At 34.8% G+C, this 57671-nt stretch carries 51 protein-coding genes, 1 tRNA gene, 1 other RNA gene and 1 CRISPR repeat array (2 of these 54 cut by a window edge); of the genes, 36 read left to right on the top strand and 17 right to left on the bottom strand.

What is annotated here, in order from left to right:
* The 3 genes in view from H4K33_RS09620 to H4K33_RS09610 are tightly spaced (at most 43 nt apart) and all read right to left on the bottom strand, a layout consistent with a single transcriptional unit that may run on beyond the window.
* Positions 1–347, bottom strand: partial view of a LysR family transcriptional regulator gene (locus H4K33_RS09620; protein ID WP_182648323.1) — the start only. Its footprint begins 595 nt before the window's first position; only the first 347 of its 942 coding nucleotides appear in the window; it begins with the start codon at positions 345–347; its stop codon lies off the left edge, out of view.
* A gap of 43 nt (positions 348–390) precedes the next feature.
* Positions 391–1002, bottom strand: coding sequence for a hypothetical protein (locus tag H4K33_RS09615; RefSeq protein ID WP_182648321.1), 612 nt, complete (start codon positions 1000–1002; stop codon positions 391–393).
* A 14-nt stretch (positions 1003–1016) separates the two neighbouring features.
* Positions 1017–1514, bottom strand: coding sequence for an RNA polymerase sigma factor (locus H4K33_RS09610; RefSeq protein ID WP_182648319.1), 498 nt, complete (start codon positions 1512–1514; stop codon positions 1017–1019).
* A 390-nt stretch (positions 1515–1904) separates the two neighbouring features.
* Between H4K33_RS09610 and H4K33_RS09605 the strand changes: the two genes are divergently transcribed.
* From H4K33_RS09605 to H4K33_RS09565, 9 genes are all read left to right on the top strand, one after another.
* Entirely contained in the window at positions 1905–2555 is a 651-nt protein-coding gene (locus H4K33_RS09605) for a succinate dehydrogenase cytochrome b subunit (protein WP_182648317.1), read from the top strand.
* Between the two features lie 11 nt (positions 2556–2566).
* A complete protein-coding gene (locus H4K33_RS09600) occupies positions 2567–4486 on the top strand; it encodes a fumarate reductase/succinate dehydrogenase flavoprotein subunit (RefSeq protein WP_182648315.1) in 1920 nt (639 codons plus the stop codon).
* 8 nt (positions 4487–4494) lie between these two features.
* Entirely contained in the window at positions 4495–5250 is a 756-nt protein-coding gene (locus H4K33_RS09595; RefSeq protein ID WP_182648313.1) for a succinate dehydrogenase/fumarate reductase iron-sulfur subunit, read from the top strand.
* Position 5251: 1 nt separating this feature from the next.
* Complete coding sequence (locus tag H4K33_RS09590) at positions 5252–6457, top strand: porin (protein WP_255493643.1); 1206 nt, start codon at positions 5252–5254, stop codon at positions 6455–6457.
* 48 nt (positions 6458–6505) lie between these two features.
* Positions 6506–7936, top strand: a complete 1431-nt coding sequence (locus H4K33_RS09585) for an anion permease (protein WP_182648309.1) — start codon at positions 6506–6508, stop codon at positions 7934–7936.
* Positions 7937–8000: 64 nt separating this feature from the next.
* On the top strand, positions 8001–9305 hold the full coding sequence (locus tag H4K33_RS09580; protein ID WP_182648307.1) for a deoxyribodipyrimidine photo-lyase: 1305 nt from the start codon (positions 8001–8003) through the stop codon (positions 9303–9305).
* Between the two features lie 25 nt (positions 9306–9330).
* Complete coding sequence (locus H4K33_RS09575) at positions 9331–10386, top strand: linear amide C-N hydrolase (protein ID WP_182648305.1); 1056 nt, start codon at positions 9331–9333, stop codon at positions 10384–10386.
* 124 nt (positions 10387–10510) lie between these two features.
* Positions 10511–11491: a tyrosine-protein phosphatase gene (locus tag H4K33_RS09570; RefSeq protein WP_182648304.1), complete on the top strand. Its 981-nt coding sequence runs from the start codon at positions 10511–10513 to the stop codon at positions 11489–11491.
* A 30-nt stretch (positions 11492–11521) separates the two neighbouring features.
* Positions 11522–12196 (top strand): DUF2461 domain-containing protein, encoded by a 675-nt coding sequence (locus H4K33_RS09565; protein WP_182648302.1) that lies wholly within the window; start codon positions 11522–11524, stop codon positions 12194–12196.
* A 558-nt stretch (positions 12197–12754) separates the two neighbouring features.
* Here the strand turns inward: H4K33_RS09565 and H4K33_RS09560 are convergent.
* Positions 12755–13831, bottom strand: coding sequence for a glutaminyl-peptide cyclotransferase (locus tag H4K33_RS09560; protein ID WP_182648300.1), 1077 nt, complete (start codon positions 13829–13831; stop codon positions 12755–12757).
* A gap of 88 nt (positions 13832–13919) precedes the next feature.
* Between H4K33_RS09560 and ffs the strand changes: the two genes are divergently transcribed.
* Positions 13920–14018, top strand: an RNA gene (gene ffs, locus H4K33_RS09555) — signal recognition particle sRNA small type.
* A gap of 866 nt (positions 14019–14884) precedes the next feature.
* Here ffs and H4K33_RS09550 read toward each other — a convergent pair.
* Both H4K33_RS09550 and dinB read right to left on the bottom strand, forming a co-directional pair.
* Entirely contained in the window at positions 14885–17827 is a 2943-nt protein-coding gene (locus H4K33_RS09550; protein ID WP_182648297.1) for a DNA polymerase III subunit alpha, read from the bottom strand.
* A gap of 2 nt (positions 17828–17829) precedes the next feature.
* A complete protein-coding gene (dinB, locus tag H4K33_RS09545; protein ID WP_182648295.1) occupies positions 17830–18987 on the bottom strand; it encodes a DNA polymerase IV in 1158 nt (385 codons plus the stop codon).
* A gap of 84 nt (positions 18988–19071) precedes the next feature.
* Here dinB and H4K33_RS09540 point away from each other — a divergent pair, with 84 nt between their 5' ends.
* Positions 19072–19839, top strand: coding sequence for a LexA family transcriptional regulator (locus H4K33_RS09540; protein WP_182648293.1), 768 nt, complete (start codon positions 19072–19074; stop codon positions 19837–19839).
* 99 nt (positions 19840–19938) lie between these two features.
* Here H4K33_RS09540 and H4K33_RS09535 read toward each other — a convergent pair whose 3' ends face one another.
* Positions 19939–24315, bottom strand: coding sequence for a gliding motility-associated C-terminal domain-containing protein (locus H4K33_RS09535; RefSeq protein WP_182648291.1), 4377 nt, complete (start codon positions 24313–24315; stop codon positions 19939–19941).
* A gap of 229 nt (positions 24316–24544) precedes the next feature.
* Positions 24545–25643 (bottom strand): peptide chain release factor 2 gene (gene prfB, locus H4K33_RS09530; RefSeq protein ID WP_182648289.1). Its coding sequence is split into 2 segments (ribosomal slippage): positions 24545–25579 and positions 25581–25643, totalling 1098 coding nucleotides; the frame shifts between segments, so codons are not numbered across the junction.
* A 46-nt stretch (positions 25644–25689) separates the two neighbouring features.
* Here prfB and H4K33_RS09525 point away from each other — a divergent pair.
* From H4K33_RS09525 to H4K33_RS09510, 4 genes are all read left to right on the top strand, one after another.
* Positions 25690–26715 (top strand): low specificity L-threonine aldolase, encoded by a 1026-nt coding sequence (locus tag H4K33_RS09525; RefSeq protein ID WP_182648287.1) that lies wholly within the window; start codon positions 25690–25692, stop codon positions 26713–26715.
* A 101-nt stretch (positions 26716–26816) separates the two neighbouring features.
* A complete protein-coding gene (locus H4K33_RS09520; RefSeq protein WP_182648285.1) occupies positions 26817–27137 on the top strand; it encodes a DUF6787 family protein in 321 nt (106 codons plus the stop codon).
* Positions 27138–27300: 163 nt separating this feature from the next.
* Positions 27301–27798 carry a TlpA disulfide reductase family protein gene (locus tag H4K33_RS09515; RefSeq protein ID WP_182648283.1) on the top strand — a complete coding sequence of 166 codons (498 nt, stop codon included), beginning with the start codon at positions 27301–27303 and terminating at the stop codon, positions 27796–27798.
* Between the two features lie 12 nt (positions 27799–27810).
* On the top strand, positions 27811–28482 hold the full coding sequence (locus H4K33_RS09510) for a thioredoxin family protein (protein ID WP_182648282.1): 672 nt from the start codon (positions 27811–27813) through the stop codon (positions 28480–28482).
* A gap of 133 nt (positions 28483–28615) precedes the next feature.
* On the opposite strand, the gene H4K33_RS09505 is transcribed toward H4K33_RS09510, so the two are convergent.
* The 3 genes from H4K33_RS09505 to dnaA all read right to left on the bottom strand — a co-directional run bounded on the left by H4K33_RS09505 (position 28616) and on the right by dnaA (position 31337).
* Complete coding sequence (locus H4K33_RS09505; RefSeq protein ID WP_182648280.1) at positions 28616–29338, bottom strand: SAM-dependent methyltransferase; 723 nt, start codon at positions 29336–29338, stop codon at positions 28616–28618.
* 101 nt (positions 29339–29439) lie between these two features.
* Positions 29440–29898: a low molecular weight protein-tyrosine-phosphatase gene (locus H4K33_RS09500; RefSeq protein ID WP_182648278.1), complete on the bottom strand. Its 459-nt coding sequence runs from the start codon at positions 29896–29898 to the stop codon at positions 29440–29442.
* Positions 29898–31337: a chromosomal replication initiator protein DnaA gene (gene dnaA, locus H4K33_RS09495; protein WP_182648276.1), complete on the bottom strand. Its 1440-nt coding sequence runs from the start codon at positions 31335–31337 to the stop codon at positions 29898–29900. Before dnaA ends, H4K33_RS09500 begins: the two co-directional genes overlap by 1 nt.
* Positions 31338–31525: 188 nt before the next feature.
* On the opposite strand from dnaA, the gene H4K33_RS09490 reads away from it, so the two are divergent.
* The 19 genes from H4K33_RS09490 (at position 31526) to H4K33_RS09405 (ending at position 51557) form a co-directional block, all read left to right on the top strand.
* Positions 31526–31936, top strand: coding sequence for a thioesterase family protein (locus H4K33_RS09490; RefSeq protein WP_182648274.1), 411 nt, complete (start codon positions 31526–31528; stop codon positions 31934–31936).
* A gap of 54 nt (positions 31937–31990) precedes the next feature.
* Complete coding sequence (locus H4K33_RS09485; protein ID WP_182648272.1) at positions 31991–32722, top strand: hypothetical protein; 732 nt, start codon at positions 31991–31993, stop codon at positions 32720–32722.
* Between the two features lie 176 nt (positions 32723–32898).
* Positions 32899–33162, top strand: coding sequence for a hypothetical protein (locus tag H4K33_RS16545; protein ID WP_255493639.1), 264 nt, complete (start codon positions 32899–32901; stop codon positions 33160–33162).
* Entirely contained in the window at positions 33141–33320 is a 180-nt protein-coding gene (locus H4K33_RS16540; protein WP_255493638.1) for a hypothetical protein, read from the top strand. Before H4K33_RS16545 ends, H4K33_RS16540 begins: the two co-directional genes overlap by 22 nt.
* Positions 33321–33331: 11 nt before the next feature.
* Entirely contained in the window at positions 33332–33895 is a 564-nt protein-coding gene (locus H4K33_RS09475) for a zeta toxin family protein (protein ID WP_255493637.1), read from the top strand.
* A 245-nt stretch (positions 33896–34140) separates the two neighbouring features.
* Complete coding sequence (locus tag H4K33_RS09470) at positions 34141–34950, top strand: hypothetical protein (protein ID WP_182648270.1); 810 nt, start codon at positions 34141–34143, stop codon at positions 34948–34950.
* Between the two features lie 2 nt (positions 34951–34952).
* Positions 34953–35825, top strand: a complete 873-nt coding sequence (locus H4K33_RS09465; protein WP_182648268.1) for a hypothetical protein — start codon at positions 34953–34955, stop codon at positions 35823–35825.
* A gap of 485 nt (positions 35826–36310) precedes the next feature.
* Positions 36311–37369: an AAA family ATPase gene (locus H4K33_RS09460; protein ID WP_182648266.1), complete on the top strand. Its 1059-nt coding sequence runs from the start codon at positions 36311–36313 to the stop codon at positions 37367–37369.
* 3 nt (positions 37370–37372) lie between these two features.
* Positions 37373–38020 (top strand): DUF4276 family protein, encoded by a 648-nt coding sequence (locus H4K33_RS09455; protein WP_182648264.1) that lies wholly within the window; start codon positions 37373–37375, stop codon positions 38018–38020.
* A gap of 138 nt (positions 38021–38158) precedes the next feature.
* Positions 38159–38956 (top strand): CRISPR-associated endoribonuclease Cas6, encoded by a 798-nt coding sequence (cas6, locus tag H4K33_RS09450; protein ID WP_182648262.1) that lies wholly within the window; start codon positions 38159–38161, stop codon positions 38954–38956.
* 209 nt (positions 38957–39165) lie between these two features.
* Positions 39166–39345, top strand: a complete 180-nt coding sequence (locus H4K33_RS09445; protein ID WP_182648260.1) for a hypothetical protein — start codon at positions 39166–39168, stop codon at positions 39343–39345.
* Between the two features lie 13 nt (positions 39346–39358).
* Positions 39359–41305: a hypothetical protein gene (locus H4K33_RS09440; RefSeq protein WP_182648258.1), complete on the top strand. Its 1947-nt coding sequence runs from the start codon at positions 39359–39361 to the stop codon at positions 41303–41305.
* Between the two features lie 4 nt (positions 41306–41309).
* Complete coding sequence (locus H4K33_RS09435; protein ID WP_182648256.1) at positions 41310–42206, top strand: type I CRISPR-associated protein Cas7; 897 nt, start codon at positions 41310–41312, stop codon at positions 42204–42206.
* Positions 42207–42252: 46 nt separating this feature from the next.
* Positions 42253–43029: a type I-B CRISPR-associated protein Cas5b gene (cas5b, locus tag H4K33_RS09430; RefSeq protein ID WP_182648254.1), complete on the top strand. Its 777-nt coding sequence runs from the start codon at positions 42253–42255 to the stop codon at positions 43027–43029.
* Positions 43013–45781: a CRISPR-associated helicase Cas3' gene (gene cas3, locus H4K33_RS09425; protein WP_182648251.1), complete on the top strand. Its 2769-nt coding sequence runs from the start codon at positions 43013–43015 to the stop codon at positions 45779–45781. The genes cas5b and cas3 overlap by 17 nt, the downstream gene beginning before the upstream one ends.
* A 4-nt stretch (positions 45782–45785) precedes the next feature.
* Complete coding sequence (locus tag H4K33_RS09420) at positions 45786–46292, top strand: CRISPR-associated protein Cas4 (RefSeq protein WP_182648250.1); 507 nt, start codon at positions 45786–45788, stop codon at positions 46290–46292.
* 16 nt (positions 46293–46308) lie between these two features.
* Positions 46309–47316, top strand: coding sequence for a type I-B CRISPR-associated endonuclease Cas1b (gene cas1b / locus H4K33_RS09415; protein ID WP_182648248.1), 1008 nt, complete (start codon positions 46309–46311; stop codon positions 47314–47316).
* Complete coding sequence (gene cas2 / locus H4K33_RS09410; RefSeq protein ID WP_182648246.1) at positions 47316–47579, top strand: CRISPR-associated endonuclease Cas2; 264 nt, start codon at positions 47316–47318, stop codon at positions 47577–47579. Before cas1b ends, cas2 begins: the two co-directional genes overlap by 1 nt.
* A 206-nt stretch (positions 47580–47785) precedes the next feature.
* Positions 47786–50840: direct repeats of the CRISPR family, unit length 30 nt; unit sequence CTTTTAATCGTACCATACAGGAATTGAAAT.
* 138 nt (positions 50841–50978) lie between these two features.
* Positions 50979–51557 (top strand): YdeI family protein, encoded by a 579-nt coding sequence (locus tag H4K33_RS09405; protein WP_182648243.1) that lies wholly within the window; start codon positions 50979–50981, stop codon positions 51555–51557.
* 52 nt (positions 51558–51609) lie between these two features.
* Here the strand turns inward: H4K33_RS09405 and H4K33_RS09400 are convergent.
* Positions 51610–51683, bottom strand: a tRNA-Met gene (locus H4K33_RS09400).
* 148 nt (positions 51684–51831) lie between these two features.
* Between H4K33_RS09400 and H4K33_RS09395 the strand changes: the two genes are divergently transcribed.
* A complete protein-coding gene (locus H4K33_RS09395; RefSeq protein ID WP_182648241.1) occupies positions 51832–52218 on the top strand; it encodes an START-like domain-containing protein in 387 nt (128 codons plus the stop codon).
* Positions 52219–52272: 54 nt separating this feature from the next.
* Positions 52273–53118 (top strand): aminotransferase class IV, encoded by an 846-nt coding sequence (locus tag H4K33_RS09390; RefSeq protein WP_182648239.1) that lies wholly within the window; start codon positions 52273–52275, stop codon positions 53116–53118.
* 344 nt (positions 53119–53462) lie between these two features.
* Here the strand turns inward: H4K33_RS09390 and H4K33_RS09385 are convergent, their stop codons facing one another.
* From H4K33_RS09385 to H4K33_RS09365, 5 genes are all read right to left on the bottom strand, one after another.
* A complete protein-coding gene (locus tag H4K33_RS09385) occupies positions 53463–54026 on the bottom strand; it encodes a YqgE/AlgH family protein (protein WP_182648238.1) in 564 nt (187 codons plus the stop codon).
* Positions 54027–54124: 98 nt separating this feature from the next.
* Positions 54125–54400, bottom strand: a complete 276-nt coding sequence (locus H4K33_RS09380; RefSeq protein ID WP_002986040.1) for an HU family DNA-binding protein — start codon at positions 54398–54400, stop codon at positions 54125–54127.
* Positions 54401–54555: 155 nt separating this feature from the next.
* Positions 54556–55506, bottom strand: a complete 951-nt coding sequence (gene fmt, locus H4K33_RS09375; protein ID WP_182648236.1) for a methionyl-tRNA formyltransferase — start codon at positions 55504–55506, stop codon at positions 54556–54558.
* Positions 55506–57410, bottom strand: a complete 1905-nt coding sequence (locus H4K33_RS09370) for an ATP-dependent DNA helicase RecQ (protein WP_182648234.1) — start codon at positions 57408–57410, stop codon at positions 55506–55508. Before H4K33_RS09370 ends, fmt begins: the two co-directional genes overlap by 1 nt.
* Positions 57411–57484: 74 nt before the next feature.
* Positions 57485–57671 carry the final stretch of an AAA family ATPase gene (locus tag H4K33_RS09365; RefSeq protein ID WP_182648232.1) on the bottom strand. It continues 347 nt past the right edge of the window, so the window shows 187 of its 534 coding nt (coding positions 348–534); the start codon falls outside the window, past its right edge; the stop codon is at positions 57485–57487.

Genomic DNA, 57671 nt, shown 5'->3' with positions numbered 1-57671 from the left:
TTATTGACAAAGGTCTTAATAAACATAGGCAGTAGCGTAGGCGTTACGGTAGGGATAATTCCCAACTTGAATTCACCTCCAATAAAACCCTTTTCTTGGTCAATAATATCCTTAATTCGATTCGATTCATTGACAATTTTGTGTGCTTGTTGAATAATAACCTCTCCAATTGTAGTTAATTGAATAGGTTTGGTTGTACGATCAAAAATTTGTACTCCTAATTCTTCTTCTAATTTTTGAATTTGCATACTCAAGGTGGGTTGAGTTACAAATGATTTTTCTGCTGCAAGGGTAAAATTTCGATGTTCAGCAACCGCTAAGGCATATAATAATTGTGTGATAGTCATGTCTTGATCAATAAGAGATAAATGGAGTATCCAAGATACAACATTAATCTTCTATCTTCTCAAGTTCCTTGTAATTTTTCATTAATCGCTTGATCAAAATTCCATAAACGACGCGGTAATAAAGCCACATAAAACCAAAGAATACTAGAAAAACTAAGGCAAATAATCCGGTAATAAAGGCGTAAAAAGTCCAACCATGAGAAGGATCTGCATCCATACTTAATATACTGATAACGGCAAAAATAGAGAGTAATGAAATCAATGAAATATTGATGGCGATATAGTAATTTACTGTTTTCTTGGTTTGAAGAATTTGTTTCATCAGTTTTTTGGTATTATCTGCTACGCAAATTTTGCGGTACTTATTGTAAAATAAAAAAATAAATACTAATGAAATAATTCCGCTGACATAGTCAATATTATTGACTATCAATTGAAATAAAACGCTATTGTTTCCCTCTAGATCACTGTCTTCGGTGAATAGAAAGAGACTAGCTAAATTGAGAAGTAAAAACTCTATGACACTGATGATGAAGATCCACATGACGATAGAAGATGATTTTTTGTGAATCATCTTCATGATTTCGTCTTTTGAAATCTTTGGAAAGTTATGGTTGGCGTTCCAATGTTTTTTTAATAAATCAAGTTCATTCATAGTATTTTGAATCCTTATGGATTAAGGGTTTTTTTAAGTTTACTTTTAATTCGATTCATTTTCACTCGGGCATTGACTTCGCTTATCCCAAGCGTTTCTGCTATCTCTTCGTACGTTTTGCTTTCGAGGTACATAAAAACTAGCGCTTTGTCTATATCGTTGAGTTGGTGAAGTGCCCGATACATGAGTTTGAGCTGTTGTTCTTCTTCCTCATTGTACTCTTGGTACTGAAAATGATGGATAACAGGATCGTAAGTTGTGGTGTTAATCTGTCTATTTTTTTTCCTAAATAAAGAAATAGCTGTGTTTAATCCAATTCTATAGGCCCAAGTTGTGAATTTTGACTCCCCTCTAAAGCTTGGATAGGCTTTCCATAACTGTATGGAAATTTCTTGAAACAAATCCTTATGAGCTGACTCCTCATCTGTATATAAGCGACAGATTTTATGGATGAGATTTTGATGCTCTTCCAATAAGGTAACAAACTCTAACTCAAGACTCTTTTGTTTCATAATTTAATTAGATGCCTAAATATGATATTTGTTACATTTTTAGGAAAAGTTTTTTTTTAATTTCATGTCCAAGATAGTCATTTTATAGGCAATAAGTCCGTTTTCTTATCTAAGCCATCGTTTTGTAATTTATATTCATTCTGTATTGTTTGTTTGTAATGCAAAATAGATTAATTTTTTGATAAATGGTTAAAATAATTACTAATTTTAGTACAAATAAAATGTAATTATAGGTGTAAATTATAAAAAATTAGCTATTTGGCTTTTGTAGTTGACATTAAAAAGAGATGAGAAAAGGGATTTTTGGTATTGTTTATGTGGTTTTCTTATAACCTTCAAAATGGAAAAATTACACAATCGTTTAGGAATTAATTATTAAACAAAAATAAGATGAATACACTCTCAAGAAAGATTGTAATGGCAGGGACTGGATTGTTTCTGTGTTTCTTTTTACTCATTCACTTTTTAGGAAACACACAGTTATTTCTAGAACCCGAACACGCCCAAGAAAGCTTTAATGCTTATTCTCATTTTCTTACGGGTAACCCGTTGGTAAAAGGTGTGTCTTATGTACTTTATTTGTCCATTCTCGGACATGCAATTTACGCACTGATTATTACTTCAAAAAACCAAAGAGCTGGGGGGCATTACAAGCGAGACAGAAGAGGTAGAGCTAGTAAATGGTACAGTCGTAACATGGGGGTTTTAGGTGTTATCATTTTAGTGTTTCTCGTACTGCATTTTCAAAACTTTTGGTATGTCTATAAATTCGGTTCAATTGGATTGGATGCCAACGGAAACAAAGATTTGTACACGGTAGTAGTTACTGCTTTTCAAGAGTTGTGGCTTGTAGTAGTCTATGTCATTGCAATGATTGCTTTAGCTTATCACTTGATTCACGGCATTACCAGTGGAGTTAGAACATTGGGGTTGTTTCACCCTAAATACGTCCGCTGGATTAACGTATTCGGTGTTGCCTATGCTGTTATCTTATGTGTAGGATTTGCCTTAATGCCTATTTATATTTATATCACCCATTAATACAACTTGTTATGAAATTAGATGCAAAAATTCCAAGTGGACCATTAGAAGAAAAATGGTTTAATTATAAAAAGAATGCTCGTTTGGTTAACCCAGCGAACAGAAAAAAGTTGGATGTAATCGTTATAGGAACCGGATTAGCTGGTAGTTCTGTAGCTGCTTCTTTGGGTGAAATGGGATATAATGTTAAGTCGTTTTGCTTTCAAGATACACCGCGTCGTGCACACTCCGTGGCAGCTCAAGGAGGAGTAAACGCAGCAAAAAATTATAAAAATGATGGAGATAGTATTTACAGAATGTTTGTAGATACTTTAAAAGGAGGAGATTTTAGAGCTAGAGAGGCAAACGTTTATCGCTTGGCTGAATGCTCGGTTAATTTAATTGATCAAGCTGTTGCTCAGGGAGTTCCTTTTGGTAGAGAATATGGTGGATACTTGAATAATAGATCTTTTGGAGGAGTTCAGGTCAGCCGAACTTTTTACGCTCGTGGACAAACAGGACAGCAATTGCTATTGGGAACATACCAAGCGCTTATGCGACAGGTGAGTAAAAAAACAGTACAGCTATATTCCTCACACGAAATGTTGGATTTGGTGGTGATTGACGGTAAAGCTAGAGGAGTTATTGTTCGAAACTTAGAAACAGGCGAAATCGAAAGACATGCTGCACATGCTGTTGTATTGGCAACAGGTGGATTTGGTAAAATTTACTACTTATCAACACTTGCAATGGGCTGTAATGGATCTGCAATTTGGAGAGCACATAAAAAAGGAGCCTTTTTTGCTTCACCAAGTTGGACGCAAATTCACCCAACATCTCTTCCGCAATCAGGAGATTATCAGTCAAAATTAACGTTAATGTCTGAATCCCTTCGAAATGATGGACGTATTTGGGTACCAAAAAATCTAAACGAAACAAGAGTTGCCAATGATATTCCCGAAGAAGAGAGAGACTACTATTTAGAACGTCGCTATCCCGCTTTTGGAAACTTAGCACCCCGCGATATTTCTTCTCGTGCAGCTAAAGAACGCATTGATGCTGGATATGGTGTAGGGCCTTTAAAAAATGCAGTTTACCTCGATTTTTCTAAAGCAATTAGAGAACAAGGACAAGCTAAAATTGCAGAAAAATATGGCAACTTGTTTACCATGTACGAGAAAATTACAGGTACAAATGCCTATAAAGAACCAATGATGATTTCTCCTGCTGCTCACTTCTCTATGGGCGGATTGTGGGTAGATTATGAGTTAATGACTACAATTCCTGGATTATTCGCCTTGGGTGAGGCTAATTTTGCTGATCATGGGGCTAACCGATTAGGAGCCAATTCACTGCTTCAAGCTTCTGTAGATGGCTATTTTATCGCACCTTATACCATAGCAAATTATTTAGCTGACCAAATTAGAGTTGGTAAAATAACGACAGATCATCCCGAATTTGACAAAGCAGAACAAGAAGTTAAAGACAAATTAGAAGGATTGTTAAAAATCAATGGTGATAAAACCGTTGACTACTATCATAAAAAATTGGGTAAACTACTTTATGATTATTGTGGTTTGGCAAGAACAAAAGAAGGATTGGAATTTGCCATTGAAGAAATCAAAAAGTTGAGAGCAGAATTCTATCAAAATGTTCACGTACCAGGGACCAATGCCACAATTAACTCAGAATTGGAAAAAGCAGGTCGTGTAGCAGATTATCTAGAAATCGGTACATTGATGTGTTACGATGCCTTAACACGTGATGAATCTTGTGGAGCTCATTTTAGAGAGGAGTACCAAACAGAAGAAGGAGAAGCTGCTCGTAATGATGCGCAATTTCAATTTATTTCTGCATGGGAATGGCCAGGATCATTAGATCAAGAGCCAATTTTGAATAAAGAAGAACTAACATTTGAATACGTAAAACCAACTATCCGTAGTTATAAATAATAGGGGCTATGAAATTGAATCTTAAAATATGGAGACAAAGAGATCGTAAATCAGAAGGTAAACTGGTAGATTATACGATAGATAATGTGAATACACATATGTCTTTTTTAGAAATGTTGGACACCTTAAATGAACAATTAATTTCCAAAAAAGAAGACCCAATTGAATTTGACCACGATTGTAGGGAAGGTATTTGTGGGCAATGTGGTGTTGTGATAAATGGCAATGCACATGGTCCTCTCGAAAACACAACAACATGTCAATTGCACATGAGAGAGTTTAAAGACGGAGAAACGATCTTAATTGAGCCTTTTAAGGCTGCTGGTTTCCCTGTTAAGAAGGACTTGAAAGTTGACCGAAGTGCATTTGACCGCATCATATCTGCGGGAGGGTATGTATCTGTTAATACTGGTCAGGCGCCAGAAGCAAATACAATTCCTGTATCACATGAAACAGCAGAAGCTGCTTTTGACTCTGCTGCTTGTATTGGATGTGGAGCTTGTGTTGCTACTTGTAAGAATGGTAGCGCCGCTTTGTTTACTTCAGCAAAGATTACGCAACTAGCACTATTGCCTCAGTCACAACAGGAACGCAAAGAACGTGCATTGAATATGATTTTTCAAATGGATGAAGAAGGATTTGGTCACTGTTCCAATACAGAAGCGTGCGAAGTTGAATGTCCACAAGGTATTTCTGTTTTGAATATTGCTCGCATGAACTATGAGTACAATCGCGCTAGCTTTCTCAAGTTTAAAAAGAAGTAAAATGAAACAAAAAAAAGGGTTGATAACAAGTCTATTTCTCTTCGGAATAGGCTTGTTTACTACAATAAATAGCTTGGCACAAGAAGTGAAAATCACGTCTGAAATGGCAATTCCACAAGATACAATTCGAATTTTTGAAGACAAAATTGTGTTGAATGACGCCACGCAAAAATATCCTCAGTTTAAAGTAGGTGGTGTTTTTCAAACGCGCTACTTAGATAATTTTAAACGAGGAGTAGATATTAATGGAATGCATTATGGCGATGGAGAAGGAACGAATAACTCTTTTGAAATTAAGCGTATGCGTGTTTCTATGAATGCTAAAGTAACGGAGAATTTAGAAGTAGTAGCGTTAGTTAATTTAGCAGACTTTAAATCGGATCCCAAAACCAAAGTACTAGAAAATGCCTATGCAAAGTATACGCTAAATCGCTATTTGCAGTTTACTGTAGGGCAATTCAGACCTTTGTTTGGAATGGAAGAAACCTATCCAGTAGATGTCGTGAAATCAATTGATTACTCCAACTCGTACTATTTGTTTGGAGATAATGGATGGACGAGTTTTCAAATTGGCGCAGCGATAACAGGTAGTGTTGATTTAGGAAATGTACCCATGAGTTATGGAGTCTCCGTAACTAACGGGAATGGAAAAAATAAAACAGATAATGACGATGGAAAGCATTATTCCAGCCGTTTGTTGTTTAACGTAGATCCTAAACACAAAATCAACTTAGGTATAAGTGGTGGAGTAGGAGAAGTTCAGCGTCAGACAATTTATGCGGTAGGAGCAGAAGCTTCTGCTTTTTTCTCGCTAGGTCATCGTTGGAGTATTGATTTTCAAATAGAGGCAAAACAAGGGGTAAACCATCAAATGTATTTTACCCAACCAGTTGAACAACGCATTGGAGATATGAAGGATTATTTGATGAAGAGTTTTTATATTTTACCCAATATTCGCTATGAGTTGGGAATGAATAAATTACAGGCAATTGAGTTTGCTTGTCGTTATGAATATTTAGACGGCAGTGCTCACGTAAACTCTAATGCTAGACAAACTTGGGTTCCAATGGTAAGTGTTGAATTCTTAAAGAACTATGGCGCTCGTCTGCAATTGGGAATGCAAATTGACAATTTTAAAACTAGTGTTGAACATACGAAGTCATACAACTCTAATTTAGCTTTCCTACAATTCCAGTGTAGATTATAACAAACAACAAACAACAAACAACAAACAACGAATAACAAAACTCCTTCTATGAAAGAAGTAAATTTAAAAAATTTCGGAATAACCGTAGTAATAGGAATATTATTGTGGTTTTGTCCTATCCCCGAGGGCGTAACTCCTGAGGCATGGCATTTGTTTGCTATTTTCGTCAGTACTATTTTGGGAATTATCCTCAAAGCTGCCCCTATGGGAACTATGTGTATGATAGCTGTTGGATTAACTGCTTTTTTTCAACTGTTAGCACCAGGAAATGCGGGGCAATCGATCACACTTAGTTTAAAGGGCTTTGGCGATAAAGTGATCTGGTTAATCGGGATTTCTTTTTTTATCGCGAGAGGATTTATTAAAACAGGATTGGGAAATCGCATTGCCTATTTATTTATCCGCGCTTTCGGGAAAAGTACGTTGGGTTTAGCCTATGGATTGGGTTTAGCAGATTTGGTATTAGCACCAGCAATTCCAAGTAATACAGCTCGTGGAGGTGGAATTATTTATCCCATCATGAAATCGATGGCGATGAACTTCGGTTCTGATCCTAGCAAAGAAGAAACCAAGAAAAAAGTAGGGTCTTTTTTAACCTTAAATTGTTATTATCTCAATTTGATAACCTCTGCTATGTTCTTAACCGGAACGGCAAGTAATCCGATGTGTCAAAAATTTGCAGCGGATATTGGAATCAATATCAGTTGGATGAATTGGGCTATTGGCGGTTTTGTTCCTGGAGTAGTGGCTTTTATTCTTACACCTTTGGTTTTGTATAAAATCTATCCTCCTGAATTAAAGAAAACAGGAGATGCTCCTAAAATTGCAGCCGAAAAATTAAGAGAAATGGGAAAATTAACCCTGCCTGAAAAGCTGATGTTATTGACTTTCTTTATTTTACTCTTCTTGTGGATTACGGGTGATTTATTTACAATTGACGCTACCACTACTGCTTTTATTGGACTATCTATTCTATTGTTAACCTCTGTGTTGACCTGGGATGATGTTAAATCAGAAAAAGGTGCTTGGGATACGATTGTGTGGTTTGCTGTATTAGTAATGATGGCGAGCTCCCTCAATACGTTGGGCTTTATTGGATGGTTTAGCGATTTAGTAAAAGTACAAATGGGAGGAATTGATTGGCATTATGCTTATCCTCTAATTGTAGTTGTTTACTTCTTGAGTCACTATATCTTTGCTAGTGCTACAGCGCACGTTGCAGCAATGTATGCAGCATTGTTAGGTGTCGGAGTTTCCCTTGGAGTACCTCCCATGTTACTGGCTTTAACTCTTGGATATATGGGGTCAATTTATGGTACACTAACACATTATGGACATGGTCCTGCACCCGTATTTTTCGGAAGTGGCTATGTTGAATTAAAGTCTTGGTGGATGTATGGATTGATTATAGGCGTGTTGCTATTGGCCATTTATTTGGTTGTAGGAACAACTTGGCTAAGTATTATTGGTTATTTTTAAATAAAAAACTATCTTTAAAGACCCTTTATTAACTAGAATAAAGGGTCTTTTTAGTAGGGCTGCTATGGAAGAAATTGTACTTTTTTGGTTTCGAAGAGACATGCGTTTACACGATAACGTAGGTTTGTATCATGCTATTCAAACAGGGAAGAAAGTTCTGCCTGTATTTATTTTTGATACGGCTATTTTAGACCAATTTCCATCCAAAGATGATCGACGTATACAGTATATTTATCAAGCTTTAACGCAAATGAACGAAGCGTTGTGCCCATTGAATAGTCAAGTGTTTGTCTATCACGGTCAAGTGATCCCAACTTTTGACTATTTACTGCAAAAGTACCCCATCTCAGCTGTTTATACCAATACCGATTATGAACCACAAGCAAGGAAACGAGATAGTGCTGTACAAGCCTTAGTAGCACAAAAGAACATTGCTTTTTATAGCTTTAAAGATCAAGTGATTTTTGAGACGAATGAATTGCTGAAAAGCGATAATACTCCATATAAAGTTTATACACCTTATGCCAAATTATGGAGGAGTAAGTTAACAGAACAACACTTAATCGATTGGACCATTACGCTAAACGAAGGAAATTTTGTGCCTAAAGATAAAGAAGTGGCTCTTCCGAGTTTAATTAAGATGGGATATAACACTCCTACAATAAAGAATGTCAAACCACCCGTATTTGATCGTTCAATTATCCAAAATTATACCGAAAACCGCGACTATCCTGCCTTGGATGCTACTACTCATTTGGGAATGGCCATCCGATTTGGAACTGTGTCAATTCGCACTTGTGTTAAACAAGCGATACGAGATAACGATACGTGGTTGAGTCAACTAATTTGGCGTGAGTTTTTCATGTCTATTTTGTATCATTACCCTTCCTCCGCAAGAGCGTGTTTCAAAAGTGAGTATGAAAATATTAAGTGGAGAAATAACGAAGTAGAGTTTGAGGCCTGGTGTAAAGGAGAAACGGGATATCCTTTTGTCGATGCAGGGATGCGCGAATTGAATCAAACAGGGTATATGCACAATCGCGTACGTATGATTGTTGCCAGTTTTTTGGTTAAACACCTTTTGATTGATTGGCGGTGGGGAGAGGCATATTTTGCACAAAAATTGAATGATTATGATTTAGCTGCGAATGTTGGTAATTGGCAATGGGCAGCAGGATGTGGCTGTGATGCTGCGCCGTATTTTCGTATTTTTAATCCATCCGAACAACAGAAGAAGTTCGATAAAGACGAGCAGTATATCAAACGATGGATACCTGAATATGGAACTGAAGATTATATAGCTCCGTTGGTAGAACACAAATTTGCTAGAGAAAGAGCTTTAACTGCTTTTAAACAGGCATTGAAATAACAAACACATAAATAACTCTATAACTATGAAAAAATGGAAAATTTGGGTAGCTAATTTAGCCTTAGCCGCCTTTTTACTGCCCGTTGTATCAGATGCTTATGCGTGTACCCGTGTGGTATACAAAGGACCTAACCATACAATTATTACAGCGCGTTCAATGGATTGGAAAGATGAAATTGATCCTAATATTTGGGTTTTTCCTAGAGGAATGGAACGCACAGGTGAAGTAGGAAAGGCATCTGCAAAATGGAAGTCAAAATATGGAAGCGTTATTGTATCAGCTTTTGATATCGCTACAACAGACGGAATGAATGAAAAAGGGTTAGTAGCTAATATTTTATGGTTGGTAGAATCTCAATATCCAGAGTATGACCCGAATGGGAAACAAAAGGGAATGAGCTTGGCAATCTGGGCTCAATATGTATTGGATAATTATGCTACCGTAGCAGAAGCTGTAGCTGATCTACAGAAAAATCCGGTTACTGTTGTTACAGCTAATACACCAGGAAGAACTACGCTAGCAACGGTACATTTAACCATGTCTGACGCAAAAGGAGACAACGCTGTGTTAGAATACATTGACGGCAAATTAAAAATCTACCACGATCCATCTTATACGGTGGTGACCAATTCTCCAACGTATGACAAGCAATTGGCAATTAGAGACTATTGGGCTTTTTTACCTGGAAATCAGGTGTTACCTGGAACAGGTAGATCCGAAGATCGTTTCGCTCGTGCATCATACTACGCAACTGCAGTAGATCAAAGTGATGATACAATGGTTGCTGTGGGGTCTGCTTTCAGTGTAATTCGCAATTGCTCTGTTCCATATGGAGTACATATTGAAGGTTACCCTAATTTATCTTCAACGAAATGGAGAGCCGTTTCAGATCAGAAGAATTTGGTGTACTATTACGAAGATCCGTTGACCTTATCGCCGTTGTGGTTGGATTTGAAAACGCTAGATTTTGGTGAAAAAAACAAAGTAAAAAAATTAGATGTTTCTAAGAGACAGCAGTATTTCGGTTTATCGAATGATAAACTTGTTGAAAGTAAACCATTCCAATTTATGGGAGTTTAATGGGGTCTTAACTAATAATATAGAAAGCAATGCTGCAAAGCATTGCTTTTTTTGTAGAAACGAGTTGAAAATAAAAATAGATTAGAATTGCTTAACTTTGAGAAAGGTTAATATAAAGTACGTTATGAAAAAGTATAGATTGCTGTTTGTTGCTGGTGGAATATTATTCTTAGGAAGTTGTTCTTATAAAAGTGCCTATCAACCCATTGTATTTTCAAAGTTAGATACAACTGAAAATTATCAAGCATTAGCCCAACGCTATGCAAGTGGGGAAGATAGTAAGTATACGCCGAAAGAAAAGCAAAGACAAGTATACCAAGAAGCTAATGCTGGTGTAGCGATTAAAAATGTAGCGAATGTGCGTGAATTAGGAGGGATTATTACCCAAGATCAACGTGTGATTAAAACGGGACATTTTTATCGTAGTGGTCATTTAGGCAAACTAAAGAAAAAGGATTTCAAAACCTTAGAAGCGTATGATATCACACAAGTTATTGATTTGAGAACAGATCGAGAAATAAAAAAACACCCAGATCGCTTACCTGCTACTGTTCAGTATTATAATATACAGGCATTTGAAGATTCAGAAGATATGTTTAGTAAAGCAAAAAAGGAAGTGCTAAAAGGTAGAGTAACTGTAGAAGAATCCAATAAAGCAGTGGAAGAATTTTACGGAATTTACGTGTTGGATAATCCAGATAAAATACGCGATATCGTGGTGCGTATGCTAGATTACGATCAAGCAACGCTGTTTCACTGTTCAGCAGGAAAGGATCGCACAGGTATGATTGGCGCTATTATGTTGAGTATTTTGAACGTGGATCGTCAAACGATCATGGAAGAATATTTGCTGTCAAATAATGGAAGGGTAGAGGACGTTTCTAGCAGAATGAAATTAGCTAAGTTTGGCAAGTTTTTGTTTCCGAAAATTGATTATGAAGTAATTGAGAATTTTTCTTGGATTAAGCCTAATTATCTCGATGCGATGTTTGCTGCAATTGAAACTAAGTATGGTTCGATGGATCACTATATCAAAGAAGGATTGAAAATTTCGGATGAACAACGTCAAGCCTATATTGTAAAATATACCGATATTTTAAAGTAAATTTGTCATACAACCGCAGATAGAACACCTATGAATCACTTAAAAAAAGAACACTTAACGCTTTTAGAAACAATAGCCAAGAACAACAATAAACCTTGGTTTACGGAGAATAAACCGCAAATTGATGCTGTTTTTACAGAAGTAAAAGCGTTTTTTAAATCGGTATTTGATCAAATGGCTGTTGTGGATGAGGTAGAACTCTTTCACGTACACCGTTTATACCGTGACGTGCGTTTTTCAAAAGATAAAACCCCTTATAAAACTTATTTTGGCTTGCATATTGGAAGAAAGAAGCCCTTGTTACGCGGAGGTTATTACCTCAATATAGAACCTGGAAAGAGTTTTGTAGGAGGAGGATTTTGGGAGCCTAATAAAGATGATTTATTGCGCATTCGCAAAGAAATTGCCTTGGATGATTCCGAATTGCGCAAAATTATAAGTGATCCTCTATTTGTACAAACCTTTGGAGGATTAATGGGAGAAGAGCTCAAAACAGCTCCTAAGGGATTTGACAAAGAACATCCCGCTATTGATTTATTGCGTAAAAAACAATTCTTAGTGATGCGTTCTTTTACTGATGAAGAAATACTAAAACCAGAATTTATCACACAAGTTCTTCAAACTTTCGAAGCAATGAAACCCTTCTTTGATTATATGTCAGAAGTCCTGACAACAGATGTCAATGGAGTGAGTTTGTATGAGTAATGAGGAAAGAGGAAATCGAAACGCAGTGTAGATTCATCGAACACCAAAACAAATATAAACTAGGTGAGATAAAGAGGAAAGAGGAAAGAGGAAAGAGGAAAGAGGAAAGAGGAAAGAGGAAAGAGGAAAGAGGAAAGAGGAAAGAGGAAATCGAAACGCAGTGAAAATCGAAACGCAGTGTAGATTCATCGAACACCAAAACAAATATAAACTAGGTGAGATAGATGGTGAGGTGGTGTTTGGTGATTGTTGTTTGTTGTTTGGTGAGGTGATGAGGTGATGAGGAAATTCTCTTGTTTGTTTTTAATATTCAAGAGTCTCCCTATATACCTCTATTGAATTAATTTATTTTTCTTGTGTTTTCAAAAAGGTCAGAAATGAACAAAAAAAAACAGCTAGGATAAAGAAGAAGTATTCTTTATCCTAGCTGGAAATATTGTTAGATTAACTAACGTAATTCAAAAATATGTAACAAAGGGAGTATTCTTCGTTGTAAAGAATGAAGTATCTTTATTTGAAGAAAATTTTCCCTTATCTTCTTTCTTTTCTCTTCTTTCCCTATTCAATAATTTTAATTTCAAACATTTTATTCCAGTTTTTTCCTGTAACAAAAAATGTATTGGTTTTTGCGTTATAAGCGATACCATTTAAGACGTCTAAGTCTGGGTGGCGTTCGACTAAATCATACAGTTGAGAAAGATCTATAATCCCCTCTACCGATCCAGTTGTAGGATCGATAATAGCCACCCCACTTTTACCGTAGAAATTAGCATATATCTTGCCATTAACCCATTCTAATTCATTGATATTTACCAAGATTTCACGTTGTGCAGCAACAGTAATTTCATCTACTTTCTCAAAAGTATCGGGATTGAGTTTGTATATTTTCTCAGAGCCATCCGTCATATACAAGTATTGACCATCGTTACATAAGCCCCAACCTTCCGTTTTTTTGAAGTAGGGAATAGTAGCGATTTTTTCAAACGTTTCAGGATTGTATACATAAGCCTCGTTGTTTTTGTAAGTCAATTGATATAGCTTGTTGTTTAAAATAGTACAACCTTCACCAAAAATTTCCATAGGAAGCTCTTTGATTTTGATAACTTCACCCGTTTTTGGATTGATTTGACGAACGCTTGATACTCCTTTAGTACCTGTTCCTATGCCTTCTCCATTTCCTGTACTTTCGAAGAGAATTCCATTGTGAAATTCCAATCCTTGTGTATACGCTTTGATGTCATGAGGGATGGTATTGACGATAGAGTAGTTGATCAGTTGAGGAGCAACAGAAGACAGAATAACAATACGAGAAGAAACGTCCATGCTTTCTTTGTTTGCATAGGCGGTTCCTGTGAGGGTATATTGTCCAAATTTTTGTCCTTTCAATGGAGCATTGAGTGTTTCATTTCCTTTTACAGCTCCTAAGCGAATATCATTTAAGTGGTAAACAACAGAGTCTAATTCGGCGTTTTCAGCCAAGTTTAAGCTTAATTTTATAGCCTCTTTATCGTTGTAAACCTGCTTTAATTCGGATGTATTTAAAGAAATTACATTTTTTTCTAAATTATTTTTCTCAGAACAGCTAAAAAATGCAAGTGATAAGGCTAAGGGTATAAGCATGTTATGTCTTTTCATCGGTAAGTTTAATTTTATTACAATATACAAAAGTTATTATAATAGTTGTAAACACTTGGAAAAATATAAAATGGTTGTATATTTGCAACGGCAAGTCCTACACGACCAGCTCCTGCAGAATCCTCCAGGGTGGGAACGCAGCAAAGGTATGTGGTTGTAGCGGTGCGATGTAGGTAGCTTGCCATTTTTTTCTTATGTGATCTCCTTTATAGGGGATTTTTTTTTTGCTTTTTTTGTAGCCTCTTTCTAATAAAGCAAGTACATCCTTGGTGTAGAAAGAACGAATCACTGAACATGGGTCACTTTTTTTGAGGTGTTGAAATCGGAACGAAGTGTAGATTCATCGAACACCAAAACAAATATAAACTAGGTGAGATAGATGTTGAGGTGGTGAGGTGTTGAGGTGTTGAAATCGGAACGCAGTGTAGATTCATCGAACACTAAAACCAATATAAACTAGGTGAGATAGATGGTGAGGTGATGAAATCGGAACGCAGTGAAAATCGAAACGAAGTGAAAATCGGAACGCAGTGTAGATTCATCGAACACCAAAACAAATATAAACTAGGTGAGATATATTCATCGAACACCAAAACCAATATAAACTAGGTGAGATATATTCATCGAACACAAAAACCAATATAAAATAGGTGAGATAGATGTTGAGATGTTGAGATGTTGAGGTGTTGAAATCGAAACGCAGTGTAGATTCATCGAACACTAAAACCAATATAAACTAGGTGAGATAGATGTTGAGGTGTTGAAATCGGAACGAAGTGAAAATCGAAACGAAGTGAAAATCGAAACGAAGTGAAAATCGGAACGCAGTGTAGATTCATCGAACACCAAAACAAATATAAACTAGGTGAGATATATTCATCGAACACCAAAACAAATATAAACTAGGTGAGATATATTCATCGAACACTAAAACCAATATAAAATAGGTGAGGTGTTGAGATGGTGAGGTGTTGAGATGGTGAGGTGTTGAGGTTTTTCTGATTAAATAAAATCAACCAACACCAAACAACCAACACCAAACAATGAACAACATCACACATTCGCGTACCTCGGATCTTGTATAAACGGCAGTTTAGCCATTTTTAGAATATGAAGTGTCGGTACCTCATAATCGATTTGGATTGTTCCTAACAGTAGGTAACAACCACTACCTTGAAATGGGTATTGTTGTAAGCTATGGGGAAAATGTACACTGTCGAAGTAATCCCCATTAGAGTCGATCCATGTCCCGAAGTACATGAGGCCACTTTTGATTTGAATCGGTTTTAAAGCCACTAAATAGCCTACTAAACGCGTATTTTGATCTTTGTGGAAGAGGAAGTCTTTGGTTGTGATTTCTCCTCTAAATTTCGTCTGTAAGAGGTTAAAGGGGGTTGTGGATACTGGAAAACCCAAGTATTCCAATTCATCAAAGGCATCTTCTTCCATTGTTCGTTTTAATGTTGGAAAATTAAATGCTTTAATAGGTTCTTGTATTAATTGCCAAGTCGATTTAGATTTGTTTTTGTTATACAGTAATTTAGCTTGAATGAGCAATTCATTCTTTTGTAGCCCTGTAAATTGAAAAGCCCCAATAAAAATTAGCGTTTCTAGCGCTTCGAGATTAATATTTACCCGTTGAATAAAGTTTTCAAGTGAGGTGAAATTACCGTTTTTTTGACGTTCTTTCAAGAACGCATCAATCAAGGCCGTATTTAGATTTTTAACCAGTTGAAAACCCAAGAAAATATCTCGCTTTCTCAGAGTAGCTCCTTGCATACTTCGGTTGATACACGGCGGAAATACACGAGCTCCCGACATTTTTGCTTCGTGTACATAAACTTCTGTACGGTAAAACCCTCCTTGATTATTGATCACAGCAACAATAAATTCCAAGGGATAATGGGCTTTGAGGTATAAACTTTGGTAACTCTCAATTGCATAAGATGCAGAATGTGCCTTGCAGAAGGAATAACCTGCAAATGATTCAATTTGACGGTAAATTTCTTCACTGAGTGCTTGAGGATGTCCTTTTTCCTCGCATAGCGAAAGAAAACGTTGACGAACCGCTTGTAAACCTTCCTTCGAACGACTTTTACCGCTCATCGCACGACGGAGGATGTCACCGTCTTCTGCAGGTAATCCCCCATAGTGAAGCGCAATTTTAATCACGTCTTCTTGATAAACCATAATACCATAAGTTTCCCCTAATTGATCTTTAAATACATCGTGAAAATAGTCGAATTGATTGGGGTTGTTGTGTCTAAAAATATATTCTTGCATCATACCACTTTGTGCAACTCCAGGTCTAATAATAGAAGAGGCAGCTACTAATGTTTTGTAATTATTACACTTTAATTTTCTCAATAAACCTCGCATGGCGGGACTTTCAATATAGAAGCAACCAATGGTGTTTCCCGATTGTAAATACACATTGGATTTTATTTCGTTTTTCGACAGAGAGACATCTCGAATATCGATATCTACCTGTTGATTCTCTCGAATTAATTCGACTGTTTCATTGATATGGCCAATCCCACGTTGACTGAGTATGTCAAATTTTTCAAACCCCATGTCTTCAGCAATGTGCATATCAAATTGCGCTACAGCATAACCTTTAGGCGGGTAGTCTAAGGCAGTACAATGTGATAAAGGCTCTTCTGAAATAATAATCCCACAGGCGTGCATCGTTCGTTGATTGGGAAAACCTTCTAGCATTTGACCGTAGTGATGAATGAGTTGTACAATTGAATTACCATCGTTTTGTTCAGGTGAATAACGGCGATTGAGTTGGTCAAGTTCTTCTTTAGGTAATCCATATACTTTACCTATTTCTCTTACAATAGAGCGAGATTTGAAAGTCGACATAGCTCCGCAAAAGGCAACGTATTCTTCCCCATAGGTTTCGAAAATATAATCGATAATGGCATCGCGATCTGTCCAAGACCAATCGATATCAAAGTCAGGAGGAGATTTGCGATTGACATTGAGAAAACGTTCAAAGTATAAGTCGAGTTCTAAAGGGCAAACATTGGTAATACCAATACAATAGCCAATCAAACTGTTTGCTCCACTTCCTCGACCGATGTGCATAAATCCCTGTCGAGTACTATAGGTAATAATATCCCAAATGATGAGAAAATAGCTAGCAAAAGACAGCCTTTCAATCACATCGAGTTCTTTTTGTAGTCGTTTGGTTGCTTGTTGGTGATTAACTCCATAGAGACGTTCTACACCTTCTTTAGCAAGAGCAGTGAGTAATTGCATGTCATTAGCCTTTGTGTCTGTATAACACAGTTTATTTCGACTTTTTTTTGTAGCAAAGGAAAAGTTAGCTTCCTCTACAATCTTTTGTGTATTGGCCAACAAAAGAGGAAAGGATTCGAAATGCTGATAAAGATCTTCTTCACTCATGAGGATTTCATCAGGCGATGCACAAGTTTTCGGGTCTAATTTACTCAATAGTGTATTTTGATCAATGGCTTGTAGAATGCGGTGTAATTCATATTCTTCCGCACATTGAATTGTTACAGGATGTAAAATAACCATTTTGGGTAGTTGTTTTTTCCATTGATCTTGATACAACAAGTTGCGTTGGTTTAGTTTAACACCAATATATTCGTGCTCTGCAAGGGTAGAAGGACAATTTTCTAACGGATATATAACAAATGTATCCGCAAAAGCAGGTGCTTTTTGAGGAAATGGTTGTTTGGTTTTGTTGTGTAAGGTGATATACTGATTCATCTCTTGAAACCCTTGGTTGTTTTTAGCAAGGCCGATGTATTGCAGCTGGTGATTGAAGCGAAATTCAGCACCAATGAGTGGTTTGATATTGGCTTTTTGACAAAGTTGAATAAAGTCGTACATACCATAAAATGTATGGACGTCCGTTAGGGCTAAGGTTTTTATTTGCAACTGTTGAGCTGCAGTGACCAATTGCGCTAGTGGAATCGTGCCAAAGCGCAGACTATAGTAAGAATGACAATTTAACAACATCTTTATTTCTTTTTAGATTTGAGTATGGCACTAGAACAACGGTGAACCGCATGTATGCCATATTGTTTTTTAATTTGATCCATTGCTTCATACAACGCCATGATTTCTTGAGAATCTTCAAATAAATTAATTTGGTAGTTTCCCCTGACTAAACCGCTTAAATTGATGCCGATTAAGCGCAGTCTCATGCGTCTTTGATAGTGTTTTTCAAACAAGTCTAATACATAAGCATTGAGTACGTGATCGGCTGAGGTATAGGCAATTTTGCATTGCTTGGTTTCTGTATCGAAATTGGTATAACGAATCTTAACAGATACAATGGAAGTAAGCCAACCTTCGGATCTTAATTGAAAGGCCAACCGTTCAACCATTCCTAACAATGTTGTTTTTAATAATGTTAAATCGATGGTATCCTGAGCAAAGGTGTGTTCTACCGAAATTGACTTGCGTTCGCGATAGGGTTCAACAGGAGAAAAGTCTATTCCATTGGCTTTTCTCCAAAGATCTAAACCGTTTTTACCCAATAGTTGAAACAGAATTTCTGAAGGCATCGTGGCTAGTGTTTCGATGGTTCGTATTCCCAATCGAGCAAGTGAATCATACGTTGCTTGTCCAAGCATGGGAATTTTGCGAATAGACAACGGATTGAGAAAGGGTTGTACCTCTTTTTCGGAAATAACCAAAGCGCCAGCTGGTTTAGCTTCGTTTGTTCCCATTTTAGAAACAGTTTTATTAATTGACAGGGCATAACTCAAGGGGAGGTGTGTTTCTTTTTGAATTGTTGCTGCCAATTCTGAAGTCCATTGATTAGCGCTAAAAAAACGATCCATTCCCGTTAAATCGAGGTAGAACTCATCAATGCTGGCCTTTTCCATTACGGGTGCTTTTTCGGCGATAATTTCCGTTACTTCTGCCGACATTTTACTGTAAAGCTCCATATCGCCTTTGATAACTTTAGCTTGCGGACACAAACGCATCGCCATGCGAATCGGCATCGCTGATCGAACGCCAAAGGCACGTGCTTCATAGGAACAGCTTGAAACTACACCGCGATCACCTCCCCCTATAATAAGAGGAATACCAGTGAGTTGACGATTAGTTAATCGCTCACAAGAGACAAAAAAACTGTCCAAATCTAAATGTACAATTGCGCGTTCCATCAATCTAACTATCAAATTATTTTAAACAAACTTACTACGTATGTTAGCAATTATTGTTATATTTGATGCTATAAATAATAGCAAATGTCATACTTATCCGATAACATCAGGTATTTGCGAGCACAGAAAGAATTGTCGCAGCAAAAAGTAGCCGATTCGCTACTCATTACACGTGCCCGTTATTCAAAATATGAAGAAGGGGCTTCGGAACCTCCTTTGGAAGTTTTGTTGAAAATCTCACGTTATTTTCACGTGAGTGTGGATTTACTGATCTCTGTTGATTTGAGAAAGGTGCCTATGCAAGATTTATTAAAATTGGAAGATAACCGTATTTTATTGCCCATTATGGTTGATCCTAATGGCAATAATTTTATTGAAATAATTCCGCATAAAGCAAGAGCAGGGTACTTATCGGGATATGCAGATCCCGAATTTATTCAAAATCTAGATCAAATTTCCCTACCTTTCTTGAGAGAAGGAAAGTATAGAGCTTTTCCCATTGAAGGAGATTCTATGCCTCCACACCAAGAAGGATCGTTTATTATTGGTAGTTATATTGAGCAGCTCGATTACATCCGCAATGGACGTACTTATATTATTATGACAGCCAATGAAGGTGTAGTATATAAGAGAGTATATCGCATTGATAAAGAAACGTATGAGTTGCATTCTGATAATACGTTTTATGAGCCTTATCGCATTAAAGCATACGATATCCTAGAAATTTGGGAATATGCTTGTAGTATTGCCACAGAAGAATTTAAACCAGAAGATCTGGGGGAAGCAGATACCAAAGCGATGTTTCAGGAAATTCGCCACATGCTGAAAGATGTGATGAAGAAGGTGAATTAAATATTTTTTAATGACAGAATAGCGGTATAAAGAAAAGGTTCGAAAGCTTAACATGCTCTCGAACCTTTTTTATTATTTAGAAAAGATGAATAGTATCACTTAGTAATTTACGTGTACCCAACCTGTTTTATGTTTTCCGTTGGCTATTACGGTATAAAAATAAGTTCCAGGAGGAAGTTTTTTTCCATTCTTATCTTTTCCTGTCCATTGGTTAGTATATCCTTTGCCATGAGAATATACTTCTGTACCATTGCGATTGAATATTTTGATACTCGATATTCCGTAATTGCTCAAGTCAAAGGAATCATTTTGTCCATCGTCATTTGGAGAGAAACCTTTAGGTAGTGTGCAATCTAAAAAGTCAACGTGGAAGCTACTTTCTTCTGTACAATTAATAGCGTCTGATCCTATTTTTGTATAGATGTAGATAGTTGTTGGTTCAATAATAGGTGTACCCGGCATCAGCTCTTCACCTGTAGCGCCAGGTTCGGTGTAATATCGATTGCCCAATGGTAATTCAGGAAGTATAAAAATTTCACATTCTAAGCGTTGATCTGGTATATGTGCAACTTTTATTTTTTCTTGTATGAGCAAGTCAAAACTCGTTTCTGTAATGCAGTCATTCTCTCGTTCTACTAAGTAAATATACAGTGTTGATCGACCAAGTTGATCGTAGGTGTCTCCACCATTGTATTGTTTACCTTTTCCTTTCGATTGGGTGAAATAGGCTTCATTTTCTTTTAATTCAGGCAAAATATACACAGAACATGCTTCCACATTATCAAGTTGAGTCATTTGTATAGGCAATAGTCTAATTGCTTGAAATTGAGCTGTTTTTGTACAGCTTGTATGTGTATTGATTATTTTGACATAAATGGTTTGTGTGTCTTTTACGTGTATTGTATCTTCTACTAGCTGAGTTAATGCTTCATCATAGTAGAATTCAATTTCAAAATTAGCACCTTCTTCAGCGTTGAGTAGTTCAAGAATTGTTGTCTTATGTTGTGCTATAGGCATAGCATCTGTTTTTTCTGGATCTATAGATTCGCTACAAAAGGAATAGTTAGGCAATACAGGTATTTGGAAATCATCTCGAATAAAATCATAAACGCGTTCAATGATTCTCTCTTCTGTAGTACAAGAAGTATAGCTAGCACGTGCGGTATAGGTGTCTTCTTGATCAATGGTGATCGTTATTTCCTTTTCCTCCGAAAATACTTCTTCGTTTTTGTACCATTTGAAGTCAACAGTAGAGGTTCCATTTGGTACAAATCGCCAAGCTTCTTCATAAGCAGACCAAGCTCCTGTATTTCGCTGATAAGGAGAACGCGCTTGCGTACCCGTTGCATTTTGAATTCCCAAGACTCCATTCGCATTGTTGTGCGGATTATTTGATTGAATAACGGGTCTGTCATTTACATATACTTCAATGACATTTGTTCCTTCATACAATACAATTTGAGTTGTTTGCAAGTGGGTGTTATTTGTTCCTATTAAGGCTAATTTATAGACATTGAAAACAAAAGCACGACAAGGAAACGCTCCATATACTTTGTAGTTGACGGAGTGATCTTCAGGTGATGAATTTGGATCTAAGGCTTGCATAGCTCCTAAAATGGCATTAACAAAAGGAGCTTCGGTTCCCGTGCTCTCATTGGGAATTGTTTGATCAAATATAAGATCTAGGTTACTATTAGGAGTATACCTTCCTTGTTCTGTTATGCCAGCAATGCTAAAAGTGATGGCGCTATTTGGAGAAACCAATACTTTATTGTAGGTGTTGTCATAGAAACAGAAATCAAATCCTAAGTCAATAACAGAAGACCAAGTATTGTTTGTTGTTATAGTGGTAACATCATCGCCGAAGAAAGGAAAAGGAGGTTCGTATACAATTTCTTCAATGGTGTAATCATCTGTTTTGTGGTCTATAAAATAATCCGCCTTCAAAGTTTGAGTATGCGGTTGATCTCCACAAATAATGTATTGTCTTTTTTCGTTTTGAGGTAAATTGATTTCTTGTTCTTCGATTTCCATACAAATAGATGGCTTGATGTATCCGTACTTTTTGGGACCTTTCCAAAATCCTTGGTGGTTTGGTGTAAGGTTATCACAAATAGCACGCACGTAGTACAGGTAATATGTTCCTTCATTAATGTTTTCAACGAGTAAAGAGGGCTCTTCTACAATAATGCCTTGATCATCTTGCGTTGGAGCATTTTCTCCTTGTTCTATAATAAAAACTTCCCATTTGGTTGTATCTCCCTGCGGGGTCCACGAAAGTTGAACGCTGTTTCCTTCGTCAATGAAGTCTGCTTGCAGATCGGTAGGACTTACACAAGAGGAGGTCTCGATTCTAAAGTTATCAATAGCAGCAGGAGGTTGAACACCGTTGATTGTATTGAGAACACGCCAAAGAAAACCAAAACGAATAATCTCTCCTTGGTATGCTCGTACATCAAACGTGACCGTTTCTGTTTTCCACCCTGAAGAATGTACATAATAAGGCTCTCCTAGAGTTATTATATTTAGGCTTTCCAACCAATTATAGTCAGGAACGGGATTAATAAGAAAAGGGGGTAGTTCTATATGACTTAGTGGAGATGCAATAAGTGTAAAGTAATCTGAGGGGGCACGCCCATCTATTTCACCCCCTACTTGATAATCATAAGATATCTTTATTTCCGAAACATCAGTTGGAATAGAAATATCGCGATAGGTAGTACCGAAATTAGCTAATACTCTTTGTGCTGTGGAATAGGTGTAGGTTTCTCCTTGGTCTTGAGAAATGTAAAGCGAATGAGTGCCTGTGCTACTTGTTGCAGATCCGTGATACCAACTTTTATAACCATTTTCAGTAGTCCTATAGTAAGAGCTGTAATCCCAGTTAAACTCTTCTTCGAAATCATCAAAGAAAGGAAGTGATGCGGGGATTTGCGTAGTTCTAAATTCATCCCTTTCTGATTCATAATACGAGTTGTTTTTTTTCCAGCGGCCTTTATTGTTTTCACCACAAGAGCGTCGAAAATAGACGTAATAAGACGTTAGGGGGGCTAAGCCTGTTAGGTGAAAAGGTAGTGTTACATTGGCATGGGTAGGAACTGTAGCATCATTGAGCGTATCAAGATTGAGTGGAGTAGGTGATACAATAAAATCATATTGACCAAATATTCCATTATCATTCACCATGTCTAGTATAGCTGAATCAGAAGTAATATTAGTTACACTTAAATTAAGTGTAAGAGGGCGAACCACATCATGAGGACCGATAAAATGAGTACTACAATTTCTATATGAAATAGAGAGGTTATCTATGGCAATTGGAAGAGTGTTTACATCATTCTTAAATGATTGAAACACTAACCGAACCGGATTACCCATTGAGGTAGATGTGCCAATTAGATTGACGTAGGTTTTGAAGTGTTGAAATTCAGTATTAGAGGGAACTGCAGCTCCTATCCCTTGGATATGTGCTACAAGCCTCCTGTACATAGGAAGCCGAAGGAGGAGTGGTTCATTTATAGAGGTTAAAAAAATAGAAACACTCTTAGAATCACCGAGTAAATAATCAAATTCAATGATTAACTCTGTATTTTCTGGAGAAAGATTAATATCAATATAAGCAGAAGATGCTTGTGGAATAGCTGATCCAGCATGTGTATCACCACCGTCATTAGAGATATAAAGAGCATTAGAACCACCGTGGTTGACAGCAGATCCTATGTGCCACATATTGGTGTCGTCATTTACATATTCAAAGGGAGGACTGTCTTCAAAATCAGTAAAATAGGGTAAGTCAACAGGAGCAGGGGTGATAGGAGTATTAATATCCTCAACTATGATATTGTATAAATTAAAAGCTGCTCCTTCGATGAGATACAAAGTGTACGTGAGATGAAATCCTATATTCACCTCTCCGACAAAGGGATTTCCTTGTGCATCTTTTAAATCAATGACAATTTCGCGATATGCAAATCTATAGTTGTATCGCGTATTTTGGACTAGGGTATGCGTAAAATTTTCAGGATTTGTTCCTTCTGTAGATAGATAGACTCCCAAATTAGCAGATAAAGGAGGATCTGGAAAAATAATATCAGGTCCCTTTAGTGTATAAACGAATCGCAAACGTTGGTTGCCTGTTAAGGTTATTTTTGGAGAGATAAGCCAATCGTTAAAGACTTGGTTACTAGTTCCTTCTAATCCCATTTTAGCACTTCCTTCCCAAGGATTAATTTCCCAAGTAATATCATCTTGATTTTCATCATAAACCGCCCAGCAGTCTTTTGTTGAAGAATTAGTATCAAATAATTCAATAAAAGGCAAATCAGTGATAGGTTCCTCACAAGCTATTGGAGGAGGAGTTTGAAAATAGGACAAATAACCTGTATCTCGATTGATAGCTAAGGCTAAAAGAGGCAGCGAACAAAAGAATAATAAAAATCTAAAAATATTTTTATTGTATAGTTTTGGTTTAGGCATTTTTATTTTTTATCTAAATATAAACATAATATTGGCTTTTTGAAATAAAAATATTAATTTAAAAATTTTAGTTTAAGATAATATTAATATAATATATGTTAAATAAAAAAATATTGCTACAACTAGTAGAAGTAAAAATGAAATGAGCCCAGTAGAATACTGAGCTCATTGTTTAAAAAACGCATAACGTTGTCCAATTCTTTTTGGGATAGTCACCTTCCGTTTTTATCTATTCATCTTCTTGTTGTCCCATCATCATCAAATAAGCTTTTAAGAAAGCGTCTATTTCGCCATCCATAACGGAATCAACATCTGTTGTTTCATGACTGGTTCTGACGTCTTTGACTAATTTATACGGGTGCATCACATAATTTCGGATTTGTGATCCCCATTCAATTTTTTTCTTATTCGCTTCAATTTCATCGCGCATGGCTTGTTTTTTCTTCAACTCAATTTCGTAAAGTTGGGATTTCAAGAGCTGCATGGCTTTGATTTTATTATCTAATTGAGAACGTGTTTCGGAGTTTTCAATGATAATACCTGTAGGGTGGTGTCGTAAACGAACTGCCGTTTCTACTTTGTTTACGTTTTGACCACCTGCACCACTGGAACGCATGGTTTCCCAAGAAATATCCGATGGGCTGATTTCTATTTCGATGGTATCATCTGCTAAAGGATACACATAAACAGAGGCAAAAGACGTATGGCGTTTGGCGTTGCTGTCAAAAGGAGAGATACGAACTAAACGATGTACGCCATTTTCTCCTTTTAAATAACCAAAAGCAAATTCACCTTCAATTTCTAAGGTAACAGTTTTTACACCTGCAACCTCTCCTGCTTGATAGTTCAGTTCTTTTACTTTATACCCGCTGTTTTCAGACCACATGATGTACATACGCATCAACATAGAGGCCCAATCACAACTTTCTGTACCTCCAGCACCAGCGGTAATCTGCAATACAGCACTCATATTATCACCCTCGTCGGATAACATATTTTTGAACTCCAAATTTTCAATGAGTTCAAGCGTGGTTTTGTACTGCTCAACAACTTCGTCTTCTGTTGCTTCTTTGGCATTGTAAAACTCAATCAATACCTGAAGTTCTTCCAAATGATTCTTCGCTTGTTCATAATCTTCAATCCATTTCTTCTTGGATTTTAGATTCTTAACAATAATTTCCGCTTCTTTGGAGTTATTCCAAAAGTCGGGGGCAAACGTTTTTTCTTCTTCGTTTGCGATTTCAATTAACTTCTTATCGACGTCAAAGATACCTCCTTAACGCACCAAGGCGATCAATAATGTCCTTCTGTTGTTCTGTGGTTACCATAATTTTTAATACTTTTACAAGCAAAAATACTTATTCCTGTGGATTTATGGAAATTAATTTAATTAGCGATACAATTACGAAGCCTACTCCAGAAATGTTGAATTATATGCTAAAAGCTAGGGTAGGAGATGATGTTTATAAACAGGATGGAAGCACAAACGAACTAGAGGCAGCTGTTGCAGAGTTGTTTGGGATGGAGGCAGCCCTGTTTTTTCCCTCAGGAACTATGGCTAATCAAGTTGCTATTAAACTACATACACAGCCAGGTGATCAATTAATTTGCGATAGAAGTTCTCATATTTATCAATTCGAAGGAGGAGGTGCTGCGGTAAATCACGGCGTGAGTTGTGCCTTAGTAGATGGTGACCGCGGGCGAATTACGGCAGAAGATGTCGCATATCATTATACCGATCCTACCAATATTCATTTGCCACTAACCAAATTAGTGTGTTTAGAAAATACAACAAATATGGGGGGTGGTGCTTGTTATGAGTTAAATGAAATCGAACGCATCAAAGAAGTATGTGATGCTTACGGAATAAAAATGCACTTAGATGGTGCTCGTTTATGGAATGCTTTAGTAGCAAAGTCTCAACATCCAACGCAGTTTGGTGCTTTGTTTGACACTATATCTGTATGCTTTTCTAAAAGTTTAGGTGCTCCTGTGGGATCTGTATTGTTGGGATCAAAAGAATTGATTCAACGTGCTGTTCGCTTGAGAAAAGTAATGGGTGGAGGTATGAGACAAACGGGATATCTAACCGCTGCTGCTTTGTATGCCCTGAAAAATAACGTTAGCCGCTTGCAACGCGATCACTACAGAGCCAAGCAAATTGAAATGCTGTTGAACAAGAAAACTTGGGTGAAAGAAATCCTTCCTGTACAAACGAATATCTTGGTTTTTCGCTTAGAAGACAATGCGAATATCAAACCGTTTTTGGATAAACTGAAACAAAAAAATATTCTCATTAGCGAAATTGGAAAAGGTTGGTTGCGTCTGGTTACACACCTAGATTATCGAGAGGTAATGCATGAATATGTGTTAGAAACGCTGAATCAAATCGAATTATAAAATATAAAAGCCATTCAACAGAATGGCTTTTATATTTAAGTAAAAATTAGTTTTTTACTACTCAAAAAAGCACTACTTTTGTTTAGATTTAAAATAAATAAATGGAAAAGTTAAAGCAACGTTGGGGACTTACTTCTAATTTTCAAGTTGTAATAATATTAGTTGTATTTGCAATTACTGGTTCAACAGCCGCGTTTATTTCGAAACCTATTTTGACGTATCTAGGTATAGAAAGAGGGTTGACTCATCCTTTACTGTATTGGGTGCTCTATGTTTTAATTATTTTTCCCATGTATAAAGTAATTCTGATCTGTATCGGAACTTTATTTGGTCAACGTGAGTTCTTTTGGAACTTCGTAAAAAAAATGTTGACTCGAATGGGATTAGGATTTATTTATCCCAAAGAAAAAACAAAAGAATAGCTTGGTTAGCAGGTAACTGTTAACAGAAGATCATCAAGAATAGAAAAACCATTCCTATGTAGGAGTGGTTTTTTTTTGATCGTTGTTTGTTGGTGGTGAGGTGGTGAATTCCAATACTCAATTAACAAAAAAAAAATTATATTTGTTTAAACAAGTGTATCGTATGCGTAAATATCTAGTAACAGTTCTACTTCTTGTATTAACAGTGAGTTGTAAAAACGGAGAGTCAAAAGAACCCTTTACCTTAGAAGGTGTAGTAGAAGATTATCACCTACTCATAGAAGCGGTAAATCAACAAGATAATAAAGTATATGTAGTTAATTTTTGGGCAACGTGGTGTGTGCCTTGTGTAAAAGAACTGCCTGATTTTGTACGTGTGTACAAGGAGAATAAAGGGCGATCTGATTTCGAAATGGTTTTGGTTAGTTTAGATCGATCTAGTGACTATGAAACGAAAGTAAAACCTTTTATCGAAGAACATCAATTAACGCCACCAGTGGTTTTGTTAGCTGATGTAAAACGCATGAACGAGTGGATTCCCTCTATTCATAAATCTTGGAGTGGTGCGATTCCCGCTACTGCTATCTATAAGAACGGCAAACAAATTTATTTTCACGAGGGAGTACTATCTTATGAAGAACTAAAAACATTAATCCAATAAAAACTAAAAATTATGTTTAAAAAATTAGCTTTGGCTGTACTGTGTGGTATGGCTCTTATGAGTTGCAAGAAAGATGCAAAAAAAATAGAAGCTATTGATCCTGTAGAGGAAGTGATAGAGCCTGTAAATGACTTTAAAGAAGTATTGGGGTATAAGATTGGAGATGTTGCCATCGATTTTAGTCTGATAGGTACGGATAATCAAAAACACAGCTTATCTAATTTTCCTGATGCAAAAGGATTTATTGTGATTTTTACTTGTAATCACTGCCCTTATGCGCAAGCTTATGAAGAACGCATTGTTGAATTGGATAAAAAATACAAAGCTTTAGGATATCCTGTTGTAGCGATTAATCCTAATGATCCTGTTGTTCAGCCAGAAGATGGATTGGAAATAATGAAAATAAGAGCGACGGAAAAAGGATTTACATTTCCTTATTTATTAGATGAAGGCCAAAAGATATATCCTCAGTATGGTGCAACAAAAACACCGCATGTATTTATCTTGCAAAAAGAAGGAGATAAAAATATAGTGAAATACATCGGAGCTATTGACGATAACTATGAAGATGCTAGTCAAGTTTCTGAAAAATATGTTGAAAAAGCAGTCGATGCTTTACTAGCAGGAAAAGCAATCGAACAAACTACCACTGTAGCTATTGGCTGTACAATTAAAGTTAAATAGAAAGTGGAGAGAGGAAATCAGAGCATAGCGTAGATTCATCGAATATCAAATAAAATACAAACCTAATGAGATAAAGAGGAGAGACGTTCAGAGCGTTTTTTCTCTTTCTTTTCTCCTCTTTCTTCTTTTCCAATTAATTTTTATGCAAAATAAAAATACAAGGTCTTTTGTGTAAATCGATTGTAGCTCTCTTCCAAGCTGATATTGGCTTTGTTTGAATGAATTCACTTTCTAATGTAATATCACAAGCGATACACACTAGCGTATTGGGATGTAAGGTTTGAATTAAATCTTGTAGCAGTTGGTTGTTTCGATACGGTGTTTCAATAAAAATTTGCGATTGACTCTTTTCAAAAGACAAGCGTTCAAAAGTTTTTAGTGCCGCTTTTTTTTCATTCTTATCGATAGGTAAATAACCATTAAAAGCAAAGCTCTGTCCGTTCATTCCTGAAGCCATTAAAGCCAGTAGAATAGAAGAAGGACCAACTAAAGGTAATACGCGAAGATTTTGTTTGTGTGCTAGTTCTACAATGGCAGCCCCTGGATCTGCAATACCCGGACAACCTGCCTCACTAATTACTCCTATATCTTTTCCTTCTAATAACGGTTGAATATACTGCTTATGTGTAGCAGGATCAGTGTGTTTATTTAAAGGAAATAAAATTAATTCTGACTGTTTCTTATCTGGAGCAATTCGCTTGATAAATTTGCGAACCGTTTTTTCGTTTTCAACAATAAAGATGTTTAATCGATCAATGGTGTCTTTTACGGCTTGTGGAAGGACTTGCATGGGTTCGTTATCCCCTAATGTAGTAGGGATCATATACAAGGTTCCGTGTTGAGTTGCTTTATCCATAATTTGATAAACTGTGTTTTACTTGCAAAGGTAAGTAAAGCGGTTTAGAAAAAACAAAAGGAAGAAATGCAATTTCTTCCTTGTTTGTATATTATAAGTTACTAAGATTTTAAATCGCTAGCGATAAGAGTACACGCTTGGTCAATTAATTGATATACGTGTTCAAAACCATCAGGACCTCCGTAGTATGGATCTGGAACTTCTGCTTTTTTTGTTGCGTCAAGTACTTCTAAAAGTAAGCGTACTTTCGCCTTGTCTTCTGCTGTTTCGGCCAATTGAATAACGTTGTTATAATTGGATTGGTCCATGACAAAAATATGATCAAAAGTACTGAAATCACTCTTTTTAAATTGTCTTGCTCGTTGCGTAGTCAAATCAATACCGTATTTTTTTGCCACTTCAATTGAACGTGAATCGGGTTGTTCACCAACATGCCAATTCCCTGTTCCTGCAGAATCAACTAAAAAGTTTTCTTGAGGGAGTTTAGCTTGTAAAATGCCTTCTGCTAAAGGAGATCTACAAATATTACCTAAACAAACCATCAGTACTTTTACTTTCATTACATCGAAAACTTTTGGTTAATATCGTCGTGAAACTTCTTAAATTCTTTATCCGTTTCCAGTAAGTTATCCACCGTTTTACAGGCGTGTAATACTGTTGCGTGATCGCGTTTTCCAATTTGAGAACCAATATTAGCTAAAGAAGCTTTGGTGTATTTTTTTGCAAAGAACATGGCTAATTGTCTAGCCTGAACGATGTTGCGTTTACGCGTTTTTGACTTTAACGTTTCAATATCCATATCAAAATAGTCAGAAACTACCTTTTGGATATAGTCAATAGAAATTTCTTTTTGCGTGTGCTTGATGAATTTTTCAATGACTTGACGGGCTAAATCAATCGTTACTTCTTGTTTGTTGAATGATGATTGAGCAATTAAAGAGATAATAGCACCTTCTAATTCACGAACGTTTGTTGAAACATTTTTAGCCATATACTCGATGATGTTTTCAGGCATCGTAACCCCATCACGGTATAAAATATGTTTTACAATCTTAACTCTAGTTTCAAAATCAGGTGTTTGAATTTCAGCAGATAAACCCCATTTGAAACGAGATAACAAGCGTTGCTCGATATCTTGCATGTCAACAGGTGCTTTATCTGAAGTTAAGATTACTTGTTTTCCATTTTGGTGTAAGTGGTTGAAAATGTGGAAAAATACATCTTGTGTACCAGACTTACCAGATAAGAATTGAATATCATCGACAATTAATACATCAATTAATTGATAAAAATAGATGAAGTCATTTCTTGTTTGCTTGCGAACAGAATCCACATATTGTTGTGTAAACACCTCAGCCGAGATGTACAATACAGTTTTATCGGGAAAATATTCTTTAATTTCTACACCAATAGCGTGAGCTAAGTGTGTTTTTCCTAATCCTACACCACCAAAAATCAATAAAGGGTTGAATGAAGTACCCCCCGGTTTTTTAGAAACAGCCATACCTGCAGAACGCGCTAAACGGTTTGCATCGCCTTCTAAGAAATTGTCAAATGAATAATTAGCGTTTAATTGTGACTCAATTTTTACATTTCGAATTCCCGGTATGATAAAAGGATTTTTAAGTTCAGGATTTTTATTCTGAACAGGAACATCCAACTCTTGTGGTTTTACAGGACCGCGCTGTGAACTAGGTAACTGCTCTGTAAATGGCTGCTTGTTGCCAGATACATTTTCCATCTGTATTTTATATAGTAACTTTGCATTGCCACCTAACACTTTTGTCAACGCAACTTTCAATATACTTACGTAGTGCTCTTCTAGCCATTCATAGAAGAATTTGCTAGGCACTTGTATATATAACTTGTCTTCAGTTAATTCAATGGCTTTAATAGGCATGAACCAAGTCTTAAACGCTTGTTCCCCTATGTTGTCCTTTATGAATTCAAGACAAGCATTCCAAGCAGATTGCGCTGTCATGTCTTTGTATTCGTGCATTTTTGGTTAGATTTTTAAAAAAACAGTTACTATTTTTGAATGTTTTTTGGATTGATGTCGGTGTCGAATCAGATGGCAAATATGTGAACAATTTTTGGGATAAAAAAACGATTAAGTCATTGTAATTTTCAAAAAAAAATGGTAAGTACATTTATAATTCAATTAGTCAAATAAAATTAAAAAAGAATATGAAAGAATTTGATTACACAGTACGTGTGCGTTACGCTGAAACAGATCAGATGGGAGTGGTGTATCACGGAAACTATGCTCAATACTTTGAAATAGGGAGAGTTGAATGGTTGCGCAATTTGGGAATATCCTATAAGCAAATGGAAGAATTGGGAATCATGCTTCCTGTAGTTTCTTTAACCATGAACTATAAAAAACCCGCAAAATACGATGAAGATTTATGCATACGAACAATTTTTAAACAATGTAGTGGAGTGAAAATAGAATTTGACTACGAATTGTATAACCAACAAGGGGAGTTATTAACAACAGGATATTCGATGTTGGTATTCGTTGATATGAAAACAGGAAGACCAACTGTTCCTCCAGCTTATGTAGTGGAAAGAATTGATGGATTAGATAAAGAATAATTTTTTTTATTCTTTGAAGTAATTATATCTTTATCAAACAAAATAAAACAAACTATGAAACATGTATTTGCTCTAGTGAGTATCCTTTGCCTCGGATTAAGCTCATATGCGCAGCGTCCTACATTAATAGATGGACGTGTTCGATTGTATAATGGGCAAATTATTCCTGTGAAAATTGAAAATAAAAATACAAAGGAACAAACACAAGCTGATCAAACAGGTTATTTTTTAATTCAAACAAGTCTAGGTGATACTTTGCGTTTCACAAGTGATTACAGCGCAACAATGTTGTATGTTATTGATGAAGGTGATTTACAAACCAAACGCATTACTCCTGTCTTGATCAAACCAGGGCAGAATCTAGAGGAAATTGTCATCGTTAAAAAAGAATTTGGTCAAGGTGAAATGGAGTTTGGCGGTAAAAAAATGACTCCCGCTGAAAAGCGCTATAATAGAAATAATCGCGTATTTAGTGCAACAAATGACCTGAAAATGGGAATTAGTATCGAAGGTATTATCAATCGATTGAATGGAACGAGAAAACGCGATTTAAAACTGTTGGAATATGAAAGGATTGAAACAAATATGACGTCTTTTTACAAACAATACCCAAGAGAAGAATTAATGAAAGATCTAGGTATTCCAGAGTATCACGTGGACGCATTCGTGATTTATTTCGTAACTCAACCGGAAACAGATAAAATAAAAGTAGACCAAAGTGAAGGATATCAAATTCTTTTGGCGCAGTATTACGATGAATTTTTGACTTTTATCAAAGGCGAGTAAGCAAGAAATTGCACTTAAAATAATAGGGATGTAGATTGTACTGCATCCCTTTTTTTGTGTTTGTAGAGGGAGATGTATACTTTGTATGAGGTCTTTAGTCATTAGGCTGGGTAAAATCTTTTAGGATAGCAACTCGAAGTTTTGTAACTTTATCAATCATAACAAAAAGTATTACAATGCCAAAGCAAGTGAGAAAAAATACATCAACAACAAAGTTGCAAGAGGAGCGAAAATTAATAGTTAGAGCTGCTAAAAAAGCCTCTTCTACTGCTGTACGAATTTCTACTGCATTAGAATTACCTATACAAGTGGTAAAGGGCAATACAGTGATCTTACAAGGGGCTGATGGCTCAACGAGAGAACTAAAAAAAATAAAACAGGTAAAAAGCAATATTAGTTTAGCTAAAGGAGTTAAAATATGCCTGCAATCAAAAGACTAAGAGTATTTGGTGGTCCTAATGGTTCTGGTAAATCAACTTTATTTGCTTCGATAAAAGAGCAATTTAATGTGGGACATTTCATCAACTCGGATGAAGTTGAAAGAGAAATTACTTCTAATGGATTCGTTAATATCGAATCTTTTGGTCTGAGACACTGACACAAGAAGACTTGGATGCTTTTAAAGCAGAACCCAATACGCATACGTTGATTGAGAAAGCTGCATTTGAAGGACATGTAATTGATATCGAAATACGAGAAAATGTAATAGTCGATAAATCAAAACAAACCCATAGTTACGAAGCTTCTTTAATCACTTCTTTTTTGCGTAAACACCTTTTGAAAAAAGGATCGAATTACTCTTTTGAATCTGTTATGAGCCATCCTTCTAAGTTAGATGAAATTCGCCAAGCGAAAGAATTGGGATATAAAACCTATTTGTACTTTGTATGTTTGCAAGATGCAGACATTAATGTTTCAAGGGTTTTGAACCGGGTGGAAAAAGGAGGTCATAATGTAGATGAAGAGCGTGTTAAAAGAAGATATACTGAAACATTAAATAATTTACTTCCTGCGCTTTTATTAGTGGATAGAGCTTATGTTTTTGATAATTCAACGGATAAAATGGAGTTAATTGCTGAGTTGGAAAATGGAGCAATTGAAATTTTAGTATCTGGGAATAAAGTTCCAAACTGGTTTATTGAATACGTAATTAATAAAATACAAACACAATAAAAGTAGACCAAAGTGAAGGATATCAAATTCTTTTGGCGCAGTATTACGATGATTTTTTGACTTTTATCAAAGGCGAATAAGCAAGAAATTGCACTTAAAATAATAGGGATGTAGATTGTACTGCATCCCTTTTTTTGTATCTAAATCAAAAGTATAAACGCTATGTTTTATTAATGTAGTATCTTGCAGAAAGGAACAAAATACTTTTTGATTCCGATGTGAAAGAAAAAGAAAAACAAATTGTTATGAGTAGACCAGGAGGAAAAACAGTAAGTTGGTTGCCTTTTATTTTTATACTTGTCTTTATGTCTTATGGGAGTTCCCAGCTACTTTCCTTGGCGAGTATTCCCTTAGAAATGGCTAGTGCATTAGTTACAGGAGAACCCCATAGTGGAAAATTAGAGTATGTTACAGATGAATATGAAGAAGGGTACATCGGTGTGATTTATGATAGGGAAGACGGAACGCGTGGATTCATCCCCGCTGAACGATTAAGTGATTTAACCATAGATTACTTTGGTGCTACCGATCAAGTGGTACTTCTCGATGAAACTGGTGGAACGTTTTGGCTGACTTATGAGGATCTTGGAATCGCATATGCGATTTTATTACTTACTTTTTTTGTTCTTCGACTTGTTCTTTCTCTTGTATTGATGCTATGGTCTGTGCTTTCTTCCAAAAAGGTAATGCAACAAGGAAAAATGGGAATAAAACTACTGTTGAAACCCATGCGTTTGCTTTTGTTTGGTTATGTGCTTTTTGTTTTTTACCAAAATCGGATTTTTGCCTATGAAGAGGAAGTGGAGTTTTTTACCATTTTTCTAGGTATTTATTCACTGTACTTCCTTATTGTATTGCTTCTTCGAGTGCGAAGTGCAAAGAAATATTGGACGGTTCATCCAGCTAATGAAACATCAACTCATCCACTTGTATATCCTACGGTAACGGTAGCTGATTCTACTTCGATGTTTACGATGCCTACAACCAAGCATGAGAATGCTTTAATACAGCGCGAAAAAAGAACATTTAAACATAAAACATCGCGTTATAATTAGGTATGGGAATCATGTTGTTTAATGGCATTCCCCTTGGTTTAACTGCTTATGGATGGGGGGGAGTTTTAGCCGTGGTTTTTAGCTTGTATTTGACGTATAGTATAGGACAACGTCGAGCGAAAAACGGAAAAGGCACTTTAGGTTGTTTGGGGGTTGGCTATGTTTTTCTTGTGGTAACTATTTTGGTGGTTTTGACAAGTAGTATTACGATGGGCATGGCGTCCTCACTCTATAAAACAACGCAGTTGCTAATCAATGGAGAACGTTATACGGCTCAAGTTGTGTCGTATTCCTCTTATGAAAGTCACGATGCAGATGCGGGAACTACAACCACGATGTTTACTCCAACAGTTGAATTTTTCACCTCTTCTGGAGAGTTGGTTGTTCATACATTATCCTATTCATCGAGTAATCAACCTACAATTGGCGATACGTTGATCGTGTATTACAGCGAATTAACTGGAGATAGCGTGAGTTTAGGGTTTACTACATTTGCCTTGTTCTTTGGCGCTTTGATTATGATGATCGTTTTAGTTTTTGCCTTTTGGGGGGTATTGCTGTATGTAATGAACTATAAAATGGATTACTACTTGCGTGTGGTTAAATATATTGGCGTATATTTCTTTATTCCACTCGTGATGATTCTCTTTGATTGTTTGCTCATTTACGCTTTCTTCTATGGAAATGAAGTGCCACTCTTTGCAACGGGACTTCTTGTTTTTTTTATTTTGATTTTAACCTTGGGAATTTGGGGATATATTAAAATGATCCTCACTCATGATATGGTCTGGATACAAACAGGTCCTAGGAGTTGGGGAGCTAATCCAGTTCCTAAAAAGACGAATAAAGAGAGTAGTTGGGTGAAGCGGAATTGAAATTAAAATATTTGGATAAATTGAATGTCAGTGTTTTATAATTTATTCCAGGGCTTTAACTTTATCCAACTCAATTAAAGCCTCGAGGGTAGCCCGCGCATGAAAAAGTTGAACAGAATGATCAAAACAGATACGCAATTCAACTACTTGATTTTGGAGATCGTAGTTTGTGAGTTAAGTACCAACACGGATAGCAACCTTAAATCCACACCATCGGATTTTGATGTTGTAAATCAATAGTGAGTAGAAAAGATGTTTAATTTAAAGAAATAATTATTGGAAAAAAAAGGGTGAGAAATACGGAGTTGTCAATGATAAAGGAATTGTATTTGTATCATTTCAATATGCTCATATTTAGCCTATAAATGGAAAGTGTTTTATAGTGAAAATATAGATTTTTTTTAAATGATATAGAGAATTGGTTTGAGTATACTAAATTTCTTAAACAAGATAGTATATTTACATAATGATATAAGTGATAAGGTATGTTAGATAAAGTAGAAATTAAAGGATATAAGTCAATTAAGGAGCTTTCTCTTGTGATAGCGCCTATAAATATACTAATAGGTGCTAATGGAAGTGGAAAGAGTAATTTTTTGTCTTTCTTTAATTTTATGAAAGAGATCTATAAACGGAACCTACAACAATATGTGGCTTTAAATGGAGGTACAGATCGATTTTTACACAAGGGGAATAAAATTACTTCGGATATTTTTGGTAAACTATATTTAAGAAATAACAATTATTCTTTTCTTCTTAAGGAAGGTGAAGGGAGTTTTGTATTTTTAAATGAAGGAATTGGATATTTACAGTCTATTTTTAATATTGCATCTTATGGATCGGAGGCACGTATTAAGAATGATAATACAATTCGCTCTAATTATATTAGAGAGTATTTAGAGTCTATTATGAAATATCATTTTCACGATACAGGGGGTCAATCACCTTTTCATAAATCCTCAAATATAGAATCGGATAAATTCATCTTGTACGAAGATGGACGTAATATAGCGGCATTTTTATATAATATTAAAGAAGAATATCTAAAACATTATAATTTCATCATACGTACAATTCAGGCTGTTGCTCCTTATTTTTCAGACTTTTATTTACAACCAGATGAGAATGGAAATCTTCGATTATTTTGGACTTCGAAATACAGTAGTACAATATATAGTTCACGAGATTTGTCTGATGGAACACTTCGGTTTATTGCCTTGACCGTACTGTTTATGCAGCCAAATCTGCCAAGTACGATTATCATTGACGAACCAGAATTAGGTTTGCATCCATTTGCTATTGGTAAATTGAGTGGTATGATTAAGTCGGTGTCAAAGAAGGAAACGAAAGTTATCTTAGCAACTCAATCAACCGATTTGATTAGTTACTTTGAACCAGAGGATATTATTACAGTGGATCAGCTAGAAGGAGAAAGTGTATTTAAGCGCTTAGATAGCGAAAATCTAAAAGAATGGTTAGATACTTATACGATAGATGATTTGTGGAAGAGAAATATAATTAATGCTGGACAACCAAATTCATAGAAGATGAAAAGATTAATTGTAATTTGTGAGGGACAGACGGAGCAAGAATTTTGTGTGAAACTATTAGCTCCGTATTTAGCAAACAAAAATATTTATATACAAAACCCGCTGATAAAAAGAAGTGGAGGAGGAATTGTTTCTTGGCTAATATTAAAACAAGAAATACAAAAATACTTGCGTTCAGATTCTTCGGCATTCGTAACTACTTTTATTGATTTGTATGGTATTACTAATACTCATCAATTTCCTCGGTGGGAAGAGAGTAAGGGAATGCAACAGGTGAAAAATAGAGTAGTGGATATAGAGAACGCAATGTATGGTGAGATCAATAATCATCGGTTTATACCCAATATAGTAGTTCACGAATTTGAAACTATTTTGTTTAGTGATCTAAGTGCTATAGTTGATCAAATAGATGAAAGAGATCTGAAATTGAATGAATTAAATCAAATTTTACTTCAATATGAAGATATTGAATTAATCAATGATAGACCTTTAAATGCTCCTTCAAAAAGATTAGAAAATTGTATTACAGGGTATGATAAAATAGTTTATGGCAACATTTTAGCAGAATCAATTGGATTGGAAAAAATAAGAACAAAATGTGCCAAGTTTAATGAATGGGTTAGTAAGTTAGAATATATTACATAAAACAGAAGAGAATAATCTGTTAGTTATAAAATTATAAAAAAAGAGGGGGATAGTGCCCTCTTTTTTTGTTTTTAGTATTAGACCTAATTGAAAATTAAGTTTTTATTTGGTATGTTTATAATGTAATAAAATGATAAAATGCGATTTAAAATAAAGTTAGAAGCTGTAGAAGGGCAAAAAATAATTCCTATTAATTATCAATATCCTTTATCTGCAGCGATATATAGAATTATTAACAAAGGAGATGCTGGATATGCTTCTTTTTTGCATGAAAGAGGGTATGGAAAAGGATTTAAACTATTTTGTTTTAGTGATATAAAATGCCCTTTTACGATAAACGGTGATCGATTGGTACTAAACCAAAATGAACTCGAGTTTCAAGTTTCCTTCCATTTGCCAGAGGCTATGCAACATTTTGTACAAGGGTTATTTGCTTCTGAAAAAATCAACATATCAGATCAAAAATCGAGACAAGATTTTAAGGTAAAATCTATTGAACGAGTAAATAGTGCCCTCATTAGACATCGTGAGAATGAAATTATTGAGGTAACCGTAAAACCGCTGTCTCCGTTAGTGATTGGTGATAAAAAGGATACAAAGTTCTATACTTTTTTAAGTCCAAAGGAAGAACTATTTCGAACTTTATTCGTTCACAATTGGCGAGAAAAGATAAAAGCAACATACAGTGAAGAAGAAGCTCGAGATGCCTTTTTAGTGGTTGATGTAGATTTTTATGAGAAACCCTTTCGCTCTCGTTTGATCACAATTAAAGCTGGAACACCTCAACAATCAATGGTGAAAGGTTATGTGAATTTTAAATTAGCAGTAAAAGGAGAACGCCGTTTTATTGACTTACTCCTTAATGCTGGTGGAGGATTATACAACGCACAAGGATTAGGTTGTTTAGGAATTGTTGAAGAGAAGCTGGGAGTTTAAAACTCCCAGCTGATTACAGAATACAAAAGAATCTGTTACTTATAGATTTCAATTCCTATTAGTTCGATTAGAAAGGTTTATTAACATAGCAAAGTTATATTAATATAAAGGAAAAAAAAATAAATCACATATTAATATTTTTATCAGTTACTTATAGTGATTTTTTTGATTTAGATTTTATATATTTGTTTTAACAAAAAATAATATCTATGAGACAAGATGTCTATTATATAACAATTGATAATGGGTTAATGAGTTTGGATGAGCTTCCCCAGTATATAGAACAATTACAAAAAGAGTTTTTAGATTTTAGTTTTCAAGATTTTTTTAGTGAATTCGATTTTACGGATAGAAAAATATATCCAGCTTTAGTAAGTAAATACAGTTAAATAAAATTTGATTATGATAAAAGAGATAGTAAATTTTATGAAATTACTACCTGATGAATTTAAAACGGTAGGATCTCAACCAAAAGAAGGGTTACATATTGTATTGAATCAAAAAGTTGATACTAATCAGGTAATGAGTATTGATTTAAATGATTTTCAATATGAAATGTATGCAAAGAAAGATGAAGAGATTAGTTCTTTTTTAGAAGAATGTAAACTGCGTCATCAAAATGCCTGGTGCATTGATACAAATAAATGTTTTGATTTACCTATAAAAGCAATTCACAGTTGTTCTCCTTTTGTTGTGGCATTTAAAAGAGAACATTTGAGAGGTGGGGGGAAATATACAGCAAATCAAACAGGAAAGAAAAGACAATTGTATGAAAGGTTTGCTGATTATTTTGAAAAAGCGTTTCAGTTATTTGATCAAGAAAAAGATCAATCAAAATATGAAGTTTTTAAGCATTTTTTTACAGGAGATCAATTTTCTCTTCTACTTGATAAAATTGAAGAGAGATTAGATGAAGAGAGAAATGTTTTGCAAGAGAAGCAAGAAGAACTTAAGGAGCTAACAAAAAATACGAAAGATTCACAAGTAAAGGAGCAAGTGAAACTCGAATTAAAAGAAATTGAAAAAAAGTTAACAAAGGTTCGAAAATTAGGGGATGGGGAGTATGTTATTTTTTATTTAAACGAACCTATTGAAATGTATGAGGAGGCACATAAAAAGTACCTAGATGATAGATTGTTTAATACAGATAAGTACAATACTGTTCCTGATGATGAAGGCTTGATTTATGGTACTAGTAATTTCATGAATGGATTTAATGCTAATATGCCCTTTTTGATGCATCAATCAGCTAGTTTTGATATTACGGGACGTATCTCTAATGTAGAAGCTAGATTACTCCATGAATTTAAAGGACTCTTACCTAATAAAACACTTCCTAATCCATTGCCTATTTTTATTTATGAAGAAGAGTTAAATGGTCATTTAGTTGAACTTATGCGAGAAAGTAATTATAAGTTTGGATATCAGGAAATTGTGAAGTCTATAACGGAATATCATAAAAAAGATATTGGTAATTACTACCTTTTGTTCTGGCAGAACACAAAAGACGGTTTGGTGTTTAGGGATTTTGATTATGTATCCACGTTTGAGTATAAATTTAGTGCTAGCTCAAAAGATGCTCTAGTAATTGACAATTTATTTGAGGTACAAGATGAAAAAAAGAGAAGAGAAAAAATCATAATTAACGATATCTTTCACTTGGAGAACACTGTTTTTAAACCATTACTAGGAAATAAGTTTCACAAACTGGATTATTTCTCTGATTTAACTACAGATGGTTATGAGAGTTTAGTAAACACTTTTCAGTCTTATTCTAAGTATCGTAAAACGGTATATGATTTTGTTTATAAATCGCAAAGGCATTTAATTGATTATCATATTTTTCACGAAATGGTGTTTAATGGAATTAAAGACAATATTAAAAATAATTATACGAAGGGAGTTCGAGAAAAACTAAATATTTGGTATAGTATACAACATTATTTTAACCAAAAAAATAAAGCATATATGGGAGATAGATTAAAAGATTATCAGGAGTTTGTAACAGAATTAATTTCAGAAACTGGCTTACAAAGAGAGACAAATGATGCCTATTTTGCGTTTACGGCGGGTATGGTTATCAATTATATTATAAACAAGAGTCGATCGGCAGACGCAAGCTTTCAATTGCTAGAACCATATTTACAGCAAGTAAGATGTTCAGAATTTAAAAAGGCAATTGCCAATGATTTTGCTCGCTATAAACACGAGAGATTTTCGAGGAATTTTGAGAGAGCTGCTGCTTTTGTATTGAGTTATGAAACTGAATCAGATCTAAAAAAGTTATTACCAGAAATATTATCAGGTGTTTTCGCTAACAATCAATTATATAGTTCAACTAAAAAATAAAATTATGAGTACAGCATTTAAAAATCGCGTTTATGGCGCAGTTGTTATTAAATCACTTAATTCAAATTACAATGCAGATTTTTCTGGGCAACCTAGGAAACTGCCTAATGGAGTAGTGTATGCTACAGATAAGGCATTGAAATATTCAATACGCAATTATTGGAAGAATGCTCTAGGTGAAAGTGTCTTTTATTTTAAATCATTAAATGAAAATTTAGCACCGAGAGATTTAAAAGAAACCTATGAAGTAAAATACAAAGACATTAAGAATGATAAAGTTGAAGTACTAGGCAATCTTCTTCAAAACCTCGACGTTCGTTTATTTGGCGGTACTTTTGCAGTAAAAAGTGTAAATCTTTCGTTACATGGAACTTGTCAAATAACACATGGGGTAAATAAGTTTGCGGAAAACGTGATTTATTCAGAACAAATCTTATCTCCTTTCCGCAATTCAAATAAAGAGGACGCAGATAATAGTACATTAGGATCTCAGTCTCGTTTAGAGGAAGGTCACTATGTTCATCATTTTTCGATCAATCCAAAGAATATAGAAGAAGATGCAACTCGAGTTAAGTCGATTGGAGTATCGGTAGATGATATAGCAAAATTAAAAGAAGGAATGTGTAAAGGGGCAACCTATTATGATTCTGCAGCGAAGTCTGGTACAGAGAATGAACTGATGGTTTGGATAGAATTAAAAGAAAATTCAAAAATAGTATTACCATCACTTGTTCATTTAATTGATGTTAATGATAATAGAGAAATTGATTTACAAAAAGTACAAACTTTGTTGAAAGAAGAACATATTGCCAAAGAAATAGCAAAAATAGAACTGTATTATAATAAGTCGTTGACTAAAGTTATTAACGAACCAACAGAGGCAGTTGTATTAGCCATTTAATCTAGTAAGTTGAAATAGATTTCAACTTACGTTTTAATAGAAGTATATGAAAATAGTATCGATAGATTTACATTCAGATTTTGGTTTTTTTCGAAAACCAGATACGAATAATACGATTAATCTTTCCTACAATATAATCCATAAGCCTGGGATATTAGGGGTGTTAGGAGCTATTTTAGGATTGGAAGGCTATAGAGAAAAAGGAGTTTTACCAGCATACTATTTAAAATTAAAGGATTTAAAAATAGCAGTTGAACCTTTAATGCACGATAAAGGTAATTTTACAAAAACGGCGATAAAGTATACAAATACTGTGGGGTATGCTAATAAAGGAAATAATTTTTTGACCGAAGAATTAACGTTGATAAACCCTGCCTATAGAATTTATTTGCAGTTAGATGATACCATTGAATTGCATGTAAAGTTGTTTGACTATTTAAAGGAGGCTAAAACAGAGTTTATTCCTTATTTTGGTAAGAATGAATTTACTGCCTGGTGGACAAAAGAAAGTTTTAGAATTTACAGATCAACGATCAATCCACAGGTGGATAAACAGGGAGTTAGGGTTAAAAGTTTATTTAAAAAAACACTTAATCTTAAGGATAATAAAGAACAGCCATATCCTGATCTTATGTCCTTAGGAAGTGATGAAGCTGAATTGCCTTTTGTTTTTTTTGAACGTTTGCCCTATCTATTTGATGAAAAGCTAATGCAGTATATTTTAGAAGATTTTGCTTATACGGATTATCTGGTTAAAAATGCACATACAATGGAAGGATTGTGTCATCTAATAGAAGAAGATACCTATGTCCAATTTATATAAATCCACAGAAAAAATAGTAAGTGAATTACCTTCGTTACAAAGTTATTTATGTGACGAAGGTATTTATTATGCTCACAGAGATCCTAAAGGAGTAGATCAGCCAGAAACTTTAGTAGAACATATCAATTTGGTTATCAAGTATTTTTTGCAACTTGTTAATGAACACCAACTAGATGCAATTATAGATGGATTAATTTATAATTACCTAAATGAGGTAGGTGTTGAGAATCATCTTGTAGGGGAAGAGATCAAACAACAATTCATTAATGTTATTTGTTTTCATGACCATGGAAAAGTAAATGAAAATTTCCAGGCCGATAGTACAAAAATGAATAATACCCATTTTTTCGGAAAGGCAAAAAAAGATAGTATTATTTCAACCCATCACTCTTCCTTAGGGGCTTTTATTTTTTTAGGTAAAGCACTAACGGAGACATTTCGATTTGGGAATCAAGAAAAAAACGTGTTGATGTCGACAGCATATTTGTTGTCTTATACCATATTTAAGCATCATAGTTCATACTTAGATGACAATATAGCTAGTACACTAGAGATGTCTAATATTCTTATTAATAGGGATAGAGAAAAAACATTGAATTTTATGTCAACGTATTTCACAAAGTTTGATTTAGATATCAAGCAAGAGGTGGTGCGTTATATAGGAAATACTAAAATAATAGCGGTAATATTAGATCAATATTGTATTTCAGATTCCCTTTATTCGTTGTTGAAATTAAATTTTTCACTACTTACAGCAGCCGATTACCTAGCAACAAATGAATATAGTTCCAAATGTCCAATTGCAGATAGTAGTGTGTTCTCTGTAGAGCGAATTAACCAGATTTATGAATATTTGACACAGGCAGAATATTTGATACACGATCCCTCTAAAGTTAATTTTAATGCGATTACCTACAAAGAATTAGACACCTATAAATGGATCAATCCAAAATTACAATCAGGTGATAATCTCAATATTCTACGAAAAGAGATGGGTATTGAGGTAATTAAAACCATAAGAGAAAACTTGGATAAAAACTTATTTTACATTGAAGCTCCAACGGGGGGTGGAAAAACAAATCTATCTATCTTGGCGACTATGGAGTTGTTACAAGGGGCAAAGGGAAAGTTTAATAAGGTGTTTTACGTTTTTCCTTTTACTACATTAATTACCCAAACTAAAGATAGTATAAAAGAAACATTAGGATTGGATGATAATGAAATTATAGAATTGCATAGTAAAGCAGCATTTGCAGAAAAAACGGAAATAGATGGTGCCTATGGCAAAGAAAAATTGAATTATATTTCTAATCTATTCGTACATTATCCAGTATGTTTATTAACTCATATAGGTTTTTTTGATGGTATTAAATCAAACAGAAAGGATAAAAATTATCTATTTCATCGTTTAGCTAATTCGATTGTAGTTATAGATGAATTGCAAAGCTATAATCCAAGTCAATGGGATAAGATTATTTATTTGATTAATCATTATGCCCAAGCATTAAATATTAAGTTTATTTTAATGTCAGCTACACTGCCAAAATTAGATCGTATAGAATTTTTACAAAAAAGGGTACAAGAATTTGTGTACTTATTACCTGATTCAAAGGAGAAATATTTTAAAAATCCGAATTTTTGCGAAAGAGTAATCTTTGATTTTGAATATTTTGAATCTAAAGCTGACTTAAACCATTTAGCAAGTAGATTAGTATCAGAATCTAAGGCTTATGCAGATTTTGACTATGGTGGGGCCAAACCTAAAGGATCCGTGTATACAATTATTGAGTTCATTTATAAGAAGTCTGCAACTGATTTCTATGAGTTGTTCAAAGATGATGAGTTCTTTGATGAAATTTTTGTTCTTTCAGGAACAATTTTGGAGCACAGAAGGCAATATATTATTAGTTTTTTAAAGGATAAAGAAAATAGAAACAAGAAAATATTATTGATTACAACACAAGTTGTTGAAGCAGGTGTTGATATTGATATGGATTTAGGTTTTAAAGATCGTTCCTTAATTGATTCGGATGAGCAGTTAGCAGGAAGAATTAATCGCAATGTTAACAAAAAAAACTGCAAACTCTTCTTGTTTAATTATAATAAAGAATCAGTTGTGTATGGACGTGATTTGCGTTACAAATTCACAAAAGAAAAAATTAAAGCAGAGCAATATCAAGAAATTTTAAAAACTAAAAACTTCGATTTGTTGTATGATTTAGTAATTAACAATAGAAATAAATGGACAACTACTCCGATGGTAGAGAATGTTACTGGTTATATTAATCATTTAATAAATCTGCGATTTCAATCTGTTAATGATGAATTTCAATTAATTGAAAATAAAAATGTTTTGTGTTTTATTCCTTTGAAAATCCCTATTAAAATTGGAGAGAGGGATTTCTTTACAAAGTCAGAATTAAAGTTTTTAAAATCATATGGTATTTTACCTACAAACTGTAATCAAATTTGTGGAGCACAGGTGTTTAACCTTTATATTAATATTATACACAACAGAATTGAGTTTGTTTCTCAAAAAATGAGAGAGAAGCGATTAAACAGTATCTTATCTAAATATGTATATGCTGTTTTTGCTACAGAAGCAATTGAAAAACAATTAGTTCATTTTAGTAATGTAGAAAAATCTCAGTATGGATATCAATATATGGAGCACTGGAAAGATTTTTATACAGAAGAAGGCGGTATGGATACATCTAGATTATATGGAGTAGAAGAATCTCAATTTTTGTAGTATTATGTTAGTAAATGCAACACATATCAATTTATATCATGTTTGTAAACGTGAATTGTGGTTACATTATCATGGAGTTCGCATGGAATACAATTCTGATTTAGTAGCTGAGGGTAAGTTATTGGGAGAACTATCTTATCCTGATCGATCAGAGAAATACACTGAACTGCAATTAGGGAATGTGAAGATTGACTATTATGATGCGCGTAATAAAGTAGTGCATGAAATAAAAAAATCTGATAAAGTAGAAGCTGCACACAGAGCTCAAGTGATGTACTATCTGTATCGATTGCTTTTAGTAGGAATAGAGGGCGCAACAGGAATTATTGAATATCCTGCTTTAAGACAAAAAGAACATGTGATTTTAGATCCAGGTGAGATTGAGAAGATACAAAAATGGGAAAGAGAAATTATAGAAATATGTTCTAGAGATAAATGTCCTCAAGTATTACGTGCTAAAATATGTAAGTCCTGTAGTTATCATGATTTTTGTTATATAGAAGAAGAGTAGTCAAAAGTAAAGTTATATGAAAAAGACATATTATTTATTTAACCCAGGAAGATTAAGTAGAAAGGATAATACTTTAAAATTTGTACCTGTTGACAGTAGTGGTAATGAAGGGATACCTAAGTATATTCCCATAGAAGGAGTTGCAGATTTGTTTTGTTTTGGTAGTTTGGACGCAAATAGTGCTTTGTATACCTTTTTAGGTAAGGCTGGTATAGCAGTTCATTTTTTCGATTACTATGAACATTATGCAGGTTCTTTTATGCCAAAAGAGTATTTACTTGCAGGTAAAATGCAGATTGAGCAGACTAAGCATTATCTCGATAAAAAGAAGAGAATGATATTGGCTCGAAAATTTGTTTCAGGTACTTCTTTCAATATGATAAAGAATCTTCGATATTACATTAATCGAGATAGAGATTTACAAGATATACAAGAAATAATTGAAAAGTATAATTTATCAATAGAGGCAAGTGGTGCTATTGATGAGTTAATGGGGATAGAAGGTAATATTAGACAATTATACTATTCCGCTTTCAATGAAATTATTACTTCTGATTTTATTATGGGAAATCGAAGTAAACGCCCTCCTCAAAATGAAATAAACGCTTTGATTTCATTTGGTAATATGATGTGTTATAGTTTGTGTTTAAGTCAAATTTATCACACTCAGCTGAATCCCACCATAAGTTTTTTACATGAACCTGGATATAGACGATATTCATTAGCTTTAGATTTGGCAGAAATTTTCAAGCCACTATTAGTCGATCGTTTAATTTTTAGATTGTTAAACAAAAAAGAAATACAGGCAAAAGATTTTGATCATCAATTGAACAGTTGTACGTTAAAAGAAAGTGGAAGAAAGATATTTGTAAGAGCTTGGGAAGATAAAATAACAGAAACATTTAAGCATCCTGTATTGAAACGTAACGTAAGTTATAAGCATTTGATTAAATTAGAGTGTTATAAGTTAAGTAAACATGTGTTAGGTATAGAAGAATATAAACCTTTTAAATCACGTTGGTAATGTATGTAATTTTAGTTTATGATATAGGTGAAAAGAGGGTAGGTAAGATGCTTAAGTTGTGCAGGCGTTATTTGAATTGGATTCAAAACTCGGTGTTTGAGGGGGAGATTACGGAGGTAAAATTAAAAACGCTCTTAGCAGAGGCTAAAGACATTATGAATAAAGATGAAGATAGTGTTATTATTTTTAAAAGTAGAGAGGAAAAATGGCTTGAAAAACAAGTAGTAGGTAAAGAAAAAAATGAATTGGACAACTTCTTATAGTTGTCGATGACTGTAATAGAAAGTGTATTGTTCTTTGAAATAATGAAAAAAAACTATCTTTGTGTTGATTTTCAGTAGTTTATAAAGTTGTCGCTGATAAGGATAAAATCGGTTATTGCTGATCGACTAATTTTGTGAATAGAAAGTATATTATATACTTTTGTTAAACCTATAAAACGGGTTTTTTTATGCCATTTGATTAACGGCTTTTAATCGTACCATACAGGAATTGAAATTATATTTGCTAAGTTTTGTTTAGTTTATTAGTTAGCCTTTTAATCGTACCATACAGGAATTGAAATATTGTTACTTCGTCAAATGTTAACCCTTGACTCTTCTTTTAATCGTACCATACAGGAATTGAAATTCACGTATCGTTTGTTTACGAGACTTTAATTGACTCCTTTTAATCGTACCATACAGGAATTGAAATCTTAAAGCTAAATCACTATACTTAAAAATAATTGAACTTTTAATCGTACCATACAGGAATTGAAATGTTTCTACATATTCTTGAATATTATTCTCGAATTGCCTTTTAATCGTACCATACAGGAATTGAAATGAAATAAAACACGTACCTACTTGTACATATTCAAAACTTTTAATCGTACCATACAGGAATTGAAATAAGAAACGCAAAGGATCTGTTTTGTACTCCAGTGCTTTTAATCGTACCATACAGGAATTGAAATTGTGTATATCTTTGTCAAAACGTGACGGAGTGTAAACTTTTAATCGTACCATACAGGAATTGAAATCATTCTAGGAAATGAAGTTGCGGGCATGTTTGCACTTTTAATCGTACCATACAGGAATTGAAATCTTCTTAAATTAACATAGTTCCTTTTGGTAATTGAATCTTTTAATCGTACCATACAGGAATTGAAATGATTTCAAATTAGCCCTTCCTTTAGGGTTATCAACAGCTTTTAATCGTACCATACAGGAATTGAAATTGTCGTATTTACCTTCCATGGCCAAACGAAATGACTCTTTTAATCGTACCATACAGGAATTGAAATAGCGTTGACACAAGAACGAATTAAAGAGCTGTGTTCTTTTAATCGTACCATACAGGAATTGAAATGAAGTTATACCAAGAATAACACCATAACAAAAGGGCTTTTAATCGTACCATACAGGAATTGAAATATACTCAAATAAGGTGCGTTGTATTGCACTTCCTCTCTTTTAATCGTACCATACAGGAATTGAAATTATACAAAGAATTAAAGACCAATAATATAGTAGTCTACTTTTAATCGTACCATACAGGAATTGAAATTTAGGAATTGCTCAACAAAGACTATCTGTACCTTTAACTTTTAATCGTACCATACAGGAATTGAAATTTAGGAATTGCTCAACAAAGACTATCTGTACCTTTAACTTTTAATCGTACCATACAGGAATTGAAATATGATAATTTTACCATACTCAAATTTGTTCAGTTACCTTTTAATCGTACCATACAGGAATTGAAATATGCTCCAGCCAATTCTTTGGCTTGATTGGATAACTCTTTTAATCGTACCATACAGGAATTGAAATGTAATCGCAGCAATTAATCCAGCTGCGGAAATACCACTTTTAATCGTACCATACAGGAATTGAAATATGAGGATGCAACTGCTAACGTTTTCCCAATCACTGCTTTTAATCGTACCATACAGGAATTGAAATATGAGGATGCAACTGCTAACGTTTTACCAATCACTGCTTTTAATCGTACCATACAGGAATTGAAATAAGTATGGATTTGTTTGGAGGTAAGGCGATTCTACTTTTAATCGTACCATACAGGAATTGAAATCGATAAGAAAAATAAATAATCAAATCTCTAAATAGACTTTTAATCGTACCATACAGGAATTGAAATGGGTGTCCTGTTCCTACTGATATTTTTCTAATGTCTCTTTTAATCGTACCATACAGGAATTGAAATCTCATGGTCAGCTGATCAGTTTTTTCTTTTATCCCACTTTTAATCGTACCATACAGGAATTGAAATGGTTCTAAATCATCTACTTCAAATTTGTGCTCTAACCTTTTAATCGTACCATACAGGAATTGAAATTTATTGACATAATAGTTGAGTGTTTCAATTACTCCATCTTTTAATCGTACCATACAGGAATTGAAATTCTGATGTTTCACCATTAATTGAAGTGGATGGAAAACTTTTAATCGTACCATACAGGAATTGAAATTCGATAGAATTGAGACGAGCCCCAACAAAATCAACTTTTAATCGTACCATACAGGAATTGAAATTTATTGACATAATAGTTGAGTGTTTCAATTACTCCATCTTTTAATCGTACCATACAGGAATTGAAATTCTGATGTTTCACCATTAATTGAAGTGGATGGAAAACTTTTAATCGTACCATACAGGAATTGAAATTCGATAGAATTGAGACGAGCCCCAACAAAATCAACTTTTAATCGTACCATACAGGAATTGAAATTAATGTAATTTGATCAGTTATGCTGTCCCCCTTTGACTTTTAATCGTACCATACAGGAATTGAAATATATAATCTTCTTCAGAAGTTCTATTAGAGTCTGCCTTTTAATCGTACCATACAGGAATTGAAATAAGTATTCAACACGTTTAACACCATCGCAAACCACTTTTAATCGTACCATACAGGAATTGAAATGCAGTAAATTTAGATGTTCTAAGTTCTAAACCATCCCTTTTAATCGTACCATACAGGAATTGAAATTTTGGTGTCTTAGAAGTATCGATCCAACTCATTCCTTTTAATCGTACCATACAGGAATTGAAATCTGGTATATGTTGACAAATGTGATAATAAGCGGAACCTTTTAATCGTACCATACAGGAATTGAAATTCAAGAACCGGAACTTTAAACTTGTTTTTTTTCCGACTTTTAATCGTACCATACAGGAGTTGAAATCTCAAAGCTTTGATATCCGCAATTGAGATATTCACTTCTTTTAATCGTACCATACAGGAATTGAAATATGTTTGATCAAAAAATTAAATATTTGAGTGAAGACTTTTAATCGTACCATACAGGAATTGAAATTAATGTCAAAGAATTAATGTTAAAAAAAACGTTCGACTTTTAATCGTACCATACAGGAATTGAAATGGGTTAATTATACATAGGTCAGATAATGAGGCCTCCTTTTAATCGTACCATACAGGAATTGAAATGCGAAAACAATAGTTTTAATGTTTCTGAATACTTCCCCTTTTAATCGAACCCTACAAGAATTAAAACCACATCCATTAGTTATCTCGAAAAGATCACATCCATTTTTTACTCTTGACATACCCTTGTCATCAAGTAGCTCTAAGTTTGCCTAATCTTGGATCAAATAAAACAAGAGCAGCGAGAATAATCCAAATAAGGAGCAATATGACGAAAGAAATAGAAACATTTTATCCACAAAGCAGAGCAGCTTGGAGGCAATGGTTAGAGGAGAACCACGAATCAAAGCAGTTTATTTGGTTAGTGTATTACACCAAAAAGTCAAACATTCCCTCACTCAGTTGGCGAGAAGCAGTAGATGAAGCGCTTTGTTTTGGATGGATTGACAGTACAAGAAAAAAAGTGAACGATTCTTCGTCTATTCAATATTTTAGTAAACGCAAACCAAAAAGTATTTGGTCTAAAATCAATAAAGAGATCGTTCAAACGCTCATTGACAACAACCAAATGACAAAAGCGGGGTTTGAAAGTATAGCGATTGCAAAGGAAAACGGTTCTTGGATCATTTTGGATGAGGTAGAAGAATTGATTATTCCGAAAGAGTTGGAAATAGCGTTTACTAAACACAGTGGTTCCAAAGACTATTTTCTCAGTTTGAGTAAGTCAACACGGAAAATAATTTTAAGTTGGATAGCCCTTGCCAAGCGGCAAGAAACGAAAGAGAAACGCATCAATCAAATTGTGGAAAGCATGGAGAAAAAGCAACTTCCACCACATATGAGGTGATTTCATTTATAAAAAAAAAGACCTAATCTCTCGATTAAGTCTTGTGTTTTTGTAGCGAAGACGGGAGTTGAACCCGTGACCTCAGGGTTATGAATCCTGCGCTCTAACCAACTGAGCTACCTCGCCAAATGTTGATCTTTATCCTATTTCTAGGAATGCGAGTGCAAAGTTACTATTATTTTGGTATAAAGCAAATAGTAGCCTTCTTAAAAAATATTTTTTTATTACCAAAATATGATTATATTCGAGGAATTATAACTTTTTAAGTATAGCTATGAAAGAAAAATATGAATTAGAATTTTCAATAAATTCATCCCCTCAACTGTTATATCAATACGTGTCAGATCCCTCAGGATTAAGCGAATGGTTTGCTGACAATGTTAACTCTAGAGGAGAAGTTTATTCTTTTATATGGGGAGATTCGGAGGAAAAAGCAAGAGTTGTTACAAGAAAAACAGACGAAAGAGTACGTTATAGATGGTTAGATGAAGACGGTGAGGATACCGAATACTATTTTGAAATAAAAATAATCCGCGACGAATTGACGAAAGATGTTACTATTATCGTAACAGACTTCGCAGAATCAGACGAAGTGAATGAATCGAAACAATTGTGGGAAAATCAAATTATGGATTTAAAACAAGTCCTAGGATCTGCTTAAATTCCATAAAATATAACTTATATTTGCCGTTAATAGTAATCACAAATTAGAACTATGATTAATGTTAACGGCAAACTTGTTTCTACTACTGACCTTGCAATAGAAAACAACCGTGGATTTTTATACGGAGACGCTGTTTTTGAAACAGTTAGAGTCTTAGATCGAAAAGTTTTATTCGCTGAAGATCACTACTTTAGATTGATGTCATCCATGAGAATCATGAGAATGGAAATTCCCATGCATTTTACCTTAGAAAATTTTCAAGAAGAAATTATAAAAACAGCAGATGCTTGTTTGAGTGAAGCAAAAGCTTTTCGCGTGCGTTTAACTGTTTATCGCGATGCAGCAGGGAAGTACCTTCCTCGAGAAAATAAAAGCATCGGATTTGTAGCAACTGCAGAAGCTTTAGAACAAACAGTTTATACTTTTCAAGATCAAGCATACGAAGTTGAACTGTACAAAGATTTTTATGTCGCAGCGAATTTACTGTCTACCGTAAAAACAACCAATAGAGCTGTCAATGTGTTGGCAAGTATTTTTGCTTCAGAAAATGAATACCAAAACTGTTTATTGGTTAATGATAAAAAGAATATCATAGAAGCCGTAAATGGAAATTTATTCGTGGTGAGTCAAAACGCAATTAAAACGCCTCCTTTGGACGAAGGTTGTGTAAAAGGTGTAATGCGCAAGCAAATAATAGAACTTATCGGAAAACACCCCGATTTGACTTTAGAAGAGGGAGCGATATCTCCATTTGAATTACAAAAAGCAGATGAGATTTTTATCACCAATGTTATTACTGGAATTCAACCCGTAACCAAATACAGAAAAAAAACGTTTACAACTCAAATCGCTAAAGATTTGATGGATCGATTGAATGCTAAAATTCGCTTGATGTAGTAGAGGGTTGACACTTAACTGTTAACTGTTTACAGTAGATGATCAATATATAGAAAAACCATTCCTTTGTAGGGGTGGTTTTTTTGTTCGTTGTTTTTTGTTCGTTGTTTGTGAGGTTTGCTCTTTGTTTAGCATCTCACCATCTATCTCACCTCACCACTTCACCACCTCACCACCTCACCACCTCATCACCTCACCATCTCACCATCTATCTCACCTCATCATCTCACCACCTCAACTTCTAGTTATAAGGCAGCAGTGTCAACGAACCACACAATCCGCGCAATCGTTTAAAGAAATTCCTTTCTTATTTCATTTCAGAAAAATCCACCGTTAGCTGTTAACTAATTTAGATTTGGATTCTCGGGAGCATTGAACCAGATACTAAAATCTTTCCCCATGGTTTGCATGGCTTCTTTCCAATATGTTTTTGTTGCTTGTTCTAAGGGGTTAAAGCGTAGATTAGGTGTTTTAATCCAATGATGGTTGGATAATTCCATTTCGAGTTGACCATTGTCCCAACCAGAATATCCCATAAAAAAGCGTAAATCTAAGTGGGTGAGTAATCCCATTTCGATGTGGTTAAATATGCTATTAAAATCTCCTCCCCAATACAATTGATCCGTGATGGCAATACTATCCGGAATAAGATCTGGACATTTGTGAATACAAAACAAGCGATCAGGCTCAACCGGACCACCGTGATACACGGTAAATGCACCGCTACTTTCAGGTACCAATTCACTGAGTAGGTAGGGAGTGGGTTTATTTAGGATAAAGCCCATACAACCATCAATGTTGTGATCTGTTAAGAGAATCACAGACTGATTGAACTCTACGTCATTGGGATTGTAGGCAGAGGGAAGTGCAATTAGATAATCTCCTTTGTTGATCTCGTGTTCTGTCATAGTATAGGCATAAAAAAAAGTCTCATTATACAATATAATAAGACTTTTTTGATTTTTACTATTTTGATATGTTTATATTACATAAACAAATTCAGTAATTACTTGTTTACAGATCCTTCTAACTCAGATCCAGCTTTAAATTTAACTACTTTTTTAGCAGCAATTTTAATTGTTTTTCCAGTTTGAGGGTTTCTTCCTTCTCTAGCAGCTCTTTCAGATACTGACCATGAACCGAAACCTACCAATGAAATTTTGTCTCCTTTAGCTAATGTAGACTCAACGTTAGATAAGAAAGATTCTAAAGCTTTTTTCGCTGCAACTTTACTGATTTCTGCATCCTTTGCGATAGCATCAATTAATTCTGTTTTGTTCATAATAATTTTTTTTAAAGGTTAACTTTATTAACGTTCTTATTACAAATTTAGGGTTATAAAGTTATAAAACAAGCTTTTTGCGAAAAAAAAACGAAATAGAATATCTTTTTTTGTGTTAAGGTTCTATGTGAAGTTTTTGATAAAATGATAATGAGTTATAAAACGATAGTGTTTTCGCTAAAATTTTGTCCATTTAATACTTCGTTTGCCGCCATCATTTTCTTACCTGGTAACTGTATTTTAACAAGATTTATAAAGCCATTTTGCACCGCTGCTTTAATGGTTTTTTTGGTTGTAATTACTTGTCCTATAGGTAGTTGGTGTGCTTCTTCTTCAAAGTGTGCTTCGTATATTTTGATGTTCCACTCTTGTTGTGTTTCGCGGTCTTCTAACATGCACCATGCCGCTGGATAGGGACTCAAGCCACGAATTAACTGTTCTATTTCCTTACCCGATTTACTAAAGTCGATTTTGCAATTCTCTCGATTGAGTTTGTATGCTGTTTTGGTGTCTTCTGCTGGTTGATGCACTACTTTTACGTCACCTTCTTGTATTAACTCGAGTGTTTCTACCACAGTTTCAGCTCCTAATGTCATTAAGCGATCGTGTAATTCACCCGCAGTTTCCTTTGGTCCAATAGCTGTTTCTTTCTTTAAAATGATTGCTCCAGTATCAATTTTTTCATCGATAAAGAAGGTGGTAACCCCTGTTTTTGTCTCTCCATTGATGATGGCCCAATTAATAGGGGCGGCTCCTCTGTAATCAGGTAATAGAGAAGCATGGAGGTTAAATGTCCCCAAAGAAGGCATTTGCCATACCACCGCTGGAAGCATTCTAAAGGCCACAACAACCTGTAAATTGGCTTGATATGAAGCTAATTCTTCTAAAAAAGCTTCTTCTTTAAGGTTTGTTGGCTGTAGAACAGGTAATTGCTTTTCTAAAGCATACTCCTTTACCGCTGAATACTTTAGTTTTTGACCTCTACCTGCAGGGCGATCCGGTGCTGTAATTACAGCGACAATGTTGAAATTATGTTGGTACATCGCATCGAGAATCCCAACTGCAAAATCAGGAGTTCCCATAAAAATGATACGTAAGTCTTTCATTATATTAAGCTATATTGATTTTTATTATTCAGTTTAATTTGTTGTTGTTCGACTAAAATTTGCAGAACAACAAGAATATCCTGTATACTGAGATTGAGTGCAATTTCCAATTCACTTGCTGAGGCCACCTCTTCGCGTTGTAGATGCAGCAAAACAAGTTCTTTTATTTGAGTCAAACTAACCGTGGTTTTCTTTTTGCTTCGTTGTAAACAAGTGGAGCAGGTACCACAATTTTGCTCTAGCTTTTCATCAAAGTATTGCAGGAGGATTTTATTTTTACAAATATCGTCATTTTGTGCGTAAAAATAAATCGCTTCGTATTGCTCTCGTTTTAATTTATTCTGTTGCTCTAAGAAAGGAAATGTTCGATAAATGGTTTTATCCTCCTCCCACGCTTCGTAAAAAGTAAGCTCTAAGTCGTGCTCTTCTGGTGTGAAGATGCATAGATTTTCTTGATGCCAGGTTTGTAGGCACTCTTGGATAAACAGAATTGGTTCATGTACTTGTTCACTGATAAAGGCAAGGTTAATCGGTGTGTTGTATTCATGTATTCCAGGGTAATGTCGAATTATTTGAAGGAGTACATTTTCTTGACGCTCATTATCATAAACATAGTCTAACAATTCACTACTGCTAACAACAAATTGAACTTGTGTTTTGTTGTTAGAATTGGGGGTTAATCTGCAAATAGCTTGTCGATCCAAAAATTGCAAGGCATTGTATGTTAACGTGTATGGAAATTTGTAGTGTAAACAAAACTGATTAAAACTAAAGGAGTATGACGTGTTATATCCTTCACCAAGACCAATGCTGAGGTAATTGTTTAGCTTTCGGTAAACCAGTTTTAAAAACGCCTTGTCGAATATGTTTTCTTTACACCAATCTTCTACTGTTTTGGGTTCACTAGGAGAAAGGAGCAAAGAGGCAAAAGCTTTGGATTCATCGCGTCCTGCACGACCAGCTTCTTGATAGTAGTTTTCCAAATTTTCAGGCAATTGCAAGTGAATGACATTTCGTACGTTTTTTTTGTCAATCCCCATACCAAAAGCATTAGTAGCTACCATAATAGGTGTTTTTTCAGCCATCCAATCATCGAGGCGCTTTTTTTTCTCAAAAGTGTTTAATCCACCGTGAAAAAAATTAGCCTTGTAATTCTTTTGATTGAGTTGTTGTGCGAGGAGTTGTGTTTCCTTTCTGCTGCGAACATAAATAATAGTGGGAAAAGGATTCTTTTGTAAAATTCGCTCAACAATTGCTTCTTTATTTTCTACTTGATATACCCCATAGATGAGGTTGTCGCGATAGAAACTCTTGGTAAATAAAGCAACGTCTTTTAGTTCAAGATTGGTGCAAATATCAGCAATTACGCGTTTATTGGCCGAACCAGTCAATGCAATAATTCCCACAGAAGAAAAGAGTTTACGCAATTGATTTATTTTGAGGTAAGCCGGACGGAAATCATTTCCCCATTGTGATATACAATGGGCTTCATCAACGGCAATTAAGCTGATTTTGAGATTTTCAATGCGTTCCAATAACCAGGTTTGCTCCAGTCGTTCAGGAGATAAATACAACAATTTATACTCGCCATAGAGACAATTGTCTAGTATTGCATCAATATCAGTTAAAGAAGTTCCACCAACAATAGCAGCAGCTTTAATTCCTAAGGCATTTAAATTATTGACCTGATCTTGCATTAAAGCAACCAAAGGTGAAATCACTAAACAAGTACCCGGAAGAAGTAAAGCAGGAATTTGAAAACAAATACTTTTACCTCCTCCTGTTGGTAGCAAAGCAAACGTATCCTTTCTTTGTAAAACGGCATCGATAATAGCTTCTTGTGGCTCACGAAAAGAAGTGTGTTTCCAGTATTGTTGAAGTAAATCGATGGGTTTTTTAGTCATGGATAGGTAGGTTTTACTTTCGACTAAGGTAGTCAAAAATGTAAAAAGGATTGTCGAAACAATCCTTTTTTATATTATACTCTTTCTAAGATAAATTCTACTCTCTTGGCAATCGTTTCACGGGGAACTTCGATTAAGTCATACCCATAATTTTTGTAGGTATCTACTAAATAACGGTGAATGAGATTTGCCTGTTCAAAAGATTCATAGCGTTGCTCATCACTAATGTAGATATTTTCCCAGGGCGGTAAAAGGAAAATT

Source organism: Myroides sp. WP-1 (genome assembly GCF_014145635.1).
Taxonomy (GTDB): Bacteria; Bacteroidota; Bacteroidia; order Flavobacteriales; family Flavobacteriaceae; genus Flavobacterium.
Note: the sequence above shows the minus strand (reverse complement) of the source record. Positions and strands in the feature narration are given on the sequence as shown.

Excerpts from the sequence above, each read along its gene's own strand:
- H4K33_RS09615 (WP_182648321.1), bottom strand. The coding sequence starts at position 1,002 with ATGAATGAACTTGATTTATTAAAAAAACATTGGAACGCCAACCATAAC.
- H4K33_RS09610 (WP_182648319.1), bottom strand. The coding sequence starts at position 1,514 with ATGAAACAAAAGAGTCTTGAGTTAGAGTTTGTTACCTTATTGGAAGAG.
- H4K33_RS09605 (WP_182648317.1), top strand. The coding sequence starts at position 1,905 with ATGAATACACTCTCAAGAAAGATTGTAATGGCAGGGACTGGATTGTTT.
- H4K33_RS09600 (WP_182648315.1), top strand. The coding sequence starts at position 2,567 with ATGAAATTAGATGCAAAAATTCCAAGTGGACCATTAGAAGAAAAATGG.
- H4K33_RS09595 (WP_182648313.1), top strand. The coding sequence starts at position 4,495 with ATGAAATTGAATCTTAAAATATGGAGACAAAGAGATCGTAAATCAGAA.
- H4K33_RS09590 (WP_255493643.1), top strand. The coding sequence starts at position 5,252 with ATGAAACAAAAAAAAGGGTTGATAACAAGTCTATTTCTCTTCGGAATA.
- H4K33_RS09585 (WP_182648309.1), top strand. The coding sequence starts at position 6,506 with ATGAAAGAAGTAAATTTAAAAAATTTCGGAATAACCGTAGTAATAGGA.
- H4K33_RS09580 (WP_182648307.1), top strand. The coding sequence starts at position 8,001 with ATGGAAGAAATTGTACTTTTTTGGTTTCGAAGAGACATGCGTTTACAC.
- H4K33_RS09575 (WP_182648305.1), top strand. The coding sequence starts at position 9,331 with ATGAAAAAATGGAAAATTTGGGTAGCTAATTTAGCCTTAGCCGCCTTT.
- H4K33_RS09570 (WP_182648304.1), top strand. The coding sequence starts at position 10,511 with ATGAAAAAGTATAGATTGCTGTTTGTTGCTGGTGGAATATTATTCTTA.
- H4K33_RS09565 (WP_182648302.1), top strand. The coding sequence starts at position 11,522 with ATGAATCACTTAAAAAAAGAACACTTAACGCTTTTAGAAACAATAGCC.
- H4K33_RS09560 (WP_182648300.1), bottom strand. The coding sequence starts at position 13,831 with ATGAAAAGACATAACATGCTTATACCCTTAGCCTTATCACTTGCATTT.
- H4K33_RS09550 (WP_182648297.1), bottom strand. The coding sequence starts at position 17,827 with ATGTTGTTAAATTGTCATTCTTACTATAGTCTGCGCTTTGGCACGATT.
- dinB (WP_182648295.1), bottom strand. The coding sequence starts at position 18,987 with ATGGAACGCGCAATTGTACATTTAGATTTGGACAGTTTTTTTGTCTCT.
- H4K33_RS09540 (WP_182648293.1), top strand. The coding sequence starts at position 19,072 with ATGTCATACTTATCCGATAACATCAGGTATTTGCGAGCACAGAAAGAA.
- H4K33_RS09535 (WP_182648291.1), bottom strand. The coding sequence starts at position 24,315 with ATGCCTAAACCAAAACTATACAATAAAAATATTTTTAGATTTTTATTA.
- H4K33_RS09525 (WP_182648287.1), top strand. The coding sequence starts at position 25,690 with ATGGAAATTAATTTAATTAGCGATACAATTACGAAGCCTACTCCAGAA.
- H4K33_RS09520 (WP_182648285.1), top strand. The coding sequence starts at position 26,817 with ATGGAAAAGTTAAAGCAACGTTGGGGACTTACTTCTAATTTTCAAGTT.
- H4K33_RS09515 (WP_182648283.1), top strand. The coding sequence starts at position 27,301 with ATGCGTAAATATCTAGTAACAGTTCTACTTCTTGTATTAACAGTGAGT.
- H4K33_RS09510 (WP_182648282.1), top strand. The coding sequence starts at position 27,811 with ATGTTTAAAAAATTAGCTTTGGCTGTACTGTGTGGTATGGCTCTTATG.
- H4K33_RS09505 (WP_182648280.1), bottom strand. The coding sequence starts at position 29,338 with ATGGATAAAGCAACTCAACACGGAACCTTGTATATGATCCCTACTACA.
- H4K33_RS09500 (WP_182648278.1), bottom strand. The coding sequence starts at position 29,898 with ATGAAAGTAAAAGTACTGATGGTTTGTTTAGGTAATATTTGTAGATCT.
- dnaA (WP_182648276.1), bottom strand. The coding sequence starts at position 31,337 with ATGCACGAATACAAAGACATGACAGCGCAATCTGCTTGGAATGCTTGT.
- H4K33_RS09490 (WP_182648274.1), top strand. The coding sequence starts at position 31,526 with ATGAAAGAATTTGATTACACAGTACGTGTGCGTTACGCTGAAACAGAT.
- H4K33_RS09485 (WP_182648272.1), top strand. The coding sequence starts at position 31,991 with ATGAAACATGTATTTGCTCTAGTGAGTATCCTTTGCCTCGGATTAAGC.
- H4K33_RS16545 (WP_255493639.1), top strand. The coding sequence starts at position 32,899 with ATGCCAAAGCAAGTGAGAAAAAATACATCAACAACAAAGTTGCAAGAG.
- H4K33_RS16540 (WP_255493638.1), top strand. The coding sequence starts at position 33,141 with ATGCCTGCAATCAAAAGACTAAGAGTATTTGGTGGTCCTAATGGTTCT.
- H4K33_RS09470 (WP_182648270.1), top strand. The coding sequence starts at position 34,141 with ATGAGTAGACCAGGAGGAAAAACAGTAAGTTGGTTGCCTTTTATTTTT.
- H4K33_RS09465 (WP_182648268.1), top strand. The coding sequence starts at position 34,953 with ATGGGAATCATGTTGTTTAATGGCATTCCCCTTGGTTTAACTGCTTAT.
- H4K33_RS09460 (WP_182648266.1), top strand. The coding sequence starts at position 36,311 with ATGTTAGATAAAGTAGAAATTAAAGGATATAAGTCAATTAAGGAGCTT.
- H4K33_RS09455 (WP_182648264.1), top strand. The coding sequence starts at position 37,373 with ATGAAAAGATTAATTGTAATTTGTGAGGGACAGACGGAGCAAGAATTT.
- cas6 (WP_182648262.1), top strand. The coding sequence starts at position 38,159 with ATGCGATTTAAAATAAAGTTAGAAGCTGTAGAAGGGCAAAAAATAATT.
- H4K33_RS09445 (WP_182648260.1), top strand. The coding sequence starts at position 39,166 with ATGAGACAAGATGTCTATTATATAACAATTGATAATGGGTTAATGAGT.
- H4K33_RS09440 (WP_182648258.1), top strand. The coding sequence starts at position 39,359 with ATGATAAAAGAGATAGTAAATTTTATGAAATTACTACCTGATGAATTT.
- H4K33_RS09435 (WP_182648256.1), top strand. The coding sequence starts at position 41,310 with ATGAGTACAGCATTTAAAAATCGCGTTTATGGCGCAGTTGTTATTAAA.
- cas5b (WP_182648254.1), top strand. The coding sequence starts at position 42,253 with ATGAAAATAGTATCGATAGATTTACATTCAGATTTTGGTTTTTTTCGA.
- cas3 (WP_182648251.1), top strand. The coding sequence starts at position 43,013 with ATGTCCAATTTATATAAATCCACAGAAAAAATAGTAAGTGAATTACCT.
- H4K33_RS09420 (WP_182648250.1), top strand. The coding sequence starts at position 45,786 with ATGTTAGTAAATGCAACACATATCAATTTATATCATGTTTGTAAACGT.
- cas1b (WP_182648248.1), top strand. The coding sequence starts at position 46,309 with ATGAAAAAGACATATTATTTATTTAACCCAGGAAGATTAAGTAGAAAG.
- cas2 (WP_182648246.1), top strand. The coding sequence starts at position 47,316 with ATGTATGTAATTTTAGTTTATGATATAGGTGAAAAGAGGGTAGGTAAG.
- H4K33_RS09405 (WP_182648243.1), top strand. The coding sequence starts at position 50,979 with ATGACGAAAGAAATAGAAACATTTTATCCACAAAGCAGAGCAGCTTGG.
- H4K33_RS09395 (WP_182648241.1), top strand. The coding sequence starts at position 51,832 with ATGAAAGAAAAATATGAATTAGAATTTTCAATAAATTCATCCCCTCAA.
- H4K33_RS09390 (WP_182648239.1), top strand. The coding sequence starts at position 52,273 with ATGATTAATGTTAACGGCAAACTTGTTTCTACTACTGACCTTGCAATA.
- H4K33_RS09385 (WP_182648238.1), bottom strand. The coding sequence starts at position 54,026 with ATGACAGAACACGAGATCAACAAAGGAGATTATCTAATTGCACTTCCC.
- H4K33_RS09380 (WP_002986040.1), bottom strand. The coding sequence starts at position 54,400 with ATGAACAAAACAGAATTAATTGATGCTATCGCAAAGGATGCAGAAATC.
- fmt (WP_182648236.1), bottom strand. The coding sequence starts at position 55,506 with ATGAAAGACTTACGTATCATTTTTATGGGAACTCCTGATTTTGCAGTT.
- H4K33_RS09370 (WP_182648234.1), bottom strand. The coding sequence starts at position 57,410 with ATGACTAAAAAACCCATCGATTTACTTCAACAATACTGGAAACACACT.